The sequence below is a fragment of the Cytobacillus firmus genome, from assembly GCF_023715565.1.
Taxonomy (GTDB): domain Bacteria; phylum Bacillota; class Bacilli; order Bacillales; family Cytobacillaceae; genus Cytobacillus; species Cytobacillus firmus_C.
In genome coordinates this window covers 1-43,955 of sequence record NZ_JAMBOJ010000040.1, presented here as the reverse complement: position 1 = coordinate 43,955, position 43,955 = coordinate 1, and the positions used below count along the sequence as shown (strand labels likewise).

Here is a 43,955-nt window from a genome sequence, read left to right as displayed (position 1 = left end):
ATAGCACATAAATTTATGTGCTTCTCCTAAATGGTGAGCAAATTGGTATGCTGATTGTAATAATAAAGTGAAACAAACATTGATTTAATAATAAAAAAGGAGGTTCTAAATCGCTTGCGATTTAAACATCCAAATGTATTACTATTTACTGTTTTCTCCCTCTGAACCGAACCCGTTAGGGCAAGACCTTAAGGCTTTTCTTTTTCGTTTATATATTGTCGTGGGTCCCTCCTATTTACCGAAATCATTTACAAATAGGGAGAATAACCATGACGAAGAACCAGAAAAAAATGACGTTATTTGCTCTAACCTGGCCGATTTTCATTGAAATATTGCTTCATATGCTCATGGGGAATGCCGATACACTTATGCTTTCACAATATTCGGATGAGTCTGTGGCTGCCGTCGGGGTGTCAAATCAGATCCTTTCGCTTGTAATCGTCATGTTTGGATTTGTAGCTACCGGCACTTCCATCCTAATTGCCCAAAATCTCGGCGCGAAAAATGATCAAACGGCTGCTGAAATTTCGATTGTCTCCCTGGGGGCAAACCTGGTGTTTGGGGTATTCCTCAGTATTATTTTATTCGTCTCAGGTAAACCCCTGCTCCGCATGATGGATTTGCCTGAGGAGCTATTGAGCCAGGCAAACACCTACTTAGTCATTGTTGGCGGCTTTTCCTTTGTTCAGGCATTAATTATGACAATTGGAGCAATCATCAGAAGTTACGGATTTACAAGAGATGTTATGTACATTACAATCGGCATGAACATTTTAAATGTAATTGGCAATTACTTATTTATTTTTGGCCCATTCGGTTTTCCGGTATTGGGTGTGGAAGGAGTGGCCATCTCTACTGTCGTCAGCCGATTGATTGGTTTGGCAGCTGCTGTCGCCGTCCTGTTTAAAAGTACAGATAAAGCACTTCCCTTCCGATTACTTTTCCGCTTTCCAAAGAAACATATCAAAAACCTTTTAAAAATCGGGATCCCTTCAGCGGGAGAGCATTTATCCTATAATGGATCGCAAATGATTATTACGATATTCATCGCTGCTCTCGGAACAGAGGCTTTAACTGCAAAGGTGTATACGCAGAATATCATGATGTTCATATTCCTTTTCAGTGTCGCCATCAGCCAGGGCACACAAATACTGATAGGCCATATGGTAGGCGGAAAGGATTATGAGGCAGCCTATAAAAGATGTATGAAAAGCCTGCGCCTAGCCGTCATCATTTCATTCGGGACTGCGGTTCTTTTCTCTCTGTTCTCAGAAAAATTGATGGGCATATTCACTTCTAATCCCGATATCATTAAGGTTGGCAGTATTCTCATTCTGTTGACCATCTTCCTTGAGCCAGGCAGATCGTTTAATTTAGTCGTCATCAACTCCCTGCGTGCAGCCGGTGATGTAAAGTTCCCCGTTTATATGGGGATCCTTTCCATGTGGGGCGTTAGCGTTACCCTTTCCTATGTTCTTGGAATTCATTTTGGACTTGGTCTTGCCGGCATTTGGATCGCCTTTATTGCAGATGAATGGCTTAGAGGAATGCTCATGTTATGGCGCTGGAGATCCAGAGTCTGGATGAATAAGTCGTTCGTGTCTTCAAAAGCAGTTTAAATAAGAAAAGCGGCAGTTACGGCTGCCGCTTCTTTTTATTCTGCAATATTTATATTATAATCCTTAAACCATATATGAATCTGTGCCAGATGTGCTAACAGCTGGGGACCAGTCATGAGCTGCCCAAACCATGGTTCCCGGAATGAGTCACCTCCCGACTCAATAATATTCCTCAGCTGGCTGCTGTCAAAGAATTCATACAGTGCAGATGAGCGGTCCTCCAAGTATCCATTTAGCATCTTCTGGACTGTAGCTGTATATTCCGGATTATGTGTCTTAGGATAAGGACTTTTCTTTCTGTATAACACTTCATTCGGCAGTATGCCTTCAAGTGCTTTGCGAAGGATTCCTTTTTCGCGGTTTCCATGCATTTTGATCTCCCACGGAATATTCCACACATACTCTACAAGCCGATGATCGGCAAAAGGCACCCGTACTTCAAGGCTGGCCCCCATACTCATTCTGTCTTTACGATCCAATAAGGTCGTCATAAAGTAAATCATATTAATATAGAAAAGCTCTCTTCTGCTTGCATCTTCCCTGTTCTCCCCCTCTAACTTAGGAGTTTCGGCGATTGCCTGAAGATATTTCTCCATAGCGTAATCTCGAAGGTTAAGTTTCTTCCTCCAATTATCTTTCAATAGGTCCTGCCTGGCTTCGAGTGACCTCATCCATGGGAATCCTTTCCTCTGTAAGTCTTGCTTTCTATGGAACCATGGATAGCCGCCAAATATTTCATCTGCACATTCCCCTGACAGACTGACAACAAAATCCTTTTTGATTTCCCTGCAAAACCATAGCAGGGAGGAATCGACATCAGCCATACCGGGAAGATCTCTTACATGTACTGATTCGATTAAATCCTCTGCAAGCTGTTTCTGGGTGATTATACTACTGTTATGCTTCGTATTAAAGGTCTGGGACATCTTCTGTATAAATGCTCCATCTGAATTAGGCTGAAACTCATTAGCCTTGAAAAATTCATCATTTCCCTCATAATCTATTGAATAAGTGGCCAGTTGGCCCTTTCCGTCTTTTTCGTAAGCTTTTGCAGCAATAGCTGTAATCGCACTGGAATCCACTCCGCCGGAAAGGAACGTGCATAACGGAACATCCGAGACCAGCTGCCTTGTCACAGCATCCGTAAATAGTTCCCTGACTCGATCAGCCGTCTCCTCAACATTATCCTCATGTGGAGCACTTTTCACATTCCAATAACGCCATACTTTTAGTCCACTTCTCGAAAAAATCAGCGCATGAGCTGGCCTTAATTCATCGATGCCTCTAAAAACACCTGAACCTGGGGAACGTGATGGCCCCAGTCCAAAGATTTCGGCCAATCCTTCCCTGTCGACTTCTGCCTTCACAAGAGGATGGGCCAAAATAGCTTTCAATTCAGATCCAAATAAAATGCCCTGTTTCGTTTCTTTATAAAATAAAGGTTTTACCCCTAAACGATCCCTGCCAATAAATAATTGCTCTTTCTTTTCATCCCAAACTGCGAATGCATATATGCCATTCAAATATTGCAGGCAATTTTCTCCCCATTCTATATAAGAAGTCAGCAAAACCTCAGTGTCAGAATGGCCTTCAAACGAATATCCTTTTATAAGGAGTTCTTTACGGAGATCTTCCGTATTATAAAGCTCTCCATTATAGCAAATCGTATAGCGGTTTTGATGTTTTTCCCTAGTCATTGGCTGTTTTCCGCCTGCCGGGTCTACAACGATTAACCTTTTATGGCCGAATCCAGCATGAACATCTGTCCATATGTTTGTTTCATCTGGACCCCGCTTTGCCAGCGTATCCGCCATTTTGCCAACTGCTGCAGATTCTTTTCTCAAATCCTTTTGGAAATCAATCCAGCCGGTAATTCCACACACATTACATCATCCTTTCAAAGCGGAATTGCATGGGCACATTTTTCATGATGCTATTGTATGCTGGGCCTTAAAAAAAGTTAATTGTCCACATTCAAGCGGTTATAAAAATCGCCAAAACTGTCTAAAAAGAAGTTGAGGAAGTTAATGGAGGTTTTATATGAATAGACAGCAGCGAACAAAGCTTATCGAATATCAATCCCGTGCTTTTACAGAAGGCACTGTAGAGTATATCAATGATCAATGGGTATTTTTTGACCATGAAACAGATGAAGCATCCATACTGGACGAATTCCTCCATCAGGAAATTGAAGTGTTCCGCTTTAAACGCTGGAAAAAAGGCATTTTATTCGAGGATAGCAAGGTGGCATTTGATGATGAGACATTTCACTTGAAGAACCAGGATTCGATTCGCATTCGCAAGCATCTGGTTTTCTCTCTCGAAAGATTATTGGAGGAAATGAATGATGACGCCTTCTACCAGTTCGTAACCACTCTAAATTCCATGCAATTTTCGGTCTATGACTGCATTTATTGCTATAACCAGCTCGCATTCTTTAATGATAAAGACAGGAAAAGCGGTGTTAACTTCATCGTTTTTGATAACCAGGATCATATTTGCAATGTGCAGCATCATTTTTGCTATTATGAAAAAATGAGTGACCGGTTTGAATTTACCTTAAACAGCGGAAAAAGAATGGTAATTGAAAAAATATCATCATAAAGAAACAGCAGCCTGCCTTTGGTGGCAGTGCTGCTGTTTCTTTATGGCGCTAGCTGTGCGTTTGAACGTATTTTGATAGACCTTCCTCAAAATCTTTGGTCATAAGCGGCTTATGTATATAAAAGCCCTGTGCATAATGGCATTTCAATTCCTTTAAAAGCTCAATCTGTTCCAGTGTTTCCACCCCTTCAGCCACCACCTTAACGGAGAGTCCATGTCCCATGGTGATGATGGCTTTTACAATGGCCACATCAGATGTATTTAGTCGAAGGTTATTGATAAACGACCGGTCGATTTTTAATGTATTGATTGGAAGGTCCTTTAAATAACTTAATGAAGAATATCCGGTTCCAAAATCATCAATGGATACCTTGACGCCGATATCCTGCAGAGACTTCATAACTTGTATACTATACTCTACATTTCTCAGCATCGTGCTTTCAGTCAGCTCCAATGTTAAATATTTCGGCTCCATACCTGAAATCTCCAATGCCGACTTAACTTCCTGAAGAAAACCCGGCTGCTGGAATTGATAGGCTGATACATTCACGGAAATGGAGAGAGATTCATAGCCGAGCATTTGCCAGCGCCTATTTTGCCGGCAGGCCGACCTCAACACCCAGCCGCCAATATCCCCAATGAGACCAGTTTCTTCTGCAAGAGGAATAAATTCACCTGGTGAAACAAGTCCAAGTTTTGGATGATTCCAGCGGATCAGGGCTTCGCTTCCATATAAATTGCCTGTTTCAAGGTCGATTAATGGCTGGTAGCATAAATAAAACTCATTTTTCTGCAATGCTTTTCTTAAGTAGCTTTCAAGCTCAAGTCTGTCCATTGCCTGCTGATTCATTTCCATCGAGAAAAACGTGACCCGGTTTCCTCCCTGCAGCTTGGAGCGGTTTGTGGCAATATCAGCATTTTTCAGCAGTATGTGCTCATCAGATCCATCGTCCGGATATAGGCTTACACCAATACTCGCAGTAACAATAAACTCCTGATCCGACTGAAATAAAGGATGGGATATTTCATCTAATATCTTTTTGGAGGCTTTCATAACTTTTTCTATGGTTGCTTCCCTCGATAGTACCAGGGTAAACTTATCCCCACTGAATCTTCCCAAATAAGAACCTGAAGGCAAAACCCTCTCAATTCTTTCGGAAATTTCCTTTAACACCATATCCCCTGCAAAGTGCCCAAGACTGTCATTTATGATTTTAAACCGGTCAATATCAATAGAAAGAACGGCAATTTTCTTCTGTTTCTTCCTGGCTCTCTTTAATTGCATTTCCAATTGTTCTGTAAACTTCATTCTGTTTGGCAGCCCTGTATCCCGGTCAAAAAAAGCCAGTTCTGTTATCTTCTCTTCAATTTTTTTCTGTTCAGTAATATTTCTGCCGATTCCATAAATGCCTACACATTCCCCATAAACCGTAATCGGAATATTTTTCAGCTGAAAGAGATTCTTCTCGCCGGTTTTTGAATCAATATATACATTATAATATTGCTCCTTTCCCCTTAAAGCCCGATAAAAGTGCATTCGGACCCTTTGTACATCCATATCGCTCACATAGGAAAGAGCTGTTTTCCCGATTATTTCTTTCCGGCTGTACCCGAAGGTTTTCTCAAATGCAGGGTTGACACTTGTGAAATTCCCCCTCAGATCAGTTGAATAAACAAAGTCTGCATTATTGTCAAATAGAGATTTATAATATTGTTCTGACATTTTAAGACTGCTGTTTAATGATTTAATATCATCCTGAGAAGCATGCATTAAGTGAGTTAATGAAGTAATCGTATTAAATTGTACGGGTTTTTCATAAACAAATTCATTCTGCTGTTCCTTCTTTGATTCAGCACTATTTTCTGATAAAGCAAGATATGTAAGAGAATGTCCGACCATCTTCGGATCTCCGCCTTTACGGCAGGATATTTCTCCATAAGAGAAAAAGCCGTTAGACGGAGCTATTTTTTGGAACATTGCCAGTTCTTTTTCCGTAAAGTCCCTTGCAAATTGCTTCCTGGCCATGCAACTGTATATAAATATGCTTTCAGGAGAATCCTTGTCAAGCTGTTTTAATTCTTTTAAAGACCGGTCAATAATGTCCTCCAGATTGGCATAAGCAAACGTAAGTGTGTCGCCTGCCTCAACCCTTCTGTTTACTTTAATTGCACCATTTTCAAGTAATTTTATAATAAAAACAGATACTTTTTCTCCACGGTACTGTAAAAGGAACGGGAATTCAGTACCTGATTTGGGCAGTTCCTTAATAAAAGCCTCTCCCAAATAGCGCTTTAAAATAGTTAAAGGCCTCATATCGTCCAGGGAGTAGATGATAGATCCTTCTGCCTTTGTGACAGTAAAGCTTTTTCCAATCTCCTGCCACTGATAATTTTCAAAATGTCTTACTGACAAATTGCCGCTTTGAAGGGCAACTGCCGCAAGCCCATCGCTGGTGATTCCTTCTTGAGTAAAAGAAAAACCCTTCTGGAATAAACCATCATCTCCGGCAAGGCCGCCGGAAATCACCATGTTTGGGTGGGTTTCATTTATCCCTTCCAGGAGGTCAGTGGAATCAACATCAAATCCTGCAGGAAAGATAATTACAGCTTCAGTATTAAAGATAGCAAGTTCCCGTGCCAGGGCCTTGCCCATTTCATAACTGTCTTTAAAATCACTCCTGTTAAACAGGAGTGATTTTAATTCGGTTTTTTCGAAAATAGTAAAGCAAATGATTGTTTGTTTTTCCGTAATGCGCCCTTCATGAATTTCACCGGAAGTTGAACAGCCTGCTATATGTGCAAGTGGAAGCTTATTTTTCAGTTCCTTTTGAATTTCTGCGATAAATAGGTTTTCAGGAGTCCCTGTAAAGACCTGCACAAGCAAATTCGGATATTCAGTCAATTCATTCAAGTCTATAAAACTATTAAGCTCGCTAATATTCTTATATAAACATGTAAACGTCTGTGCCATAAAAAACCCACCATCATAGTAAGATCATTAGACCCGCCGCTGATAGGATTACTCCCTTGTACAGCTGAGACTGCAGATTCAAATTTTTATCCTATAGTTTGCTATAGCTTTAAATTACCATACTTAGTGAAGTCATGATATGACAAAAATAGAAAAAGCTGCCTTTTCGGCAGCCTTTTCTATAAATATCCATATTCACGTCATAAAAGTTAATGGCAATTTAACAAATCCTAAATATAGAACCAGGATTAGAGCGACAATGAACTGTCCCCATAAAATAGAAGTCTTTTCCCCTTTGACAGTACGGATGATAATCATTTCTAACATAGCAATTACCCAAATGCCTACTAATGACTTCAACACATAAAGAAGGTCGATGCTGTTAAGGCTGCTTAAAATCCAAACTCCTGTTCCAATGATTAGCAGATAAAATAATCTCAAAATCATTTGAACCATTTTTAAACCTTTTTGTTTGCCGCTTTTATGCAGTATAAGGGCAATAATAAATAGAACAAGTGCTAAAAACCATGTTGTTATATGGGCATGTATCATTCCAGTGCCTCCTAATGTAAATTCGATATCATCATACCATATTGACTTTGAAATTCCTAAAGTTAAGATGCAGAAAAAGATTATCTAAAGGCAAATTTGTGAACTATTTATGACAAAATGTGACTTATATCATTGACATTCTAAAATTATAAAGTATATTCTTAAAAGCCTGTGTTTTTTACACTGGCCATCTTTATTTTATTTTTCTATAAAGTTGGTCAAAGTTCCTATATTTTCTACTGTAATTTCTACTTTATCTCCCGGCTTAAGAAAACGCGGAGGCTTAAAGCCCTTGCCTACCCCTGCGGGAGTTCCTGTAGCAATAATATCTCCAGGCTCAAGTGTCATGCCCTTTGACAGGACAGAGATGATTTCCTCGATTGGAAAGATAAAGTTTTCAGTATTTGAACTTTGTCGGATCTCTCCGTTTACCTTTGTTTGAATATCAAGCTGATTCGGGTTTTCAACAGCTGATTTATGGACAATCCATGGTCCCATCGGGCATGTGGAATCCAGGCTTTTACCGATGAAAAATTGCTTATGGCGGGATTGCAGATCCCTTGCTGTCACATCATTAATGATCGTATAGCCAAAAATGTGTTCAAATGCTTTTTCCTTTGGAATCGCCCGTCCCTTTTTTCCGATTACAACGGCAAGCTCTCCTTCATAATCCAGCTCTGCAGTGACATTTTTGTGATTCAAGACTGTTGCATCAGGTCCTATGACCGTTGTTGGCGATTTTGTAAAGACCATTATGTACTCTGGAATATCTTCTTTGCTCCCCATCTCAATGGCATGCTCGGCATAATTCTTGCCTACACAAAAGATATTCTTATCCGGACGGGGAATCGGTGCTTCCAATGCAACGGAAGTGAGCGGGTGAAAGAGTTCTTCCCTTGCAGGATTACTGCTTAGCCAATCTGTTAAACTATGTACTTTATCAATGAACTTATCCCCTAAAGCAATACATTCCTTCAAAGTCGCCGGCAACTCACTTTTGCCTTCCATTTTTTCTAAAGCTGTTTTTAGCGGAATCACCTTTGTTCCGGTCTCGTCGAGTAAACCAACACCGCTTTCTGTGCTATCCTTAAAAGTAACAATTTTCATTCTTATCACCTCATTCTATTTTTCACTTTTTTAGTATAATATAAATTTTCAGTTTTTTGGACATTTTTAACCTTTTCTCTTCCAATTAGGGACCTTCAAATAAGTAAAGCTCCTCCAGAGCCATTCGACCGGTCCATAATAATAGCGGGTAATCCATAAGCGGCTGATAAGGACCTGGAAAGCGAAGATGACCATAACTAAAAGTGTCCCCCCAAATGCAGAGACCTTTCCATAGAAGCCTAATCCATAACTGTAAAAAATAAAAGTCGAGATAATAGACTGGAAAAGATAATTTGAGAGCGATAATTTCCCAACATATGAGAGCGGCAGCAGAAATCCTGGTCCATGACTATTGTTTATCATCACCGCTATCCCTAAACCATAAGCAATAGCCAGCAGCGGACCTCCGAATATGTCCTGCATGTAATCCAGTCCGAGGTTGCTTTCCATTATGTAAGGCAGCAATTTGAACAAAAGCCCTGCAGCGAAAGAAATCAGCATAATTCTTATGAGGAGTGCCCGGTTTTTTACTGGTTCCTCAAGCCATCGCAGCTTGGCTGCTCCTCCACCTATTAAAAATAAAGGAAAAATAGATGCCAGCATGATAGGCAGTGAAGCAAGATTATTAACACCTGACCAATCCTGGATGCGCTGTGAGGTAATCTCGGTAAAGCTTCCATTTTGATAGGCCTGTAAGGAAGCTAATGCGGCTTCTTTGTCATAGACTGACAGATCTTCAGGAGGAACAAACAAAACTGTTGCAAAAAACAATAGAACAAATAGCAGATTGGGAATGATATAAAGCAATATTCCGGTTAAAAGCATATTTTTTCCTGACATTTTTACAAATATTAAAAAGATAAAGCCAAAGATTGCATAGTTTATTAAGATGTCCCCATGCCAAATAAGAAAAGCGTGAATGATGCCTATCAGCAGCAAAAAGGAAAATCTCCTAGCAGCCATTCCTCCGAAACCAAGGCCTTTGGCCATTGCCCTCTCCCTCAGAATGACTATCCCATAACCGAACAGCATTGAAAACAAAGGATAGAAGCTTGCCTGCACAAAGATATCGATAAATGCATAGGCCCCTTTATCTGCAGGACTGTCCCACCATTCAAAAGGATCAATGTACAGATATGGTGAATGGAAGGAAAGCATATTAACTAAAAAAATCCCGAGAATGGCAAAGCCTCTCATAATATCCAGCGATATGATCCGATCCTTCTCCAGAACCGGGCTGACCTGCCTGTCCATAAAGCGCCTCCTTCTATATAAAAAATCTTACCTTAATGATAGAGAGCTGAATTCAGCTTGTCCAGAAAAAAAATGCTCCAGCGCATGTAACTGGGCGCTGGAGCTGGCAGGCAATCAACATTAATTAACAAAACGGTCTGTTTTCCCTTTTGACTCCCAATAGCTGTTCCGAAGGTGGATTTTTTGGATTTTCCCTGAAGCCGTTTTCGGCAGCTCATCGACAAAAGTCACTCCCGTTACAGCTTTGAAGTGAGCCAGTTTCTCCCTGGTAAAACTGATAATCTCCTGCTCAGTCAGTGTATTCCCATTTCGCACAACTATAAAGGCATGAGGCGTTTCCCCCCACTTTTCGTGAGGCACTGCTATGACAGCTGCTTCTGAGATAGCAGGGTGCTCGTATAAAACCCCTTCTACTTCAATGGATGAGATGTTTTCCCCGCCGCTGATAATAATATCTTTTTTCCGGTCAACAATTTCTATATTGCCATATTCATCTATATTTCCCATATCACCTGTGTAAAGCCAGCCGTCCCGAATCGCTTCCATTGTTGCCTCTTCATTTTTCCAATAGCCTTTCATTACCCCGTTGCTGCGGACAACTACCTCACCAATTTCTTTGCCATTATGGGCAACTTCTTCACCGCGTTCATTGATTACCCGGACTTCACAGCCAATCATCTGATGTCCTGCCTTTGCTTTCATCCGGTACTGCTGGTTAAGCGGAAGTTCCTGAAGGTGAGAACGAATCGTCGATACTGTGCTTAGTGGAGATGATTCAGTCATGCCATATACCTGTATGAACTCCCATCCAAGCTCCTTTTCCACTCTTGTTACAAAAGCCGGCGGAGGCGCCGATCCAGCTATAACCACCCTGACATCCTGCTCAACAGAAGGAGCAAATTGTTCATAATGCTGCATCAGTGAATTCAGTACAGTGGGAGCCATATGCATGACTGATACTTTATGCTCCTTGAGGGCGTCAAATATCTTTTCCGGCGTAGCTTTTCTCATACACACCTGAGCAGCGCCATTTGCCGTGTAATAAAAAGGAGAGCCCCATCCATTCACATGAAACATCGGCAGGACATGCAGCAATACATCCTGATCGCTGACCCTCAAATGATGCATAGTTGACAACGCATGCAGATAATTATTACGGTGGGTCAGCATGACACCTTTAGGATTACCGGTTGTACCGCTTGTATATAAAAGGCTGCAAACGTCATTTTCGTCCAGAACCTCTCTTTGAAAAGGACTGCTGTCCTGGCTGCCGAGCCATATATCATAATCAGTTTCTTCTGTATTTTCTTCTTTATAATGCACGAAGATTTTTTCCACAGTTTTCAGTTGATCTTTTACAGGAAGTATTAGATGGTAAAGGTCCTGATCTACAAACAGAATTTTGGATTCGCTGTGATTCAATATAAACAGATAGTCTTCCGGCTTCAGCCTGATATTTAGCGGAACCATTATTCCACCCAGCTGAAAAACTCCATAAAACCCCTCCAGCATTTCAACTGAATTGGGTGCCAGGTAAGCAACCCTGTCCCCTTTTTGAATACCTGAAACTTTTAAACCATGAGAGAGTTGATTAACCCTTGTGTTCAATTCCTCATATGTAAAAGTTCGATCATCTGCAAAAATGGCTTTCTTGGAACCGTAAAGGGACACTGCACGGTCTAAAAACTGCGTAAGTATTAATGGAACACTCATTTTATGACACCTCACAGAAAATTTTGTTCATTTAATATTATCACAAAATTCAAAACAGTTTCACGCTATTTTTGTCTGTTATATAACATTTTAGTTTCGCCTAGAATTAACGTACAACCGAGAATTATTGGGCTGATTAATCACATTCAGCAATTAGGCACATACGATATACAAGAAATCATTTTAAAGGGTGTTATATATGCCAGCTATTGTGGGAGTCGCACAGGTCATATCGATCGGGAGCAGTTCTGTCTTTAATATTGGGGACGTTTATAAAATCATGCCAGTTTCTAACGCCAAGACCTTTTCAGGTGCCGGATCGTTTAACACTGGGGATGGCCTGAATGTTTACAATCACCGGAGCACAACAAACACTTATGATTGTGATGGCGTGGATCAGGGTAATTATTTCAATGCTTAAAACGGGTGATACTATGAATTTTTATATACAGCAATCCATTCATATTAATTTTATAAAGATCGGCGGGATCACAAACTCTTCCGTCATGCAGATTGGAAGTGCAGGCATTATAAAGCCTGCGGCTTATTTGTATAACACTGGCGGCTTTACCGAGCCTGCACCTGAAGCGGAAGGTCCGGCGCCTGCGGGACCTTCTGGGGAAAGTGTTTTTCTGTCACCTTCTGTACCTCTGACTGGTGCCCAGAAACGATAATTTCATTTTTTTATAAGCGAGGTGGTGCGCTTGAATCAGCAATTAAATACCTATATTCAGCAATTGCATGCTTTTGTAGAAGCACAGGAAAAGCGAATACGGAGACTTGAAGCTGCGGTGAAAAAACTTCAGGAAGAAACTGAAGTTCTGAAAAGCCGTCCGCCAATGCAGGTCGATCGGATTGAGTATAAATTTGACCAGCTTAAGGTAGAGTCTCTTGAAGGTACTTTAAATATTGGCTTAAACCCTTCTGAGCTGCAAAACATTGAAGATTTTGCCGTAGATAACAAAAACATTAAAGCACCTATTTCGCCTAAAAACCAGATGAAGAGAACGATGGAAATCGAAGACGCCATTTATCAGTATTTAGAACGGGAACTTCCTGAAATTACAGCTTATGCCCAGAAGGAATTAAATGTCAATGTAGATGACTCGTATATTACTTTTATTAAAGAAGATATCAAGAAGCAGCTGCCTAACCGGATTGACTTCTATATCCAGAAGCAGGCATCTGATCGCTCCGGGCAGGAAAATAACGAAGAGATTATCGAGCTGATAAAAAAGGAGATCCACAATGGGGTCTATGCCTTTATTTCGCATTTGCCGGAGAATATGAAGGGAATGAATAATGAATGAATTATCAGGTATATAACAGAGATCTGTGCGTTGGCAGCATAAGAGTACTGGGTGTATCCAGTTCATCTGTTTTGATGGTGGGGGATACACAAACGATCCAGCTGGCCGCCACTTTTGATACACCCGCTGAGTCACTTCTGATAGGGCCATTTGTGCCTCTGACACCGGAGTAAGCGGCCTATGCTGCAAAGAACATCATCTGTTGATAAGATCAATATTGACACCATTGCCTTTTCTTCTGTATTTGAAATTGGGGACTCATGCTTTATTAAAGGATTCTCAAGAGCGATTGCTGCCCAGCGTGAAGTTGAGTATTTTAACGCGAGGGAAGGGAATTTTTCAGTCTATCCTGTATTCAGGGAACCCATTCCTTTGATCCCTATTAAAGAAAACATAACGATGCAGACAACACAGCTCAATCCGATCATTCGAGTTCAGAACATTGATATTATCGGGGTTTCCTCATCATCTGTCATTCATATCGGCAACAGTGAGAATATTTCAATGGAAGCCCGAGTCAAGCATATCCGTCAGGTATATCCCAAAAACAGTACTTCTCAAGAATGACAATTTTTTCGTAAAGGATGTTTTACATGCCAGCTATTATCGGACCGGTACAAATCATCAATGTCAGCGGGGGAATTGTTCAATTCGGAGACTCCCTTTATATCTCTCCTAAAAACAATTCCAAATCAACAACCGGACAGGGTGCCGCTAACACAGGCGGTTTTATCATTACGAACAATGGCCTTAGCGCCAGTAACGTTCTGGATACAAGTCTGGTTGATCAGCCTAATGTCGGCAATAACTAATTTAAAGAGCGTATCATGGACGATAGCACCTTTGTTATCGTCCTTTTAATTTCCTTTCTTCGACTTCCTTGCTTTTGTCAGCTTAGATGATGGCTGCTTCCTGATCCATTTCAAAAATTTCCTGACTTTATCATCCTGCTGCAATAACTCGATTGAATTCAGCCGTACAGCCAGCTCTGCATTCGTATATAAAGCATGAATCTGCTTATGGCAAGGTTTGCATAATTCAGCGGTCGGCAGGAAGGTGCCCCCCAATTCTTTCGGCGTTAAATGGTGGACTGTTATATCAGTATCCTCTCTCAGGCACAACTCGCAGACGGTTTCTGTGCGTTTTTTTTTCATGCTACCCCTCCTTCATCTTTACATTACCCTTTATATTCGGACGGTAGTATATCGCGGGGATGTTTTATAAATACACCTGCTGTACATAAACTAAAGCCGGCAAGTTCCCTTGCCGGCTTTTTCTATAACTTAATTGTGTGAGCACCATCAAAGAAAAACAGGTATCTTTCATTGACTTCTCTTTTTAAAATCTGTTCCAATGCTCTGGTGTACATATCAATTTGTACTTTGTACCTGTTTTCAAGAACGGGTTTGGCTTCAGCAAACCCTCCCTTATAACGGCCGCTGATTGCATCCGTTTTATAATCCAGGAGCACCATACCATGCTCATCTTCAAATACACAGTCCACAATCCCCTGGATGAGAACAGGTTCATCTTCACCCTGCCAATCTGAATAAATTTCCCGGGCAGGGAAAGATAAACTGAATGGAATTTCTCGGCGTACCGATATAGCCTGAACCATTCTTTGTCCCAGTTCAGTTTCGAAAAATTGCAAGATCCACTGTGGGTCAATACTGGCACACTGCTCTTCAGTGAGCAATTCTTTCCTGACCATCTCATCCATTTTGGAGGATATTGTTTCCACTGTTACAGACCGGCTGAAATCAAGATGCTGCATGACAGCATGCATAGCAGTACCCCGTTCAGCTGGAGAAAGCGATTTTTCCTGCATAAAGCGAGGCCGGCTGAGCATTGGTTTACTGATTTTACGGATTAATTCAGTACCGCTGTCTTCTTCAGAAAAAATCTCCCGCTGCCTTTTCACTTCGGAGACCGATTGTTTAGATTTGGCTTGAGCTGCCTGCTTAAAGGTATATTTCCAGGAAAGCTGTTCCTCAACTTTATCCTTATGAGCGGATTCTACCGGAACAGCTTTTCCTTCATAAACCAATTTCAGCAAATCCGTTTCGCCCTCATTGGCTTCTTCCGGAAGAACAGCAGCTTCTTCACTTTTAATTATGGTTATATTCCAGCAGGAAGGGTGTTCAAGTATATCACCCAGGACAAGAGGATCTACCTGCACATCCGCTCTCAATGCCTCGCAATCCCGATGCCGGACAAGAGACGGGCCAATCCAGTCCAGATAACTGTTTGCAGAAGCCCTTTCATACTCATTCAGTAGCCATTCTTTATGTTCGGATACCTGCAGCCACTTATTTAATTTTTTATCTGCACTTTTGACAGACGAAACCAGGTACAGCTTTTCCTTCGCCCTCGTTAAAGCAACATATAGAACCCGCATTTCTTCAGCTAGCATTTCCATTTTCTTTTTTCGTTTAAAAGCAATTTGCGGCAGAGAGGGATACGAAATTCGCTTCTCGGCATTTACATATTTTGCAGCAAATCCAAATTCCTTATCAAGCATATATTGCTTTTTCAAGTCCATCGTATTAAAGTTGCGTGCAAGCCCTGCAATGAAAACAAAGGGAAATTCAAGACCCTTGCTGCTGTGGATTGTCATAAGACGGACAACATCTTCCTGCTCACCTAAAGCGCGGGCAGCACCAAGATCATCGCCTCTGTCACGCATTCGTTCAATAAACCTTAAAAAACGGAATAATCCTCTGAATGAAGTCGCTTCATACTGTCTGGCTCTGTCGTACAATGCGCGAAGATTTGCCTGCCTCTGTTTTCCGCCTGGCATCCCGCCGACAAAATCATAAAATCTGGTTTCTCTATAGAGATGCCAAATCAGCTCAGAAAGGGAACCCTGGCGCGCCATTCCACGCCATTCTTCAAGAGCATTAAAAAATGGCCAGACCTTTTCATATAATTCTCCCGTTTCAAGGGTTGGATGATTCCGGCAAAAAGAAGTTAATGCTTCATAAAATGAACCCCTTTTATTCTGAATCCTGATTTGCGCAAGCTCTTCTTCGGTCAAACCCAAAATAGGAGATCTCAGAACCGATGCCAGTGGAATATCCTGATACGGATTATCTATCACTTTTAGAAGCGACATCATAATCGCTACCTCTGTTGCTTCAAAATAACCGCTGGAAAGACTGGCATAAACAGGGATGCCCTGCTGTTTGAATTCCTCCATTATCTGAGGAGCCCATGTCATGGAACGAAGCAGGATGACAATATCCCTGTACTTGGCAGGCCTTCCGGAATGAGTCTTTGTGTTGTAAACTTCTTTCCGATTCCCAATGATTTCTTTAATTTTAGAAGCCATATATCTGGCTTCGAGCTGTGACTGTGCTAAATCTTCGCTGTCAAAACACTCATCCATGGATTCAGGGTCCGGTTCTCTCTTTTCGTTTCCTTCAAGATCGATAATAGCAAGCTCAACAGGCTGCTCCTGGTCCTCTGAATAGGGAGCTCCTTTAATAAGTTCGGCTGCCTGGTCATACTCTATTTCACCGACAGACGTCCCCATAATCTGCTTAAAGATATAGTTGGTACCATGCAGAACTTCTTTACGGCTTCTGAAATTTCGCGCCAGATCAATTCTGAGCCCTGCTCTTTTTCCATCCCGGTCAAATCGCGTGTACTTGCTCAGAAACAGATTAGGCTCTGCAAGGCGGAAACGGTAGATTGACTGCTTAACATCCCCTACCATAAATAAATTTCCGTTCTCTTCTGAATCTGCGGTTACCAGCTGCAAAATAGCTTCCTGAACCATGTTGGTATCCTGATACTCATCAACAAGAACTTCTTTGAACTGATTTCTGCAGACATGAGCCGCTTCTGAAGGCAAAAGCTGTCCCTCCACATCTGGTAGTGAAAGAATGTCAAGGCAATAATGCTCTAGATCCGCAAAGTCAACAAGCCCTTTTTCGGTTTTAACCTGATCAAAGCGGATGGAGAATGCTTTAACCAACCTCACAAGCTCTTCTATATGGGGCTTCATTTCCGCCATATCACGCATGAAGCTTTCCTGTCTGCGGAAAAACAGTTCTTCCTGCAGGCCGGTTATGATTTTCTTGGCCTGTTCCCTGAGTTTTTTGGCTTTTTCGACCAGTCCTTCATCATATTCATCGCCCTTACACGTTTTCGCTCTGCCAAAAGACCAAGATTGCATCGCTTCATACAGCATCGTCCATGAATCATTTTTCGCTTCAATTAGTGTATTTACAACATGCAGATCTGCGATAAAGTTCTCTGCTCTCGGAGCCGGTCCCCCTGGAAGCTTGGTCAGCTCAAGCCCATATTCAAGCAGCTGTTTGGCTCCTTTCAGCTGAAGATCAATATCCTCCAAAAGCGAACGGACAAATGGAAGCTGTTCGAGACTGCTGACTCCCTCCACATCATACATCTCAACAATTGAATCAAGATAATGATCAGGCGAAGGGTTGGAACGGGCAAAATCGTATAAGTCCCTTATTATATCCTGAAGGGCAGTGTCACTTCTGTCATTTGTAAAAGTGTCAACAAGTGCAAAGAATCCTTCATTTCCCTCTTTGCCGTATTCCTCTTCGAAAAGCTCTTCGAGTACTTCATCCCTTAAAAGCTGTACTTCAGTTTCATCAGCAATCCGAAAGCCCGGATCAATATCCGTCATGTAGTAATATTTGCGTATCATCTCTAAGCAAAATGAGTGTAAAGTCGAGATGGAAGCTCTGTTTAATAAGCTTACCTGTTTTCTGAGGTGAGCAGATCGCGGATTATCATTAATCGCTTTTTCAAGAGCCTCGCCGATTCTGTGCCTCATTTCAGCTGCCGAGGCATTTGTGAAGGTCACAACAAGCAGTTCATCGACATTAATAGGATCTTCATCTGCGATAATTTTATTGATAATCCTTTCAACCAAAACAGCGGTCTTCCCTGATCCGGCTGCTGCAGCCACCAGTATATCCTGGCCCTTGGCCATGATTGCTTTCCATTGATCATCGGTCCAGGTTGCACCTTCCGGCTTAGGCGGTATGGTCATTTTCATCTCCCTCCACCTCCTTCTTGATGATTTCAATCATGTCTTCTTTTGGTTTAGGAGTAAATAATCTGTAATCATTTGTTTCAAGAGATTCATCAAATTGGCAAACAGATTTATAGGCACAAAATGTACACGGTGTTTTTTCCTTCATTTTATATGGGGCAATTTCAACATTTCCCTCAGTAATTTTATTGCCTGTACTCCTATACATATTTCTTACATAGCGGCGCAAATAATCAAACTCCTGCTTACTTGCTACTTTAGACCGCTTCGAAAGGGTGCCGTCCTTTTTGAACCCCGCTGAGATAATGGATGAGTCGCCGGTCTCAATAGTCTGGTCCATTAACCTGATTACATTTTCATCTCCGAGCAGGAGGCCATTCATTTTGAATTTCTTATAGAGTTCCTGCTCGATATCCTCCAAAGTCATCATTTTTGAAGTGCTGACGATCGGGTTATGGACATGGAAGTAAAGAACTCCTGCCGGATCGGCCTTTGTTCCAATTAAAGAGCCGGAATGGGCAATTATGATGTCCAGATATGTCAGCATCTGCAGAGCAATGCCGTAGTAAACCTCACTTACATTCAGATCCTTGGAGCTGGATTTGTAGTCAATTACCCGTAAAAATGTCCCGTTTTCATCCTGAGCCTTGTCCACTCTGTCAATTCTTCCTACAAGCTCCATTTTAGCTCCGTTTTTAAGAGGAAAAGCAAGCGAAGGTAGCTCGCCTTTCGGACCAAACCCGAGTTCGAGACCCACCGGCGAGAACCCGCTTGATTTGGCATGCTCGCTGATGACATATGAAGCCCTGCTGATAATTTGCTCTAGCTTTCTCTTAATATAGTGATGCCTGTTCGAGCTTAAGAGAATTTCATTTTGAAGTTTAGGCGCAAGCATTTCAACCGCTTCTTTTGCAAGAATCTCGCACTGTTCCCTCGTCATATCTGTCCATGAAAGTTTCTGAGTCATAACTGTTTCTGCAATAAATTTTAAAGCAGCATGGAAAAGATCCCCGATATCCGGTGCCTCCAGGCGGTATACCTGTCTTTCCCGCAGCCTTAGTCCATGCTGAGCAAAATGGGAAAATGGACAGCTATGGAATAATTCCATTCTCGAAACACTCGCCTGAATATGATCGCCATATAATTCCTTACTGACGTCTTCACCAAGCTGAAGTGTCCTGTTTTCATAATTAAGGCTGGAAAGCACCTTCAATGCAGGCCTTCTCCACTGTTCATTTTTAAGGTAATAGTTATAGACATCCCACCAGAGGTCATAGATTGGGTAGCTGCGTTTTTTGAGCTGAAGCTGTGAAGTCAAATACGATAATGCTGTATTAAGGTTATCAGCATACTCCAGCTGCTCTGTTTCTTTAAGCTCTGCCGGATCAGACATGAAGGAATGATGCCTGCAATCAGGAAATAAATCTCCCAATCTCTTAATATAAGGAGACGGCATAAGTGCCTTACCTTCTTCATTTGCCAATGGATAGCTTATAAATAGCTTTTCTGAGGGAGTAACAAACGCTTTATATGCTATAAATTCCTCATCAAGCAGACGTGTTCGGCTTCCAGGAGCCAATTTCATTCCGTTCGTGTTCAGGGTTTCCCTGTCGTCATCCGCCAGCACCCCATCCTCTGAGAATTTGGCAGGAAGTACTCCTTCATTTAGCCCAATAACAAAGGCAGCTTTAATATCAGTTAGCCTTGATCTTTCCAGATCGGCCGCCATAACCTGGTCAATGGCAGGCGGAACAAGCGTAAAGCGAAGCGACTCCAGTCCGGCCTCAAGAATGGATGCAAAGCGCTTAAGGCTTATTTCTTCTTCACCAAGCATTTCCACATATTGATCCAGAAGCTCCATAATGGCATTCCATGCTTGTCCATGTTCCCTTGACTTAACAAGGTTCCCTTTATCCTCCTGAGCAGTTTTCCATTTCTCAATCTTCAGCGGAATATCCAATTCTTCCATGTATAGGAATAAGGCTTCACAAAAGCTGCGACCATCAGCAGCCTTTCTCAAGCGCCTATGCAGCCTTAATATTGGGCTTGTAATCATTTCGCGCAGATCATTTAACTCATCTTCTACTTTTTTCTCGGCATCAGTCTGGGCAACTGCTTCAAATTCCAGCCCTCTGATTCTTCTATATGTCCATCTCTTCTTTTTCGTCCATTTGTCTCCTTGAATGCCATTAGCAAGAACATAGTTCTCAAGTCTGTCCATTTGCTCACGAAGCTTTCCGGGGCTTAGCTTGGACGGAAAAATCAGCTCTGTTTTTATAGCTCTGAAAATCGGTTCATATCGCCAATTCCCATTGATTATCTCAAGTGTTGATCGGATTAACTCAACGAGCGGGTGATTCATCATTGTTCTTTTCTGATCAATAAAAAATGGGATGTCGTAGTCACGGAACACTGTTTCAATCATGTCATGATAATCCTGGCCGTTTCTTGCCAGTACAGCAATATCACGGTAGCGATACCCATCTGTACGAACAAGCTTATTAATTTCCCTGGCAACGCCCTCAATTTCGGCCCTCCTGCTGACTGCCTGTCCAATGTGTATGTCCGCATCTCCTGTAAATGCCTCTGCTGGCCTGCTGTCAAAATGGGATTCAAGATGCTTAAGTGAAGGCTTTGTCCACCTTTTTTGCTCGGAAAGGATCATCTCTTCCACATCCAGCTTGTTGCGGGAAGCCAATTCTTTGATTGTCTGATAATTCTCTCCCGGCATTCTGAATAAATGAAGCTCATTAGAAGCATTATTCTTAAACAGCTGGTCAAGTGTTAATGTAATGGTGACGTTTTTACACTGCTTCATCAGCTGTTCAACAATTGCATATTCCTGTGGTGTAAAGCTGTAAAAGCCATCTATATAAACCTCTGCATTTATTAGATACTCTGAATCGGAGGCTTTTTCCGCAAGCAGGCGGAAATAATCCTCTGAATCTGTATATTTATCATAAAGGGATTCCTCAAAGTTTTTATAGATTATCTCAAGATCATGCAGCTTGTCCTGGAGTGCCTTATTTGACTTCCCGTTTGCCGAGAGCTGGTTTTGCCTCTCCGCCAGTTCTTCGGGAACTACACAATATCGTTTAAATTCGGTCATTATTTGTTCTACTTGCTGAATAAAGCCATTTTTGTCTGCAGCCCTTTGAAACAGCTTAAGATCATCCTTTTTATCTTCGATGATTTTGCGGATCAGCATACTGATGCCTACACTATTAAGATGGTATCTGCTCATGCCGCCTGTTTCTTGAAGAATTCTCCATGCGAGGCGCGTGAAAGAGTACACCTGGCTGCGGATCATTCCGCCAAGGCCAGGTGTCGTTATTAATTTATATTCTGAAAGGAACGTCATTTGTTCCGGCACTAAATAAATGATTGGATCTCCATCCGGATTAAACCGCAGTTCATCACGGATTTGGTTAAGGCAGTATTCCGTTTTACCACTCCCGGAACGGCCTATCAATAAACGTAGGGTCATATTTTTCCTCCTACCAAAGGGTCTCTTTCTATCAGTATTTTATCATATTAGCTGGCCAATTTTTCGAATGGGGCTTTTCAAAATGATGGGAATGACAACTTTCCTCCCAACTGGTCCTTGCATAAACTATAGCGGCAGGTGATATGGATGATTTCAGAACGGGTCTTATTTGCAACTTCAGTCATTTTGACAGTTACAGGCATTTTTGTCGCCAGCAATATTTATACACTAATCCCAATTTACGGGGAAATAGCGGACTCATTTAAAGTAGATGATAATCATATTGTGGCCGGGGGAAGTCTTTTTGCATTTTTTTATGCTGCTGGCCTATTATTCTTTGGACCTGCTTCCGATACATTTGGCCGACGCAGAATTATAATTTCAGGTTTGCTTGCCTCTGCTTTATCTACTTTTGCCGTCGGGCTCTCTCCTAGTGCAGAGGCGCTCTATATTACCAGGTCAATTCAGGGAGTAACCCTCGGCAGCTTTGCACCTGTTGCCTTCGCTTATTCTTTTGACCTTTTTCAGCCAAGGAGCCGTACGCTTCTGCTGGTTTTCATTAACACAGGATTTCTTGCTGCGGGCATAGTTGGGCAGCTGATCAGCTCGGCAATTACTTTTTATTATAAATGGAACTATACTTTTTATTTCTTTGCAGTTTGCTATTTCATTCTTTTCCTGGTCTCGTGTAAAATACTTCCCCACGCTTCTCGTCCATTCAAATCAAAGATTTCTACTGTTATTATTTTGAAAAAACTTATAAAACAGAGAAGCCTGCTCAAATGTTACGCCATCACCTTTTCTCTTCTGTTTTCGTTCGCAGCTTTTTATGATGCCCTAGGTAGAAATTTCAATGGAACTATGGAGGAATTGTTCACAATAAGGGCAGTGGGTTTGATTGGGGCTCTTTTATCACTCTTTACCGGAAAACTAATTACGCGGATTGGGGCATACTCCACATTGAAGCTTGGTTTACTTTTGGGGACAATCAGCATTATTAATATGTTTTTCTTCAGCAGCACGAATGGCCTGATGGGTATTTCCATCATGTTTGTGGCAGCCATATCCCTTCTTGTTCCCACTGTTATCACATTGATTGGCATGCTTGCAGGAGCCGACCGCGCGAAAGCCTTGTCTCTCTATTCTTTTATACTATTAACCGGTGCAAGCCTTGCACCGCCAGCGGCCATGATTCTTCAATATCATAATGTATTGTATTTGCTTCTTGCGTTTTTTCTTATAAATTTTATTTTTTGTTATTTTCTATCAAAAGAAGCTGCTCTTGATCTTCAGTCATAATATAGGCTAAGCGCGGAACCATATCCGCGCTACCTCACTCCCGTAAAGATTATTATTCAGGAGATAGGATCCCATAGATAAATAAAGAGTCCCCGAAGAGACTCTTTATTCGTACATTTCCACAAATACCGTGGCTCCCATTCCGCCTCCGACACATAAAGAAGCTATTCCTTTATGGCCTCCTCTTCTCTTTAACTCATGAACAAGACTTACGACAAGACGGGCACCTGTACATCCAATCGGGTGTCCGAGGCTGATGCCGCTTCCATTTACATTTACTTTTTCCCGGTTTAAGCCAAGTTCTCTCTCAACAGCCAAATATTGGGCCGCAAATGCCTCATTAACTTCAATCAAATCAACTTCTTCAAGGGACCAATTGACACTGGAAAGACCATTTTCAACTGCCGGAACAGGTCCTCTTCCCATTACTTTCGGATCTACTCCCGCAACAGAGAAGCCAGAAATCTTTGCCAGCGGCTTCAGTCCTCTTTCGAGAGCCAGTTCTTCCGGCATGAGGACCAGCGCTGCTCCGCCGTCATTCAGGCTGGATGCGTTCCCTGCCGTTACCGTTCCGCCCTTTTTAAAAATCGGCTTCAAGCTGCTCAGCTTTTCCGCTGTTAAGTCCGCACGCGGGTTTTCATCTTTTGCAACGGTTACTTCACCTTTCCGGGTCTTCACATTAATTGGAACGATTTGTGAATCAAAGTAACCGTTTTCAATTGCGTGCAGGGCTCTCTTATGGCTAAGCAATGCCGCTTCATCCTGCTCTTCCCTTGTGATGGAATGAATTTCTGCGAGGTTTTCTGCTGTTTCCCCCATCATGATATGATGGATTGGATCTTCGAGAATCTCCCACACTGTGTCGGTTACCTGTCCATGCTGCATGCGGGCACCCCAGCGATGCTGCTTTAATACATAAGGACTGGAGCTCATGGCTTCTACTCCTCCTGCAATCACGATATCTGACATGCCTGATGCAATCTGCAGGGAAGCGGAAATAATGGCCTGCATACCCGATGCACATTGTCTCTGGACTGTGAACCCTGTTGTTGTATCATCAAAACCTGCAAGCAATGCTGCTGTCCTTGCTGTGTTCGGTTCATCTGTACGCTGAATACAGTGTCCCAAAATTACTTCATTCACGTCACCGTTCTGCAAACTGCTTCTTTCTGCAGCCTCTTTTAATACTGGAACAATCAAATCTGTCGGCAGAAGATCCTTAAAGGCCCCTCCAAAAGTCCCGACTGGTGTTCTTACTGCTGATGTTATTACAACATTCCTCATACTTTTACACCCCTTTTACTATTAATACCGCTCGGAATCAGGTTATTACATCATTATACCGCCATCTACATGCAGGACCGTGCCGTTCACATAATCAGATTCATCCGAAGCCAAAAACAGATATGCATTCGCAATATCCTCCGGTTTTCCCAGCCTGCCCAGCGGAACCATGCCTTGCATTTGCCCAATCACCTTTTCCGGCACTTTTGCTGTCATGCCTGTAGAGATAAATCCTGGGGCCACGGCATTAACGTTAATTCCCTTTCGGCCGAGTTCTTTTGCCCAGGTTTTGGTCATTCCCACCACACCTGCTTTGGCTGCAGCGTAGTTTGTCTGTCCGACATTCCCATAAATTCCGGAAACAGAAGATGTATTGATAATTTTTCCCCTTCCCTGCTCAAGCATGAATGGAAGCACTGCTTGTGTACAATGGAAAACACCTGACAGATTCACATCCATAACGGCCTGAAAATCATCCGGGGATAACTTTGAAAGCATCCCGTCCCTGGTTATTCCGGCATTATTGATAAGGATGTCAACTTTCCCAAGTTCCGCTTTTACAGCTTCCGCCATACTGTCTATGCTTTGCCTGTCAGCGACATTAACCTGAAAGAACTGTACATTTAATCCTTTTTCCTTGAGCTCTTGAGCTCTGGTTATTCCCATATCTGCGTCATAATCAGCCATGGCTACTGCAGCTCCTTCACCTGCAAACCTTTCTGCTGCAGCGAGACCAATCCCATTGGCTGCACCTGTAATAATAGCGACTTTATCCTTAAGTCTCATTAATCGCACCTCCACAATATATTCAAAATTCCGACATTAACAACTGCAATAAATCGGTAATATGTACACCAGCTTTTATTCGACAAAGCCCGCAGATTCTCCTGTATCCCCTGCAATTATTCTTAAAGGCTGTTTTCGCAAAGTTTGTTGCTATTTATATTATATTTACTGAGTTGATTGTAGTGGAAGGTGCGAGATCCTCGAAAATGCATTCGCATTCTCTTCGTGCGGTGTTTACTCAACGTAGCCTATTCAACGTCCTACGGGAGTAGCGGGACAGGTGAGACCCCACAGACGCGTAGCGTCAAGGATGCTCACCGCCCGCCCCGTGGTTCACTGAGCATCCTCTCACTGCAATTTATACGAAAAGAGCCTCTTAAATGACGATTCCAGTCTTTCAAGGGAACTGTTGGGAATTACTTGAATCGGTTTAACCGCAGCCAAAATAGGCTAAGAAATATAAAACAATAGACAGCAAATTGGAAAGGGGCATTTATCATGAAAGTTGTTTATGGATTGATGACACAAAACGGAGACGCCCAAGAGCTGTTGTGGGACTTGGGATTTTGGGAAAGTGAAGAATCCGCAAAGGAATACTTAAAAGCCGAAATGGCCAGTTCACGCGGAATTACCGTAGAGCCTATCAATATCAATGACGCTATCCCCATTCACCTGGAAGAACTGGAAGAAGAAAGTATGGTTAGCTGTTCTCTTTGCGGAATTGAATACAATCGTGAAGATGTGAATATGACTGATTATAATGAAAACGTTTGTGTAAACTGCGAACCTGAATATAGGGATAATCCTAATTTGCATGTTATCTAAGATTAACTCTTTCTGCCAAAAATAAGGGACTCGAATATTCGAGTCCTTTATACTATAAAATCTGTTAGAATGACACATCCATTTCATCAAACGGCCAATAGCGAAGGTTTACTTTTCCTACAACCTGGCCGGCTGAAATAAAACCAAAATGCCGGCTGTCCCAGCTTCCGAGGCGATTATCTCCCATAACAAAAAGTTTGCCCTCCGGGACAGTTTCTGTGCCCGTCATCTCCAGCAAAGTAAAGTCACCTGTCAGTTTGCCTCCTGAGATTTCTTTCCGGTACTTATCTAAATAAGGCTCATCCACTTTCCTGCCATTAATAAATAATTCATCATTACGGTATGCGATTTCATCCCCAGGCATTCCAATTATTCTTTTTACAAAGTCTTCTTCATCGTTATGATGGAAAACAATGACGTCAAAGCGCTCTAAGTCGCTGACCTGATAGCCGATTTTATTGACAATCAGCTTATTTCCATCCTGAAGGGTAGGCATCATGGATTCCCCTTCTACAACGTAATTGGAGAAGAAAAAAGTCCGAATAAAAGCAAAGATGATAATGCCTATTGCAAAAGCCTTCAGCCATTCCGCTCCTTCTTTTCTCAATCCTTCCTTCACCATTCATCTCCCCTAGTACTTATACAGTCAATGCTTTTTCTTCCCGTGTTCTTTTTCTACGCTCATATTCATCTTTATTTCAATAATTTTGCCGACATACCAAAGAATGAAAATTACCAGTGCAACAATAGCAGTCCGAATGGGCTGTGTTATCAATGATCTGATATCATATCCGACAAAGCTTATTGTAAAAATCATCACTATTTTTCCTGTCAGGACTGCCAGCATATATTGAGCGATACTGATATTAGAAAGACCAGCCACAATATTGACAACCGCTGAAGGAGTAAACGGAAAACAAAGCAGGATGAATAATGGCCCGAACCCATGCTTTTCAACCCATTTCATAAGCTTCTGTACCTGCTTATTTTTTTTCAAAAAACGGAGTATTCGTTTCTGGCCATATTTTCTGACCAGCAGGAAAACAAGCAGTGCTCCTGCAACTGCTCCGATCCAGGAGTATAAAAACCCCAGCCAGAGACCAAATGCACTCGCATTTGCCATAACAAACAAAAACAGAGGCAGAAAAGGCAAAAATGCTTCTAGCATTGGAAGCAGAATACCCGGAAGAGGTCCAAATGAACGATACTCCCGGATTAAATCCATTATATTCTCTAATGTAAACCAATCTTTGAGCAATTCAAAATCCATTAGTATCTCCTTGTCCACTATGCAGCAATACCTTAGTCACTCGTTTTGATAAATAAGTTTCCCCTAGTTTTACCATTTCCCCTTTTATTGTACACCTAATCCGGCAAAAACCGTGTTTCTAACTTTTTTATTTAGAAAGAAATTCATGGATTGCCGCTTTATTCGCCTCTTTATTTATGCCCAGAACCGCAGCACCATTAATTCTCTCGTTCTCAAATGTTCCATCAACAGGAACACGAAGAGTCTCTACATCCCTGTTATCCTTTGATAAGAAATCTTTTCCGATATACAGAATATCTCCCGTGTTCATATTGGTATTTACAAAAGGAGTTAACACCCCGATTAGTTTTGGAAGCTTCGTAATCGTCTGAAGGCTTGTAAACTGGCTTGCTACTTCTTTCATTACCTTCTGTTGGCGTTCTACTCTCCCAAAGTCCCCTACTGCATCCTGCCTGAACCTGACGTACCCAAGGAGATGCTCTCCATCAAGCCGTTGCAGGCCCGGTTCGAGTGTTACACCGATATTGGCAGACATTCTTTTTTCCACATCAATTTCTACACCTCTGGGAAAAGCTTCATCAATTAAATGTACAAAGCCTTCAAAGTCAACAATCGAGTAATATTTGATATCTATATCAAAGTTCTCTTTGAGCGTCTGCCTCAATAACTCAGGGCCTCCATAAGCAAGAGCAGAATTTATTCTGTTTTGCCCATGGCCAGGTATGTCCACATACATGTCTCTCATAAAAGAAATCAGCTTATATGTGCCCTTTTCAGGATGATACTGTGCAACCATTATGGTATCAGCCCTTGATTTCTCCTCACCCCTTGCATCACTTCCAAGAATCAGGATATTTGTTCCGCCATATTTATCTTTTTCGCCATTAAATTCAAACTCTTCCGTCTGTATGTTTGCTTCTCCTTCTGTCTGGGAAACACCTTGCTTAAACTGAAAATAGGAATAGCCAAGGGTTCCTGCAATCAAGAGAAGCAGAATTAGGAGGACAGATCTCCACTTTCCTTTCTTTTTCTTCTTTTCATATCTATCTGATCTCATAAGTATAAGTCCTTTCTTTAAAGCTAATTATGGAGGGGTGTTAACACCTTCACCTATATTTGACTGCATAGTTCATTAAAAAGTTTCGATAGCTATGCTGGTATATCCTGTATACCTTATATTTTGCAGATGAATTGGATTCTTTGCAATTTATTTTAAATAGTTTTTTGCATAAAAAAATGACATCATTGTTATATCGGCAAGTTCTGTGTCCCTTTACACCCTTATGAAAAAACCGCAGACCCGAAGGCCTGCAGTTTTACCTCAAAGATATTCATCAAACCAGCCGGTTATATAGTTGAGACGGCTGATTCTCAAATTTGGTTTTCCGCTTCTTGAAAGCTCATGATTGGCTTCAGGGAACCGGACAAACTTTGCTGTTTTCTTCCTATGCTTTAAGGAAATGAATAGCTGCTCTGCCTGTTCGATTGGACAGCGATAGTCTTTTTCACTGTGAAGAATCAGGAGTGGTGTATTTATGTCATTCACATAAGCAAGCGGAGAGTGTTTCCATAGTTTTTCTATATCATTCATATCACTTTTGATTTGCCAATCAGTAAAATAGTATCCGATATCACTTACTCCATAAAAGCTGATCCAGTTAGAAATGGAACGCTGAGTGACAGCTGCCTTGAACCTGCTGGTGTGTCCAATAATCCAGTTTGTCATAAAGCCTCCATAGCTTCCGCCTGTTACGCCCAGCCGTTCTTTATCGATGAAATCGAAATTTTCGAGCGCGTAATCGACTGCATCCATAATATCCTCGTAATCCCTGCCTCCATAATCTCCTCTGACAGCATCTACAAAGTGCTGGCCATATCCATGGCTTCCCCGTGGATTGATAAATAAAATCGCGTAGCCTTTTGCAGCGAGGCATTGGAATTCATGGAAATAAGAATTGGCATACATAGCATGGGGGCCTCCATGGATCTCAAGCACAAGCGGTGCTTTTTGGCCCTCTTTCAAATGGACTGGTTTCATGATCCAGCCATGGAGGTCCCACTCGTCCGAAGATTTAAACTGAATGGGCTCTGCATCTGTCAGTTCCACCCCTCTCAGGAACTCTTCATTGACTTTTGTCAGCTGTTTTAATTCCCCTGTAGGAACATCAAGTAAATATAACTCCCCGGGAATTGACGGCCTGCTGATGGCTACAACCGCTTTATTGATAGTTCCACCCGTTGTCAGTCCGTATACATGCTGCTGATCCAGCAGGGCAGGATATAATTCTCCATCTAAAGAGCCATAGTAAACAACGGTATTGCCATGATCAGTTGCCAGGAAATAAAAGCTTCTGCTGTCCTCTGCCCAAAGAATTCCCGGTGTTACTGCACCCTGCTGGAAATCTCCAATGGCATAATCACCAGCCAATATATCCGATTCTGCAGTCAGGCACTGCAAATGCTCAGATTCGAGGTTATACACCCATACTTTCGTATGCGTAGCATTTTCGAATTCCCTTTCATGCCCAAATAATCCTATGTATTTTCCGTCAGGGGACCATGCAGCGCTTCCGAAATATCCATTGCCATTTGTAATCTTTTTCATGTCCTTTGTTTCAAGATGGATGATATACACATCGCTTAAAAAAGAAAAATCCTTATCTTCACTCAAATCTGCCGTAACAGCTACCCATTGCCCATCTGGAGACCAGTCCTGCAATTGGAAATCATGTTCTCCGGTTGTCAGCTGTTCCACCTCGCCAGTTTCTATATCTATTAAGGCAACCTGGCTGTACCTTCCGTTCCAAAAACCCTGGGCGTCAGATTTGTGCTTCATTTTTTCTATCTCAATCGGTACTGGCTTTTCTTCCTTTTTCTCCTGTTTTTCCAGTGTTTCTGCGGAGTCACCCTGTTTTAATGAAAGATTGAAGGCTAGTTTCTTTCCATCAGGGGACCAGACAGGATTTGAAGCACCATTTGCACAATGTGTCACCTGTCTGGCTTCTCCGCCAGCTTTGCTCATTACATAAATCTGTGATTTCCCGACTCTGTCTGATACAAATGCAATTAACTCCCCATCTGGAGACCAGCGGGGTGAATGATTACGGTGTTTGCCGTAAGTCCACTGCACAGGCTTATTGCTTTTTTCAGTATTTATGTAAAAAATATTTGAACTATATGTATTTTCCTCTTCAAGCATTCTGGTCTCGACAAAAGCCAAATCATATCCATTCCTGGAAAGCTGGGGATCAGCCGCAGATTTTAAATGATAAAGGTCTTCTGGTTTAATCGTTCTTTTTTGCGTCATTTATTTCACCCTTCCTAACTGTGTGTTCTACTTATTTCGACATCAGAAATAAAAACCCTTCCCAATTAGCTTTTGGCTGAAACTTTTTTTCATTATTGGAAATGATGAAGTATAACAGTATTTCGACAAATATAGGCTCTTGCAAGATAAAACATTCCTTTGTAAAATTAAATAAGAACATACGTTCTTTAACAAAGCAGGATACTATTATTTAAGGGGAGCAGAACAATATGACCAGAATTCCTGAAGAAGACCGTAATATTATGGAACAGGCTATTTATCTGCCAATGGTGCTGACGGTTTTAAATCGTGACTCTATTGTCATTAATAAAAGCCCGTTTAAACTAAAACAGCCATATCTTGATTTGGTTGAAGAAACGATGAAGGTCATTCAAAGTGAACTCTCTGAGGTAAAACGCTATATGAATAAAAACCAGTTAAAGGTACAGGAAGTAAAGAGGGATGAGGCATTTACTATGTTTATGTTTCTGTATAAGGGATATGAGGAACACCATAATTACTTTAATCCCCGAATCCGCAATAAAGTTCAGGAGCTAATGACCTATTACCTTATTAAAAAACCTTTGCCTGGACCAGGGAAAAGCCGGAAAGCCAATTAAAATTTGCAATAAGAAAGCCTGCAGCTAATAAGGCAATATACACGGAAAATAGAAGCATGAAACTCCGCATGCTTCTTGGTTGTCCTTCAATTCCAGCCCTTCTCTATTGGTAGGCTCCTTTTCTCTCCGAAGCATTCATTATTTTGAAACCATTCGCATTGTAATGTGACTTTCTCTCTGAATCTTCTATCCTTTTTGTCAATGTCGTTTTCAGCAGTGCTGTTCTGAGCATCTGGTTATTAAGGGTTGTATACGAGGCTGGAATTATAAAGCTTTGCTTGTTATTAAACACTACTTGGGTTTGTGCATTCTCCGCCCGCTTGAAGTAATTGATGTGATTCAATGCAATCCACATACATTCCGGGTTGCTTGGAGAAGCTGTCGGGAAAAAATAAATGAAATTCGTGGGGTCAATCGTTATCGGAGCTTTATGGGTGAAGCCGGTTAATTGGCGTGTACCCTCTTTTCTTCCTTCATAGCTTGAACCAAAATATTTGCAGCTGCTTTTAATGATTTCAATCGGCTTAAAGGGAGAAGTTACTTCATCATCAAGCTCCCATATTTGCGAATAAACTTTTATCCCATAAGAGAGAGGTTTAATAATCATCGTATTTGGATTGATTTCATATTCTTCAATTATTTGAATATTTTGGGTCATACGTTTTCATCTCCTTTTCTTTTTCGTTCTCGCTTTTTCCATATTAACACCAATTTGTCTAAAAATTACTAATTCATTAAATAGTTTTTAAATTGTTCACATTTTCGGCATCCTGAAAATATTTTCTAAAAATTTAAACAATTTAGTTGAATATTCAAAGGTAATTCCATATAATATTAAAAAGCTCAGGGGTGATTTCCATGAAGGAAAGATCATACACCGACTTAAAGAAAACGAGTGGATCCAAGCGGAAAAACCTTAAGGAATCTTTTGTACTGGATCTTTACCTTGAAATGCTTATTTCAGAGATTCTGCTCATTAATGAAAAAGAAAAGCTGATGAAAAAAGTAGACGCGGCGATTGATGAAGGAAATAAACCGGCATTTATGCATTTTTCGAAGCAATACAAAGAACTTGCCAAACGTTTTGGCACTTAAAAAGCAGTTTGCGCCCCGCCAACCAGCGGGGTATTTTATTTTTAGTCAGGAAGGTTGGGAATAATGAACAACAGGCATTTATTTTTAATGGGCGGAAGTCCTCCATTCGGGAAAAGGTTAGGAAGAATGTTTACAGAGTTCTCCTGCGGCTCGGATGGCAAAATAGCTATACTCTTTTTGAAAAGGGATGGCTGGGAGATGTATATGAATAAGTATACTTCTGCTTTGATTCCTAATGGAGCCAGGAATTTCTGCTATCTGCCGCTTTCCCTTGAACCAGCAGAGTCTTATCTTCAAGAATTAAAGTCCTGTTCAGGCATCATTATTGGAGGCGGTGACACAGAAACTTACAGGAAATGCATTGTGGATAATAAAACCGGAGAATGCATTAGAAAGATGTACATGAATGGTATTCCTGTAGCAGGTTTTTCAGCAGGCGCCCTGATCATCCCGGAACATTGCATCATTCCCCCTATTGATACCCCTAAAAGACAGCACCTTTTTTTGAAAGGACTCGGATTAATCAGAGATTGCGCCATCAGTATCCATTTTACCAAGTGGAATGAACGGGAAAATCTAAAGGCAGCGGCAGGAAAAATCAATGCAGCGACTGGTTTTGGAATTGACGATGATGCCGGTGTCTATTTTCACAATGAAATTCAGGCTGACGATGAAGGAGACATACATGTTTATAAAAATGCAACTTAAAAAAGCAAGCCGATTGGCATGCTTTTTTAGTTATGTTGAAGCATCATTCATCTGTCTGTTTCCGTTCTTTTTGCCTCTGTTCCATTTCAAATTCTTCCAGCATGGAAATCCGCTCAAGCATCGTTGGATGCCCATACCGGAATACCTTCACAAGAAGCGGCGGATTTACCTGGCTTAAACCAGCCCGGGTCAGCTCCTGAAATGTTTCTATTGCGGCTTTTGAATCCTTTGTCATTTCAATGGCATAGCGGTCTGCCCTTGTTTCCTGATACCGTGAAACAAGATTGGAAAGAGGACTTGAAATAAAGAGCAGCATGGAAAGGATCATCAAAAACAGCGGGAGGGAACGTATATCATTTACTGCAGGAATTTTTAGCGCCCTTCCCCATTTATCTACTGCTTTTTCCATTAGCTTAGCTGTCAAATACAGCCCCAGCAGAGAAAGCAGCAAGTATCCTCCAATTCCGATGTAAATATGCTTCTCCACGTAGTGGGCCATTTCATGTGCCATTATAAACAGAATTTGATCTTCAGTTAATTTATTCAGAGTTGTGTCCCAAAGAACAATTCTTGAATTTGAGCCGATCCCTGTTACATATGCATTCAACGCATTCGTTTTCTCGGCCATATCGACCTCAAAGACATGTTCAGCCGGTATTTTAGCCTGATTGGCCAAATCAAGAATTTTCGTTTCAAGTTCCTTATTTTTTAAAGGATAAAAATCATTATATAAAGGGTCAATGACAACCGGCTGCAGAAACATCATAAATAAGGTAAATGGAACTGATAATAGCCATGCGTAAAGCCACCATCTTTTCCTGCTCTTATTAATAAGCCAGTAAAGAACAGACACGATAAGAAGCATCATTCCATAATTAACCCAAAAATCAATGAGTTCATCCTTCATCCATCCACTGAAGCTCTGAGTGGAGATATTATACGTTTTTGAAAGCGAAAAGCTGATATAGCTTAATGGCATCGTGGCAATAAAGGCGAAAAAAGAAAGCCAAATCAAATAGATTGCCGTTTGCAGGAATTTATATGGCGCAGTCTGTTCCGCCCACTTTTTGAAAGCCTTTGATAAGCCAAATAAAAGAATAAATAAATAAAATATCCATTCAAAAGGTGTAGAAATAAAAAACATCAGGTTTCTTATTTTAGAATATTCCTCACTGAGCATCAGTTCCCTGCCGTTCAGGAAAGTTGCCGGATCTGCCCGTGACCCTTCATACTCAAAGGGCAGACTGGTGTCAGCAAAATAGAATAAATACCAATAAAAAAATAAACCGTATACGAAAAAGGCCAGGGCCCCATAAAAACCTAATTTCCGCGCCATCCAATTCCCCTCCTATGGTACAACCTTTCTATATTTAGTTTAGTATAAAAATCTGTAAATAGAACTCATTTGATGGGACAATCGTTTCTTTCTATTCCAGAAATTCTATTGAAAAAGCCGGTTCAAGAAGGAACCGGCTAAAGAACATCCATCATTATCTTTTCTAAAACAAAAAAGAATATACAGATAACACAGCGATCGATCCCAGCACAACGACAATTACATTTGCTCCTAAAAAGGCTGCCAGAAAAGCAGCAGCTGCACCGAGCAGACCAAACCAAATATCTTCATTTATAAATAGAATACCCGGAAAAATGAGTGCCCCCAATGTCGCATAAGGCACATTCTTTAATATCCCCTGAACAAAGCCGGGAAGCTCCTTCCCTTTAAAAAGCACAAAAGGCAGCAGCCTTGGGATATAAGTAACTGCTGTCATTCCAACAATCATCCACACAATATGGCTACTCATGCTCCTGTCCCCCTGCTCCTGCTTTTTACACTTTCAATCCATTCCACAATTACAGCCGATAAAAGCGTGGCCACTACAATTGCCCAGCCTGTCGATAGCGTATTAGTCAAAGTGAAAATCGTGTTAAAACACGCTGCAAGTGCGGCAAGAAAAACAACTTTTAAACTCTTTTTCATAGACGGAACAAGAAGGCCAACAAACATGGCATAAAGAGCAACAGACATGCTTTCCTGCAAGGTCTGTGGAAGGTTCGCCCCAATAAGATGCCCAATCCCCGAACAAATGACCCAGCTTGCATAGGAAACTGATATGAGCCCTAGCATATACCCGCTTGTTACCTTTTCTTCCCGCACAGCGGCAACTGAAAAGGTTTCATCTGTAATCCCAAATGCTAAAATCACCTTGTTGGCTGCCTGTTCATCTTCCCACTTTTCATTAAGAGAGGTAGACATCAAAAAGTGCCTTATATTCACTATAAAAGTTGTTAGGACAATTTCAAATATGCCTGTCCCAAGTGTAAGCAGGCTCAGGGATATGTACTGTGCTGCCCCGGCAAATACCAGTAAACTCATTAAAACTGTTTCCCCAATTGTAAGGCCGGTAGTTTTGGCAAGCAGCCCAAATGTTAAAGCAATGGGTGCATATCCTATCGCGATACTGATTCCCGCCTGTACCCCTTTTCTAACTTCACCGGAAGGCTTGCCGACTGCAAGTTCTGCCATGATGCTCACCGCCTAAAAAATATAATAAAAGGTTCTAAAAATTATACTATACTAGAATTAAAATTAGAAGAATATGTTATCGTATTCTTTTGGATTGGCTGTTTTCGCAAAGTTTGTTGCTATTTATATTATATTTACTGAGTTGATTGTAGTGGAGGGTGCGAGATCCTCGAAAATGCATTCGCATTTTCTTCGTGCGGTGTTTACTCAAGGTAGCCTATTCAACGTCCTACGGGAGTAGCGGGACAGGTGAGACCCCACAGACGCGTAGCGTCGAGGAGGCTCACCGGCCGCCCCGTGGTTTGCTGAGCATCCTCTCACTGCAATCAACGGACAACATTGATAAGCGAAAAACAACAATTTATACGAAAAGAGCCTTTGGATTTAATGCCGCTTGAACAAAAAATCCGAACAAGGCAAAAACCTTGTCCGGTCCACACTTCTAAATAAGAATCGCCTTGTCGCTGTTCATTTTCTCTCCGCGGATTTTCTGGAATTCCTCCAGCAGTTTTTCCACTGTCAAATCCTTCTTCTCTTCCTCATTTGTTTCAAAAATAATCTGGCCTTTATCCATCATGATCAGCCTATTTCCCAGGTCAAGAGCCTGCTGCATATTGTGGGTTACCATTAATGTGGTAAGTTTATATTTTTCCACAATCTCTTTCGTGAGGCTGGTAATTAATTCTGCACGAGCCGGGTCCAAGGCAGCAGTATGTTCGTCCAAAAGTAGTATTTTAGGCTCTGTGAATGTCGCCATCAAAAGGGAGAGCGCCTGCCGTTCTCCACCTGACAGCAATCCAACTTTTGCTGAAAGTCTATTTTCCAATCCAAGATGAAGCATTTCCAGATGACTCTGGAAAAAATCACGCCGTTTCCTGGAAACCCCTTTGCGAAATCCGCGCGCCGCAGTTCTTGCATAAGCAATGGCCAGATTTTCCTCTATCGTCATGGCAGGGGCTGTTCCGGCCATCGGATCCTGGAAAACACGTCCAATCAACCTGGATCTTTTATGTTCCTTTACGAGAGTGACATCCTTTCCATCAACCAGCACTTCTCCCATATCAGGAACCAATTTGCCTGAGATCATATTCATAAGAGTGGATTTTCCCGCTCCATTACTGCCGATAACCGTCATGAAATCCCCTGGTTTCAGGTGAAGATCGATTTCGTGTAGAGCTGTTTTTTCATCTGGTGTCCCTTCATTAAATACTTTATGAATCTGATTTAATTGCAGCAAATTGTTCACCACTTTTCCCATATGCATTCATTTTTTTCGCTTCTGCCAATCTTCTGCGCTTTCTCTGCTTCTCCTTCTGCTGCTGAAAAAGCTTGGGCAGAATCAGCGCACCAATCACGATTACTGCTGTAATCAGCTTCATATCTCCTGTTTCAAGGAATTCCACTCTCAATGCAAGAGTTACGATAACCCGATATAGAATGGCTCCTCCGATAACAGCCAGTGTAGCTCTGACAATTGTTTTTGCACCGAAAATTGCTTCTCCGATGATTACTGATGCAAGCCCGATGATGATCATCCCGATTCCCATTCCGACATCACTGAATCCGTTATACTGTGCCACTAAGGCTCCTGAAAATGCCACCAGTGCGTTTGAAATACCCAAGCCGGCTATCTTCAGGAGGTCTGTGTCAGCAGAAAAGCTGCGGATCATCGTTTCATTGTCTCCAGTCGCCCGTATAGCCAATCCAATATCTGTCTTTAAAAACAGATCAATCAGTACCTTAACAGCAAATGCCAAAACCAGCATAAGCAATAGAATTCCCCAGGTTTTAGGAACAAAACTCATTCCCAGTGCCCCAAACAGGCTTTCGATAGCCTGATCAACCCCAAGCCCCTGCCAGAATGCTGTAAGTTTTGTGATGGACGTTTCCTCAGACAGCAGAGGAACATTTGACTTGCCCATAATCCGGAGATTGATAGAGTACAACGCGATCATCATTAATATTCCGGACAAGAGGGCATTAATTTTTCCTTTTGTATGAAGAAGGCCTGTAAGACACCCTGCTGCAAAACCCGCAAGTAACGCTGTCATTGTTGCCAAAAAAGGATTGTATCCTCCTACTATCATGACAGCTGCTACAGATGCGCCCGTTACAAAGCTTCCATCCACCGTCAGATCGGGGAAATCCAATATTCTGAATGAGAGGTAAACCCCCAATGCCATTAAGGCATAAATTGCTCCTGCCTCAATGGAACCAAAGATAGCTGTTGGCATAGTAATCTCCCTTTCTATTAGAAAAGCGCAAGCGTTGGTGGTTATTTGCTTACATTACTCCACAAACTCAGCAAGCCCGTTCCATTCCTCTTTAAAGTCAATGCCCATTTCTCCTGCAGCCTTTTTATTGATTACCAGCTTTAGATTCTGCGGATATTGGACAGGCAGTTCGGATGGCTTCTTGCCTTCTTTTAGGATTTTCGCCGCCATTTCCCCGGCTTCATATCCAATATCTTCATAGTCAAATCCGTAAGCAGCAAAGCCCCCGCGTTTAACAGAATCCAGCTCTCCTACGAAAAGCGGGATATCATTGTCATTTGAAACCTGAATGACAGATTCTAAAGCGGAAACGACAGTATTATCCGTAATAATATAGATGGCATCTGCTTTTCCGACAAGTGATTCAGCAGCCTGTTTCACTTCAGAAGAATTGGATACGGTAGCTTCGGCCAATTTCATATCTGTACCTGACAGTGCTTCCTTCACCTTTTCAATTTGAACCTCTGAATTTTGTTCTCCGGAATTGTAAATAACACCCACCGTTTCAGCCTCAAACTGTTCATCTATAAATTTAACCATGTTGGGTATCGCATCAGGATGCGTATCTGTTGTTCCAGTTATATTTCCTTCTGGAGATTCCATTGATTTTACTAATTGTGCTCCCACTGGATCAGTTACTGAAGTAAATACAATCGGTATATCCTTCGTTGCATTGAGGGCACTTAATGCACTTGGGGTAGAGTTGGCAAAGATCAGGTCTACTCCATCTCCGGCAAAATTATTGGCAATGGATTGATTATTATTCTGGTCCCCCTGCGCAATCTGGACATCATAGCTTGCTTCAATGCCTGAATCCTCTATTGCCTTTTTAAAACCTTCCAGTGCCGCATCTAACGAAGGATGCTCGACAATCTGAGTAACTCCTATATTAATTGACTCTCCCTTTTCTTTACCCGCAGAGCCGTCTTCCCCATTTGTACTTTCACTTCCGCAGCCACTCAGCAGTAAAGTTCCTATAAGACCTGCGGCAGCTATAGCTTTAAATGTTTTTACTCTCTCTAACATACTGGTTGATCCCCCTTTTATCTCTATCCTTTTACTTTATCACTTTTATGCTTTTATGCTTTTGTTCACTAAATTATATAGTCAATACCCGTGCGATTCAAGAGATTTTTTAATAATTTTCAAAAAATTATTATATTAAAAAAAACACCGACAAAAATGCTGCGGTGTTTCATTTTACATATTGTCCGTTGATTCAGCGAGAGGTTGCTAGAGCGAATCACGAGGCGGGCGGAGAGCCTGCTTGACACTGCTCGCCTGTGAGATCTCACCTGTCCCGCTACTGCCGTAGGATTTTGAATCTCCTATCTTGAGTTAACACTGCGTGAAGAAAATATTCGCATGCATTTTCAAGGATCTCTCAATTTCCACTACAATCAACTCAGTAAATAGCAACAGATTTTGCGGAAATAGCCTTATTTTATTTCCCCTTAAACTCAGGTTTTCTTTTTTCGGCAAAAGCTGAAAGTGCTTCAACTCTATCTTCCGTTGGGATAATAACTTCGTATGCCTTTCTTTCAATCTGAAGCCCAGTCTGCAAATCAACGCCCATGCCATGCTTTACAGCAAATTTAGCCTGTTGAAGGGCAAGTGGTCCATTGTTAAGCATTTGTCCGGCAAATTCAAAACAATCATTTAAGAGATTATCCTTTTCAGCTACTTTAGTAAGGATGCCGTAAGCAAGCGCTTCTTCAGAAGTTAGCCTTTTTGCAGTCAAAATTAATTCAAGGGCTTTAGCCTGGCCAATTAGTCTTGGCAGCCTCTGTGTGCCGCCTGCACCAGGTATGATGGCTAAGCTTGTTTCTGTGAGTCCCATGGAAGTGCCTGAAACTGCAATGCGGAAGTCGCAGGATAGTGCTAATTCCATCCCTCCACCGAACGCAAAACCGTTTATAGCAGCAATAGTAGGCTGCGGAAGCTGATCAATCAGGGAGAATACCTCACCTATTTTATATACATTTCTGCGTACTTCCACGTCAGAAAGTGTCCTGCGCTCTTTAAGATCCGCTCCAACGCTGAAAGCTTTTTCTCCAGCCCCTGTAAAAATAACAACACGGACATCAGGACTGGTGCGCAGTTTTTCAACTGATTCCTGGAGCTCCGACAAAGTTTCATAATTAAAAGCATTCATTGCATCAGGGCGGTTAATCGTCACTACCGCAATATGGCCTTTTTTTTCAACTGCAATAGAACTCATATGTATCTCTCCTCTTTCTTTTGCTATCTAATAATTTAATTCGATAATTTTCGCGAAAACCCTTTCAGATTTAGCAATTCAGATTAAGAATAGAAAAGGACAGACAAATGCCATGCCTGCCCTTAAAAACCTATTTAGCCTGAAGAACCTGATTCTTTAATGCCCTTCGTAAGATTTTGCCAGTTGTATTCTTTGGAAGCTCCTCTAAAAATTCGATCGATGAAGGCACTTTATATCTAGCCAGATGCTCTGCACAGTATGCAAGTAGCATTTCTTCTGTCAGCTGAGGGTTATTTGTTACTACATAACACTTTACCGCTTCACCCAGATTCGGGTCAGGCACGCCCAATACAGCAGCTTCTACAATCTGCCCGTGATTATAAAGCACCTCTTCTACTTCCCGCGGATATACATTATAGCCGCCGACTAAAATAAGATCCTTTTTACGGTCAACGATATAGAAATAGCCTTCCTCATCCCTTTTTGCAAGGTCCCCTGTATAAAGCCAGCCATCACGGATTGTGGCGGCGGTTTCTTCCGGCAGCTTGTAGTACCCCTTCATTACGTTTGGCCCGCGTACGATCAATTCACCAACTTCACCAACAGAAACTTCCTCGCCCAATTCATTTACGACTTTATTCTCAACGTTCATAATGGATTGTCCGATCGATCCTGCTTTACGCGGTTTATCAAGCGGATTGAAGCAGGTAACCGGAGAAGCTTCTGAAAGACCGTATCCTTCCGAAACAATTACATTGAATTTCTTCTCAAAACCATGGAGAAGCGCAACCGGCATGGCAGCACCACCTGATATGCACAGCCTTAATGATTTCAGATCTTCCGGATTGCCATCTTCATATTGAAGAAGGAAATTGTACATAGTAGGAACTCCAGCAAAAACAGTAGGTTCATATTTTTTGGCTAGCCTGAAAATCTCTTTCGGGCTGAATTTTGGATCTATTAAAATGGTAGCCCCATTCATCAGAGGTGCATTGAGAGCTACCGTTAAACAGAACACATGGAACATAGGCAGAGTCGTAATAACCCGGTCATTCTCATTCATGTGTAAATAGTCGCTTACATCCTTTGCATTGCTGTAGAGGTTTTTATGTGTAAGCATGGCCCCTTTTGGCTTTCCTGTTGTACCGGATGTATATAGGATAACTGCTGTTTCATCTTCTTCGAGTTTAGGGCCTTTAAATCCAATTTCACCTGAAGCAATTAATTGTGTAAACGATTTCATTTTTGGAAAAGCAGATAATACAGTCAGATTCTGTTCTGAGGCTTGTCCTTGGGGCGTTTCACAAATAATATAGTTATCCACCTTTGGAAGCGCCGAATGCATTTTCTCAATTAAAGGCACTAATAGATCAAGCGTGACAACCGCTTTTACATCACCATTATTTACAATGTAGCCGATTTCATCAGGTGTATAAATTGGGTTGATCGGTATAACAGTTGCTCCAAGCCGCAATGCTCCATGGAGGCCGATAACGAAATGCGGTGAATTCCCCAGTAAAAGAGCAATATGATCTCCTTTTTTCACTCCCAGCTTAGAAAGCCCATCCGCAAATTTAGTTACAGCACCATCAAGCTCCGCGTACGTACTGGACTGATCCATAAAATAATAGGCAGTCTTATCGCCCATTTTAATCGCCGTTTCATGCAGCTGCTCTGTTAAATTCATTTACACTCCCCCTACAATGAATGAATAGTCATTCATTTTTATTAAATAAATTTTCTAAATATATTATATTGAAAGAAATTTTTGTATTCAAGTAGGAAGGCGAATCTTTCACAATTTCTTTTTTTCTGAGTGACTGGCTCGCAAGACCATATAAGAATAAGAAAAGCCGGCATTATGCCAGCTCTCTTTCATTAATACACCAGGTTAACGAATTCTTCTTTAGTCACATTTCCGAAATAATGCTTAATTTCCACTCCTTCGAGAGCCTTTTCAATCTCTGACTTTTCATAGCGAGTTCCTGTCAGCTTGTTTTCTATTTCACTAACATCGCCAACCCCAAAGAAGTCTCCGTATATTTTGCATCCCTCAATTTTTCCTTTTGTGACATTAAGTCTGATGTCAATTTGACCAACAGGGAAGCGGTGAGAATGCTGAAGATCAAATTTAGGTGATCTTCCATAATTCCAATCCCAGTTTTGGTAACGCTCTCTGGACAGCTGGTGAATTCGTTCCCAGTCCTCATCCGTAAGCTTGTACTCCGGAATTTCATCTAAATCTCCAAAAATATTTTTTAGAAGCAAAGTGCGAAATTCTTCGATCGTGATTTTTTCACCCAGGAACTCCGAGATATTAGCAACCCGGCTTCGAATTGATTTAATGCCCTTTGATTCAATTTTATCTTTCTTTACCTTAAGCGCTGAAACGACATTTTCAATTTCGGAATCAAACAAGAGGGTGCCATGGCTAAACATTCTCCCTTTGGTGGAAAACTGGGCATTTCCAGATATTTTTCTGCCTTCTGCCATCAGATCATTCCGGCCGCTTAATTCTGCATTCACACCAAGCTTCTGCAAAGCTTCTGTAACCGGTTCGGTAAACTTTTGGAAGTTGTGAAAGCTGTCACCATCATCTTTCGTAATAAAACTGAAGTTGAGATTGCCTAAGTCATGATAAACGGCCCCACCTCCAGATAGCCTTCTGACAACATGGATGCCATTATCCTCAACGTATTCCGTGTTAATCTCTTCCACCGTATTCTGGTTTTTTCCGATAATAATGGAAGGTTCATTAATATAAAACAGCAAATAGGTTTCTTCAATATCAAGATTTTTTAGTGCATATTCCTCAATAGCAAGGTTAATTCTGGGATCTGTGATTCCCTGGTTGTCGATAAATAGCATCAGTTTTCCTCCTTAAAAAATATGAGACCATTGGTAATCGGCTATAGAAATAGGGCCGGCATATTTAGTCGTTGCCTCCTCCTTCAGCTTTCGAAGTTCACCATAATGAGGCAAGTGTGTCAGCAGCAGATTATTCACCTTTGCTTTGCTTGCCAATGTTCCAGCATCCAGGCTTGTCATATGCCCTGCACTTTTCCCGTTCTGATGACCATAAAAATTACACTCGCAAACTAATAGATCAGCATTTTCGCTAAATGCCACCAGCTCTTCTTTATAAGAAGTATCTGCCGTGTAAACCAGTGTTTTGCCGTCTGCTTCAATTCTCATTGCATAACATGGCACAGGATGGTTGGTTTTCATAAAGCGGATTTGAAATGGTCCTGCTGTGAGAGTGCCTTCAGGATCATAGGCAACTCCTTTTGTAATATCCTTATATGTAAGTTTGGCAAATTCAGTCTGGTCGAAAGAATGTCCATAAATCGAGAGTGCAGCTGTTTTCTTACCCAGGAAACCCTGAATGAGCCTGGCATGCTGCAGCACTCCTATATCCGCAATATGATCTGGATGATAATGCGAGATAATCAGCCCATCTAAGTCTTCTGGCTGAAAAAAATTCTGCATTTTTGAAAGCACGCCGCTTCCACAGTCGACCAGCAAATGAAATCCTTCATGCTCAAGCAAATACCCGGAACTGGCCCCATCTGCTTTAGGATATCCGCCCCAACTGCCGATTACAGTTAACTTCATCACAAATTCCCTCCTACTATAACTGGATAACCTGGTTTTCCTATGTCCAATATACTCGATTATGCCTATTTTTTCACTTTTTTAAAATTGTATTGAAACAGATGTTGACACAAAAATACTGTTATAATACAATAAACTTAAATAATCAAACTATTTAGAACAAAAACACATATTAGGAGGCTTCAGTATGATTCAAAACATTATGGAGTTTTTCAGAAACCTGCCGGCAAAGCAATGTTCAGAATGTGGGAAGTCGATCGACGAACAGCATGAATGCTACGGAAACAAGTGCGAAAAATGCATGGGAATGACAGATTTATAGAATAATATATTTAAAGCCAGCCCTGTTTAGACTGCACCCCTTATAGTAGATGTTGAAAAACCCACAGTTGGGCAACATTGACTTAAGGGGTGATTTTTATGGCCAAAAAAGGGCAAAGGTTACAAAGTTATTCTTTGGAGATTAAAGCGGAAGC

General features: G+C 41.6%; 40 protein-coding genes. 14 read left to right on the top strand and 26 right to left on the bottom strand.

What is annotated here, in order from left to right; all coding sequences use genetic code 11:
• Positions 1-269 precede the first annotated feature (269 nt).
• Complete coding sequence (locus tag M3205_RS16280) at positions 270-1,619, top strand: MATE family efflux transporter (RefSeq protein ID WP_251170887.1); 1,350 nt, start codon at positions 270-272, stop codon at positions 1,617-1,619.
• A gap of 35 nt (positions 1,620-1,654) precedes the next feature.
• Here M3205_RS16280 and asnB read toward each other — a convergent pair whose 3' ends face one another.
• On the bottom strand, positions 1,655-3,502 hold the full coding sequence (gene asnB / locus M3205_RS16275) for an asparagine synthase (glutamine-hydrolyzing) (RefSeq protein ID WP_251170886.1): 1,848 nt from the start codon (positions 3,500-3,502) through the stop codon (positions 1,655-1,657).
• Positions 3,503-3,659: 157 nt separating this feature from the next.
• Here asnB and M3205_RS16270 point away from each other — a divergent pair, with 157 nt between their 5' ends.
• Entirely contained in the window at positions 3,660-4,223 is a 564-nt protein-coding gene (locus tag M3205_RS16270; RefSeq protein ID WP_251170885.1) for a DUF2777 domain-containing protein, read from the top strand.
• A 49-nt stretch (positions 4,224-4,272) separates the two neighbouring features.
• Here M3205_RS16270 and M3205_RS16265 read toward each other — a convergent pair whose 3' ends face one another.
• The 5 genes from M3205_RS16265 to M3205_RS16245 form a co-directional block, all read right to left on the bottom strand.
• Positions 4,273-7,194: an EAL domain-containing protein gene (locus M3205_RS16265; RefSeq protein ID WP_251170884.1), complete on the bottom strand. Its 2,922-nt coding sequence runs from the start codon at positions 7,192-7,194 to the stop codon at positions 4,273-4,275.
• Positions 7,195-7,389: 195 nt separating this feature from the next.
• Complete coding sequence (locus M3205_RS16260; RefSeq protein ID WP_251170883.1) at positions 7,390-7,746, bottom strand: YisL family protein; 357 nt, start codon at positions 7,744-7,746, stop codon at positions 7,390-7,392.
• Positions 7,747-7,944: 198 nt separating this feature from the next.
• Positions 7,945-8,853: a fumarylacetoacetate hydrolase family protein gene (locus M3205_RS16255; protein WP_251170882.1), complete on the bottom strand. Its 909-nt coding sequence runs from the start codon at positions 8,851-8,853 to the stop codon at positions 7,945-7,947.
• A 66-nt stretch (positions 8,854-8,919) separates the two neighbouring features.
• On the bottom strand, positions 8,920-10,107 hold the full coding sequence (locus M3205_RS16250) for a DUF418 domain-containing protein (protein ID WP_251170881.1): 1,188 nt from the start codon (positions 10,105-10,107) through the stop codon (positions 8,920-8,922).
• 120 nt (positions 10,108-10,227) lie between these two features.
• Complete coding sequence (locus M3205_RS16245) at positions 10,228-11,820, bottom strand: long-chain-fatty-acid--CoA ligase (RefSeq protein ID WP_251170880.1); 1,593 nt, start codon at positions 11,818-11,820, stop codon at positions 10,228-10,230.
• Positions 11,821-12,019: 199 nt separating this feature from the next.
• On the opposite strand from M3205_RS16245, the gene M3205_RS16240 reads away from it, so the two are divergent.
• The 6 genes from M3205_RS16240 to M3205_RS16215 are packed head-to-tail and all read left to right on the top strand — an operon-like array spanning position 12,020 to position 13,942.
• The gene (locus M3205_RS16240; RefSeq protein WP_009331280.1) at positions 12,020-12,241 is read left to right on the top strand and encodes a spore germination protein; all 222 of its coding nucleotides are present in this window, start codon (positions 12,020-12,022) and stop codon (positions 12,239-12,241) included.
• A 13-nt stretch (positions 12,242-12,254) separates the two neighbouring features.
• On the top strand, positions 12,255-12,494 hold the full coding sequence (locus M3205_RS16235) for a spore germination protein GerPB (RefSeq protein ID WP_251170879.1): 240 nt from the start codon (positions 12,255-12,257) through the stop codon (positions 12,492-12,494).
• A 30-nt stretch (positions 12,495-12,524) separates the two neighbouring features.
• Positions 12,525-13,130 carry a spore germination protein GerPC gene (gene gerPC / locus M3205_RS16230; RefSeq protein WP_251170878.1) on the top strand — a complete coding sequence of 202 codons (606 nt, stop codon included), beginning with the start codon at positions 12,525-12,527 and terminating at the stop codon, positions 13,128-13,130.
• Entirely contained in the window at positions 13,127-13,303 is a 177-nt protein-coding gene (locus tag M3205_RS16225) for a spore gernimation protein GerPD (RefSeq protein WP_251170877.1), read from the top strand. Before gerPC ends, M3205_RS16225 begins: the two co-directional genes overlap by 4 nt.
• A gap of 7 nt (positions 13,304-13,310) precedes the next feature.
• Positions 13,311-13,697, top strand: a complete 387-nt coding sequence (locus M3205_RS16220) for a spore germination protein GerPE (protein ID WP_251170876.1) — start codon at positions 13,311-13,313, stop codon at positions 13,695-13,697.
• 26 nt (positions 13,698-13,723) lie between these two features.
• Positions 13,724-13,942 (top strand): spore germination protein, encoded by a 219-nt coding sequence (locus M3205_RS16215; protein WP_095243861.1) that lies wholly within the window; start codon positions 13,724-13,726, stop codon positions 13,940-13,942.
• 45 nt (positions 13,943-13,987) lie between these two features.
• Here the strand turns inward: M3205_RS16215 and M3205_RS16210 are convergent, their stop codons facing one another.
• The 3 genes from M3205_RS16210 to addB form a co-directional block, all read right to left on the bottom strand.
• Positions 13,988-14,284, bottom strand: coding sequence for an HNH endonuclease (locus tag M3205_RS16210; protein ID WP_251170875.1), 297 nt, complete (start codon positions 14,282-14,284; stop codon positions 13,988-13,990).
• Positions 14,285-14,406: 122 nt separating this feature from the next.
• The gene (gene addA / locus M3205_RS16205) at positions 14,407-18,165 is read right to left on the bottom strand and encodes a helicase-exonuclease AddAB subunit AddA (protein ID WP_251170874.1); all 3,759 of its coding nucleotides are present in this window, start codon (positions 18,163-18,165) and stop codon (positions 14,407-14,409) included.
• Complete coding sequence (gene addB / locus M3205_RS16200) at positions 18,143-21,649, bottom strand: helicase-exonuclease AddAB subunit AddB (RefSeq protein WP_251170873.1); 3,507 nt, start codon at positions 21,647-21,649, stop codon at positions 18,143-18,145. The genes addA and addB overlap by 23 nt, the downstream gene beginning before the upstream one ends.
• Positions 21,650-21,796: 147 nt before the next feature.
• Here addB and M3205_RS16195 point away from each other — a divergent pair, with 147 nt between their 5' ends.
• On the top strand, positions 21,797-22,948 hold the full coding sequence (locus M3205_RS16195; RefSeq protein WP_251170872.1) for an MFS transporter: 1,152 nt from the start codon (positions 21,797-21,799) through the stop codon (positions 22,946-22,948).
• A gap of 105 nt (positions 22,949-23,053) precedes the next feature.
• On the opposite strand, the gene M3205_RS16190 is transcribed toward M3205_RS16195, so the two are convergent.
• A complete protein-coding gene (locus tag M3205_RS16190; RefSeq protein WP_251170871.1) occupies positions 23,054-24,232 on the bottom strand; it encodes a thiolase family protein in 1,179 nt (392 codons plus the stop codon).
• A gap of 45 nt (positions 24,233-24,277) precedes the next feature.
• On the bottom strand, positions 24,278-25,018 hold the full coding sequence (fabG, locus tag M3205_RS16185) for a 3-oxoacyl-ACP reductase FabG (RefSeq protein ID WP_251170870.1): 741 nt from the start codon (positions 25,016-25,018) through the stop codon (positions 24,278-24,280).
• Positions 25,019-25,516: 498 nt separating this feature from the next.
• Between fabG and M3205_RS16180 the strand changes: the two genes are divergently transcribed.
• Positions 25,517-25,843: a hypothetical protein gene (locus M3205_RS16180; protein ID WP_251170869.1), complete on the top strand. Its 327-nt coding sequence runs from the start codon at positions 25,517-25,519 to the stop codon at positions 25,841-25,843.
• 64 nt (positions 25,844-25,907) lie between these two features.
• Here the strand turns inward: M3205_RS16180 and lepB are convergent, their stop codons facing one another.
• From lepB to M3205_RS16160, 4 genes are all read right to left on the bottom strand, one after another.
• Positions 25,908-26,462, bottom strand: coding sequence for a signal peptidase I (lepB, locus tag M3205_RS16175; protein WP_251170888.1), 555 nt, complete (start codon positions 26,460-26,462; stop codon positions 25,908-25,910).
• A 27-nt stretch (positions 26,463-26,489) separates the two neighbouring features.
• A complete protein-coding gene (locus tag M3205_RS16170) occupies positions 26,490-27,113 on the bottom strand; it encodes a TVP38/TMEM64 family protein (RefSeq protein WP_251170868.1) in 624 nt (207 codons plus the stop codon).
• 127 nt (positions 27,114-27,240) lie between these two features.
• Positions 27,241-28,170, bottom strand: coding sequence for an LCP family protein (locus M3205_RS16165; RefSeq protein ID WP_251170867.1), 930 nt, complete (start codon positions 28,168-28,170; stop codon positions 27,241-27,243).
• Positions 28,171-28,434: 264 nt separating this feature from the next.
• On the bottom strand, positions 28,435-30,420 hold the full coding sequence (locus tag M3205_RS16160) for a S9 family peptidase (protein WP_251170866.1): 1,986 nt from the start codon (positions 30,418-30,420) through the stop codon (positions 28,435-28,437).
• A gap of 230 nt (positions 30,421-30,650) precedes the next feature.
• Between M3205_RS16160 and M3205_RS16155 the strand changes: the two genes are divergently transcribed.
• On the top strand, positions 30,651-31,040 hold the full coding sequence (locus M3205_RS16155) for a hypothetical protein (protein WP_095243851.1): 390 nt from the start codon (positions 30,651-30,653) through the stop codon (positions 31,038-31,040).
• A gap of 103 nt (positions 31,041-31,143) precedes the next feature.
• On the opposite strand, the gene M3205_RS16150 is transcribed toward M3205_RS16155, so the two are convergent.
• Complete coding sequence (locus tag M3205_RS16150) at positions 31,144-31,698, bottom strand: competence protein ComK (RefSeq protein WP_251170865.1); 555 nt, start codon at positions 31,696-31,698, stop codon at positions 31,144-31,146.
• A gap of 200 nt (positions 31,699-31,898) precedes the next feature.
• Here M3205_RS16150 and M3205_RS16145 point away from each other — a divergent pair, with 200 nt between their 5' ends.
• Together M3205_RS16145 and M3205_RS16140 are read left to right on the top strand one after the other, a co-directional pair.
• The gene (locus M3205_RS16145; protein WP_251170864.1) at positions 31,899-32,135 is read left to right on the top strand and encodes an IDEAL domain-containing protein; all 237 of its coding nucleotides are present in this window, start codon (positions 31,899-31,901) and stop codon (positions 32,133-32,135) included.
• A 63-nt stretch (positions 32,136-32,198) separates the two neighbouring features.
• Positions 32,199-32,843 (top strand): Type 1 glutamine amidotransferase-like domain-containing protein, encoded by a 645-nt coding sequence (locus M3205_RS16140; RefSeq protein WP_251170863.1) that lies wholly within the window; start codon positions 32,199-32,201, stop codon positions 32,841-32,843.
• A gap of 43 nt (positions 32,844-32,886) precedes the next feature.
• Here the strand turns inward: M3205_RS16140 and M3205_RS16135 are convergent, their stop codons facing one another.
• The 10 genes from M3205_RS16135 to M3205_RS16090 all read right to left on the bottom strand — a co-directional run bounded on the left by M3205_RS16135 (position 32,887) and on the right by M3205_RS16090 (position 43,479).
• Positions 32,887-34,179: a M48 family metallopeptidase gene (locus M3205_RS16135; protein WP_251170862.1), complete on the bottom strand. Its 1,293-nt coding sequence runs from the start codon at positions 34,177-34,179 to the stop codon at positions 32,887-32,889.
• A 163-nt stretch (positions 34,180-34,342) separates the two neighbouring features.
• Positions 34,343-34,648, bottom strand: a complete 306-nt coding sequence (locus M3205_RS16130; protein ID WP_251170861.1) for an AzlD domain-containing protein — start codon at positions 34,646-34,648, stop codon at positions 34,343-34,345.
• A complete protein-coding gene (locus M3205_RS16125; protein ID WP_251170860.1) occupies positions 34,645-35,370 on the bottom strand; it encodes an AzlC family ABC transporter permease in 726 nt (241 codons plus the stop codon). The genes M3205_RS16130 and M3205_RS16125 overlap by 4 nt, the downstream gene beginning before the upstream one ends.
• A gap of 442 nt (positions 35,371-35,812) precedes the next feature.
• Positions 35,813-36,607 (bottom strand): ABC transporter ATP-binding protein, encoded by a 795-nt coding sequence (locus tag M3205_RS16120; RefSeq protein ID WP_251170859.1) that lies wholly within the window; start codon positions 36,605-36,607, stop codon positions 35,813-35,815.
• Complete coding sequence (locus M3205_RS16115; protein WP_251170858.1) at positions 36,582-37,604, bottom strand: ABC transporter permease; 1,023 nt, start codon at positions 37,602-37,604, stop codon at positions 36,582-36,584. The genes M3205_RS16120 and M3205_RS16115 overlap by 26 nt, the downstream gene beginning before the upstream one ends.
• Before the next feature lie 54 nt (positions 37,605-37,658).
• Entirely contained in the window at positions 37,659-38,669 is a 1,011-nt protein-coding gene (locus M3205_RS16110; protein WP_251170857.1) for an ABC transporter substrate-binding protein, read from the bottom strand.
• A 418-nt stretch (positions 38,670-39,087) separates the two neighbouring features.
• Complete coding sequence (locus tag M3205_RS16105; protein WP_251170856.1) at positions 39,088-39,864, bottom strand: enoyl-CoA hydratase-related protein; 777 nt, start codon at positions 39,862-39,864, stop codon at positions 39,088-39,090.
• A gap of 130 nt (positions 39,865-39,994) precedes the next feature.
• On the bottom strand, positions 39,995-41,551 hold the full coding sequence (locus tag M3205_RS16100) for a fatty acid--CoA ligase family protein (RefSeq protein ID WP_251170855.1): 1,557 nt from the start codon (positions 41,549-41,551) through the stop codon (positions 39,995-39,997).
• Between the two features lie 191 nt (positions 41,552-41,742).
• The gene (locus M3205_RS16095; RefSeq protein WP_251170854.1) at positions 41,743-42,732 is read right to left on the bottom strand and encodes a lipoate--protein ligase; all 990 of its coding nucleotides are present in this window, start codon (positions 42,730-42,732) and stop codon (positions 41,743-41,745) included.
• Between the two features lie 12 nt (positions 42,733-42,744).
• Positions 42,745-43,479 carry an MBL fold metallo-hydrolase gene (locus M3205_RS16090; protein WP_251170853.1) on the bottom strand — a complete coding sequence of 245 codons (735 nt, stop codon included), beginning with the start codon at positions 43,477-43,479 and terminating at the stop codon, positions 42,745-42,747.
• A 187-nt stretch (positions 43,480-43,666) separates the two neighbouring features.
• Here M3205_RS16090 and yhfH point away from each other — a divergent pair, with 187 nt between their 5' ends.
• Positions 43,667-43,801: a protein YhfH gene (yhfH, locus tag M3205_RS16085; RefSeq protein WP_095243839.1), complete on the top strand. Its 135-nt coding sequence runs from the start codon at positions 43,667-43,669 to the stop codon at positions 43,799-43,801.
• Positions 43,802-43,955 lie beyond the last annotated feature (154 nt).

What these genes read in the sequence shown, in the direction of transcription:
- M3205_RS16280 (WP_251170887.1), top strand. Translation starts at nt 270, where the DNA reads ATGACGAAGAACCAGAAAAAAATGACGTTATTTGCTCTAACCTGGCCG.
- M3205_RS16270 (WP_251170885.1), top strand. Translation starts at nt 3,660, where the DNA reads ATGAATAGACAGCAGCGAACAAAGCTTATCGAATATCAATCCCGTGCT.
- M3205_RS16265 (WP_251170884.1), bottom strand. Translation starts at nt 7,194, where the DNA reads ATGGCACAGACGTTTACATGTTTATATAAGAATATTAGCGAGCTTAAT.
- M3205_RS16260 (WP_251170883.1), bottom strand. Translation starts at nt 7,746, where the DNA reads ATGATACATGCCCATATAACAACATGGTTTTTAGCACTTGTTCTATTT.
- M3205_RS16255 (WP_251170882.1), bottom strand. Translation starts at nt 8,853, where the DNA reads ATGAAAATTGTTACTTTTAAGGATAGCACAGAAAGCGGTGTTGGTTTA.
- M3205_RS16250 (WP_251170881.1), bottom strand. Translation starts at nt 10,107, where the DNA reads ATGGACAGGCAGGTCAGCCCGGTTCTGGAGAAGGATCGGATCATATCG.
- M3205_RS16245 (WP_251170880.1), bottom strand. Translation starts at nt 11,820, where the DNA reads ATGAGTGTTCCATTAATACTTACGCAGTTTTTAGACCGTGCAGTGTCC.
- M3205_RS16240 (WP_009331280.1), top strand. Translation starts at nt 12,020, where the DNA reads ATGCCAGCTATTGTGGGAGTCGCACAGGTCATATCGATCGGGAGCAGT.
- M3205_RS16235 (WP_251170879.1), top strand. Translation starts at nt 12,255, where the DNA reads ATGAATTTTTATATACAGCAATCCATTCATATTAATTTTATAAAGATC.
- M3205_RS16225 (WP_251170877.1), top strand. Translation starts at nt 13,127, where the DNA reads ATGAATTATCAGGTATATAACAGAGATCTGTGCGTTGGCAGCATAAGA.
- M3205_RS16220 (WP_251170876.1), top strand. Translation starts at nt 13,311, where the DNA reads ATGCTGCAAAGAACATCATCTGTTGATAAGATCAATATTGACACCATT.
- M3205_RS16215 (WP_095243861.1), top strand. Translation starts at nt 13,724, where the DNA reads ATGCCAGCTATTATCGGACCGGTACAAATCATCAATGTCAGCGGGGGA.
- M3205_RS16210 (WP_251170875.1), bottom strand. Translation starts at nt 14,284, where the DNA reads ATGAAAAAAAAACGCACAGAAACCGTCTGCGAGTTGTGCCTGAGAGAG.
- addA (WP_251170874.1), bottom strand. Translation starts at nt 18,165, where the DNA reads ATGAAAATGACCATACCGCCTAAGCCGGAAGGTGCAACCTGGACCGAT.
- addB (WP_251170873.1), bottom strand. Translation starts at nt 21,649, where the DNA reads ATGACCCTACGTTTATTGATAGGCCGTTCCGGGAGTGGTAAAACGGAA.
- M3205_RS16195 (WP_251170872.1), top strand. Translation starts at nt 21,797, where the DNA reads ATGATTTCAGAACGGGTCTTATTTGCAACTTCAGTCATTTTGACAGTT.
- M3205_RS16190 (WP_251170871.1), bottom strand. Translation starts at nt 24,232, where the DNA reads ATGAGGAATGTTGTAATAACATCAGCAGTAAGAACACCAGTCGGGACT.
- fabG (WP_251170870.1), bottom strand. Translation starts at nt 25,018, where the DNA reads ATGAGACTTAAGGATAAAGTCGCTATTATTACAGGTGCAGCCAATGGG.
- M3205_RS16180 (WP_251170869.1), top strand. Translation starts at nt 25,517, where the DNA reads ATGAAAGTTGTTTATGGATTGATGACACAAAACGGAGACGCCCAAGAG.
- M3205_RS16170 (WP_251170868.1), bottom strand. Translation starts at nt 27,113, where the DNA reads ATGGATTTTGAATTGCTCAAAGATTGGTTTACATTAGAGAATATAATG.
- M3205_RS16165 (WP_251170867.1), bottom strand. Translation starts at nt 28,170, where the DNA reads ATGAGATCAGATAGATATGAAAAGAAGAAAAAGAAAGGAAAGTGGAGA.
- M3205_RS16160 (WP_251170866.1), bottom strand. Translation starts at nt 30,420, where the DNA reads ATGACGCAAAAAAGAACGATTAAACCAGAAGACCTTTATCATTTAAAA.
- M3205_RS16155 (WP_095243851.1), top strand. Translation starts at nt 30,651, where the DNA reads ATGACCAGAATTCCTGAAGAAGACCGTAATATTATGGAACAGGCTATT.
- M3205_RS16150 (WP_251170865.1), bottom strand. Translation starts at nt 31,698, where the DNA reads ATGACCCAAAATATTCAAATAATTGAAGAATATGAAATCAATCCAAAT.
- M3205_RS16145 (WP_251170864.1), top strand. Translation starts at nt 31,899, where the DNA reads ATGAAGGAAAGATCATACACCGACTTAAAGAAAACGAGTGGATCCAAG.
- M3205_RS16140 (WP_251170863.1), top strand. Translation starts at nt 32,199, where the DNA reads ATGAACAACAGGCATTTATTTTTAATGGGCGGAAGTCCTCCATTCGGG.
- M3205_RS16135 (WP_251170862.1), bottom strand. Translation starts at nt 34,179, where the DNA reads ATGGCGCGGAAATTAGGTTTTTATGGGGCCCTGGCCTTTTTCGTATAC.
- M3205_RS16130 (WP_251170861.1), bottom strand. Translation starts at nt 34,648, where the DNA reads ATGAGTAGCCATATTGTGTGGATGATTGTTGGAATGACAGCAGTTACT.
- M3205_RS16125 (WP_251170860.1), bottom strand. Translation starts at nt 35,370, where the DNA reads ATGGCAGAACTTGCAGTCGGCAAGCCTTCCGGTGAAGTTAGAAAAGGG.
- M3205_RS16115 (WP_251170858.1), bottom strand. Translation starts at nt 37,604, where the DNA reads ATGCCAACAGCTATCTTTGGTTCCATTGAGGCAGGAGCAATTTATGCC.
- M3205_RS16110 (WP_251170857.1), bottom strand. Translation starts at nt 38,669, where the DNA reads ATGTTAGAGAGAGTAAAAACATTTAAAGCTATAGCTGCCGCAGGTCTT.
- M3205_RS16105 (WP_251170856.1), bottom strand. Translation starts at nt 39,864, where the DNA reads ATGAGTTCTATTGCAGTTGAAAAAAAAGGCCATATTGCGGTAGTGACG.
- M3205_RS16100 (WP_251170855.1), bottom strand. Translation starts at nt 41,551, where the DNA reads ATGAATTTAACAGAGCAGCTGCATGAAACGGCGATTAAAATGGGCGAT.
- M3205_RS16095 (WP_251170854.1), bottom strand. Translation starts at nt 42,732, where the DNA reads ATGCTATTTATCGACAACCAGGGAATCACAGATCCCAGAATTAACCTT.
- M3205_RS16090 (WP_251170853.1), bottom strand. Translation starts at nt 43,479, where the DNA reads ATGAAGTTAACTGTAATCGGCAGTTGGGGCGGATATCCTAAAGCAGAT.
- yhfH (WP_095243839.1), top strand. Translation starts at nt 43,667, where the DNA reads ATGATTCAAAACATTATGGAGTTTTTCAGAAACCTGCCGGCAAAGCAA.